The organism is Rhodoferax sp. GW822-FHT02D07 (assembly GCF_058802405.1).
In genome coordinates this window covers 124,941-182,611 of record NZ_JBXAOD010000003.1, presented here as the reverse complement: position 1 = coordinate 182,611, position 57,671 = coordinate 124,941, and the positions used below count along the sequence as shown (strand labels likewise).

Here is a 57,671-nt window from a genome sequence, read left to right as displayed (position 1 = left end):
TCTGCTGCAGGCCGCGATTGCCAAGGCGATCGCGCTGTTTGAACCCCGCCTGCGCAACGTTGCCGTCAAGGCGGCCCTTTCACCGGTCCCGGCGGCCGCCCAGGTGGCCATCCACGGCGCCGTCACGATAGACATGAAATTGCGACCACTCAGCTTTGAGCTTCAACTCGATCCGCGCCACGGTGGGCTGGCAAAGGCGAACTAACAGTGGCCGAAGTCATCCATAGTGATCTGCTCCAGTACTACAAGCGTGAACTGAGCTATTTGCGCGAGCAGGGCTCCGACTTCGCGGCCCGCTACCCCAAAGTCGCCTCCAGCTTGGCCCTGCATGGCGCCGAATCGCTGGACCCGCACACCGAACGCCTGATCGAATCCGTGGCCTTCCTGGCCGCCCGCGTGCACCAGGACCTGGACCGCGAGTTCCCACAGGTTGCGGCCGCCCTGCTCGACAACCTCTGCCCCTCCCTGGTCCAGCCCGTGCCCTCCATGTCGGTGGCCCAGTTCCGGCTCGACCCCAGCCAGGGCAAGGTCACCTCGGGCTTCCAGGTGCCCCAGCACACGGCCCTCTACACCAGCGCCTCCAGCGGCGAACAGTGCCGCTTCCGCACCGCCTGGCAGACCGTGCTCTGGCCCGTGGAAATCACCTCGGCCACGCTCGAAGGCGGCGGCACCGCGCTGCGCCTGCGCTTTGAGTGCGGCCCCGAATCCGACTTTGCCGAACTCGAGATCGACCGCCTGCGCCTGCACCTGCAGGGCGACTGGATGGCGACCATGCCGCTCTACGAGTTCCTGGTCTCCGACGTGGTCTCGGCCAGCATCACCACGGAAGACGGCCAGACCCAGGTCCTGCCGCCGCACGCCTGGTGCGAGGCCGGCTACGCCGAAGACGAGAACGTGCTGCCGCTGCCGCCCAATGCCCAGCCCGCCTACGGGCTGATGCAGGAGTACTTCGCGTTTCCGCGCAAGTTCCACTTCTTCGACCTCTGCCAGCTGCGCGGCCGCCTAGGCCGGGGCCGGCGCTTCGAGCTGCGCCTGGTGCTGGAGCAACCCGCGCGCGGCGTCGCTGGCCTCTCGGCCGAGCAGTTTGCGCTGGGCTGCACGCCCATCATCAACCTGTTCCCGCGCACCAGCGAGCCCCTGCTGATCGACCAGAAACACTATGAGTACCGCCTGGTCGGCGACCGCCAGCGCGAGGCCCATACCGAAGTCCACTCCATCCTCTCGGTCACCGCCTCTGACCCGAACGCCCAGCGCCCCGTCGTCGTGCCCAGCTTTGCCGCGCTCAGCCATGTGCGCGCCGACGCCCAGGGCTGCTTCTGGTCGGCCCGGCGCGAGCAAAGCCTGCGCCGCGACATCTCGGGCACCGACGTCTTCCTCTCCTTTGTCGACCAGAGCCAGGCCTTCGCCACCCCGTCCCAGCCGGTCGTCTATGCCAACGTGCTGTGCACCAACCGCCGCCTGGCCGAACAGGTGCCGCGCAATGCGCGCATGGTGGCCGAAGGCATCTCCGGCACGGCCGGCGTGCGCTGTCTTTATGAGCCGACCTCGCAGCGCAACCCGCCGCTGGGTAGTGAAACCCTGTGGCGCTTGGTCTCCCTGCTCACGCTGAGCCACCAGTCGCTCGTCGAAGGCTCCACCGGCAAGGATCAGCTGCGCGAAATGCTCAGCCTGTTCGCCTCGGACAGCACGCGCGACCACGAACAGATACGCGGCATCCGCAGCCTCAAGGCGCGCAGCGTCACCGGCCACATCGGCACAGAGGCCTGGCGCGGCTACTGCCGGGGCACCGAGATTGCGCTGGAGTTCGACGAAGAAGCCTTTGTGGGCGGCTCGCGCCTGCTCATGTCGGCGGCGCTGGCACGTTTCTTTGCCTTGTACACCTCGGTCAATTCATTTGTGCAGCTGCGCGTCTACCGCGGCGATGAAATATGGAAGCAATGGGAACCAATGAGCGGCCGCCAGCTGGTTCTCTAGTAGAGGGACTGCTGGCGCGCCCGCAGGGCTACAACATTTTCCAGGCGATCAGCTTGCTGGAGAGGCAGGCCTGCGCCGACGGCGCCCAGATGGCTGACGCCATGGCGCTGCCGGTACGCCTGCGTGCCGTCGTCTCGCTGGGCTTTCCGGCCAGCGATGTAAGCAAGGTCAGCGTGCTGATGGCCGGGCGCGAGAAGTACCAGCTGCACTCGGCCGTGCTGTCCCTGGCCGGTGCGCATGGCCCGCTGCCGCTGCCCTTTACCGAGATAGTGCTGGAACGCACGGCCGCGCGCGACCATGCCACCGCCGACTTCCTCGACATCTTCAACCACCGCTTCCTCGCCTTCCTCTACCGCGGCCGGAAGAAGCACAACATGGGCCTCAACGGCCAGGCCCCGCAGACCTCGCCACTGGCCTCCAGCCTGGACGCGCTGAGCGCGCTGGGCCTAAAAGCCGGCGTGCGCTCCCCGGCCGGTGATGTAGGCTGGCTGGAACATGCGGGCCTGCTGGGCGGCGCGCCGCGCTCCATCACCGGCCTGCTCGCCATGCTCTCGCACCGCCTCTATGTGCGCGCCACGGCGCAGCAGTTCTGCGGCGGCTGGCGCATGCTCGAGCCCGGTGATGTGCTGCGCCTGGGCGGACGCCGTGCGCCGCGCCTGGGCCGCTCGGCCATCCTGGGCCAGCGCGTCTGGGACCAGAGCGCGGGCATCCGCATCGTGTTGCACGCACTGCGCCTGCAGCGCCTGCAGGAACTCATCGCCGGCGGGTGCGACCACGCGCTCCTGGGCTGGATGGTGCGCCGCTACCTGCCGCAGGACCTGGACGTGGAAGTGGTGCTGCAGGTGCAGCCGGCCGACCTGCCGCCCGCGCGCCTGGGCGCAGAGCCCGGCCTGCGCCTGGGCCTGACCTCGTGGCTGGTGTCCCAACCCCAGGTGGCGGCCACGCTGCCGCCCGTGCGCTTCCGGCTGGCCGAGCTGGCCAGCGCGCCGCAATAAGCCAGGAGAGGTTGCGTGGAAATCGACACCCGAACCCTCCTCGGCAAGCTCAACCCCGAGTGCAAGCGCGCGCTGGAGCGCGCCGCCGAGCTCTGCGTGCAGCAGACCCACTACAACGTCGAGGTCGAGCACTTCTTCTTCACCCTGCTCGACAGCCCGGTGCCCGACTGGGCGTTGCTGCTGCCGCAGTTCGGCATCCAGCCCGATGCGATTGCCCAGCAACTGCAGCAGGCCATGGATCACTTCAAGCGCGGCAATGCGCGCACCCCCGCGCTCTCACCGCACCTCGCGCCCCTGCTGCAGGAGGCGTGGCTGCTGAGCTCCATGCTGCTGGGCGAGCAGCGCATCCGCTCCGGCACGGTGCTCTTGGCGGCGCTGGAGGTCGACGCGCTGCGCGGCGTGCTGCTCGAATCGGCGCCCGGCCTGCTGGAGATCCCGCGTGAATCGCTGCGCAAGGGCCTGGTGGACGGTCTGCGCAACTCGGCTGAAGGCCGCCCCGGCACGGTCAGTGCAGCGCCAAGCCCGGGCACGCCCAGCATGCCCACGGCGCCACGCACGGCCAACAGCAGCACGCCCGCACTCGACCAGTACACGCAAGACCTGACCGAGGCGGCACGCCAGGGCCAGATCGACCCGATACGCGGGCGCGACGCCGAGATCCGCCAGCTTATCGACGTGCTGCTGCGCCGGCGCCAGAACAACCCCATCCTTACCGGCGAGGCTGGTGTCGGCAAGACCGCCGTGGTCGAAGGCTTTGCCCAGCGCGTGGTCGCGGGCTTGGTGCCGGCCGCGCTGCAAAACGTCTCGGTGCGTTCGTTGGATCTGGCGCTGCTGCAGGCCGGTGCCGGCATCAAGGGCGAGTTCGAGAACCGGCTCAAGTCCGTCATCCACGAGGTCAAATCCTCGGCCCAGCCCATCATCCTCTTCATCGACGAGGCGCACCAGCTGATAGGTGCCGGTGGCGCTGAAGGGCAGGGGGATGCGGCCAACCTGCTCAAGCCCGCGTTGGCGCGCGGCGAGCTGCGTACCATCGCGGCCACCACCTGGGCCGAGTACAAGAAGTACGTGGAGCGCGACCCCGCGCTGGCGCGCCGCTTCCAGGTCGTCAAGGTTGACGAGCCCAGCCAGGACGTCGCCATCGATATGCTGCGTGGCATGGTGGCCACGCTGGAGCAGCACCACCAAGTCGAGATTGTGGACGAGGCGGTGCGTGATGCCGTCAAGCTCTCGCATCGCTACATCACCGGCCGCCAACTGCCAGACAAGGCCATCAGCGTACTCGACACCGCCTGCGCGCGCGTGGCCGTGGGCCAGAACGGCGTGCCACCCGAGCTGGAGAACCTGGAGCGCGAGATCGCCAACGCCCAGACCCAGCTGCGCATCTACCGGCGCGAGGCCGCGGCCGGGCGTGACCATGGCGCGGCCATCGCCAGCCTGGTCGCCGATATCGCTGCACGCCAGCAGGACTGCGAGCGCCTCAAGGAAAAGTTTGCCGAAGAAAAGCGCGCCGTTGGCGAGATCATTGCGCTGCGCCGCCGCCTGGCCGAGCAGGCCGACGCCGATGCAGGCGGCGAAGACACGCCATGGACATCGGCCAATCTGGTGCGCCTGGAAAAAGGCCTGGAGGCGATCCGCAGCGACGAGCCGCTGATCCCGGTCTGCGTGGACTCGGCCGCTGTCGCCGCCGTGGTCTCGGCCTGGACCGGCATCCCCATCGGCAAGGTGCTGGCCGACGAGCTGCACACCGTGCTCAACCTCAAGGAACGGCTGGCCGAGCGCGTTGTCGGCCAGGACCCGGCGCTGGACGCCATAGCGCGGCGCGTGCGCACCTCGCGCGCCGACCTCGACGACCCCGGCAAACCGGTGGGCGTTTTCATGCTGGTCGGCCCCAGCGGCGTCGGCAAGACCGAGACCGCCTATGCGCTGGCCGACCTGCTCTATGGCGGCGACCGCAATATGGTCATCGTCAATATGTCCGAGTTCCAGGAGGCGCACTCGGTCTCCAACCTCAAGGGTGCACCGCCCGGCTATGTCGGCTACGGCAAGGGCGGCGTGTTGACCGAGGCGGTGCGGCGTCGCCCCTACAGCGTGGTGCTGCTCGACGAAATGGAGAAGGCGCACCCCGATGTGCTGGAGCTGTTCTTCCAGGTCTTTGACAAGGGCACCATGGAAGACGGCGAGGGCGTGCAGATCGACTTCAAGAACACCCTCATCCTGCTGACATCGAACGCCGCGCAGGACGTCATCACCCAGGCCTGCGCGCGCTTCGGTCGCCCCAGTGCCGAGGCCCTGGTCGAGGCGCTGCGCCCCGAGCTGCTGCGCCAGTTCTCGCCGGCCTTCCTGGGCCGGCTCACGCTGGTACCTTACTACCCGCTGGGCGATGTGCAGATCCGCGCCATCGTGCTGCTCAAGCTTGAGAAGATCGCGCGCCGCTTTGCCGAGAACCACAAGGCACGCCTGCACTGGGGCAGCGAGGTGGAGGACGCGATTGTTGCGCGCTGCACCGAGGTCGACAGCGGCGCACGCAATGTGGACCACATCCTGGCCCACACCCTGCTGCCCGAGCTCTCGCGCCAGGTGTTGGAGTGCATTGCCACGGCCAGCGAGTTCAATGTGGTGCGCGTGCGCCTGGACGGCAGCGGCCAGTTTGCTTTCGATTTCTCGCAGACAGACGGTGGAGGGCTGACACACCATGCGTGAAGGCTTTACCCAGAAGAATGCCAACCTCAGCGTGAGCACGCCGTTTGGCGTCGATGCGCTGGTGCTGGACAGCTTCCATGGCGTCGAGGCCCTGTCGCAGCCCTTCCGTTTCTCGCTGACCATGCGCGCCGAGAGGGCCACGCTGGACCCGGCCACCATCGTCGGCGCCGTCATGACTGTCAAGCTGCAGGTGCCCAAGGGGCCGGTGCGCTACTTCAGCGGCATCGCTTCCCGCTTTTTGCATGCGGGCGGCGACAACGCCTTCTCGGTCTACACCGCCGAGATGGTGCCCACGCTGTGGCTGCTCACGCTGAGCCGCGACCGCAAGATCTACCAGGACAAGAGCGCCGCCGACATCATCAAGGCCGTGCTGGGCGACTTCGCCGTCGTCTTCGACGCCCAGCTCACCGGCACCTATGGCGTGCGCGAGTACTGCGTGCAGTACGACGAGACGGCGTTTGACTTCATATCGCGCCTGATGGAAGAAGAGGGCATCTTCTACTTCTTCACATTTGCCGACGGTAAACACACCATGGTGCTGGCCGACGCCAGTAGCGCGCACAAGGACGGCACCGACGCCAAGGCGCTCAAGTTCTTCCCCGACCAGGATGGCCGCCGGCGCATGGACGTCGTCAACCAGCTGGAGTTTGAGAAGAAGTTGGTCTCGCAGAAATTCGAGTACGGCGACTACAACTACCTCACGCCCACCACCAGCCTGGCCGCCACCGTCGAAGGCGCGGCCGGCAAGGGCAAGCAGTTTGTCTACCCCGGCAAGCATGCCGTTGCGGCCGACGGCACCCAGCGCGCCACCATGCGCTCCCAGCTCAGCCAGAGCGGCGTGGCCACGGCGCGCGGCACCAGCTACTGCTACCCGCTGACTGCCGGCGCCAAGTTCACCCTCAGCGAGCACCCGCGCGCCGCGCTCAACACGGCGCTGGTGCTGCGCTCGGTCACGCACTGGGCCAGCGCGGCCCAGTACTGCAATGCTTTCGAGGCCTTTGACGCCACCGTGCCCTTCCGCGCACCGCGGCTGGCGCCGCTGCCGCGCGTGCATGGCAGCCAGACAGCTTTTGTTGTTGGCCCTTCGGGCGAGGAAATCTGGACCGACGAGCACGGCCGCATCAAGGTGCAGTTCCACTGGGACCGCGTTGGCGTGAAGGACGACAAAAGCTCCTGTTGGGTGCGCGTGGCCCAGTCCTGGGCCGGCAAGGGCTGGGGTAGCCTGTTCCTGCCGCGCATCGGCCAGGAGGTGGTGATCAGCTTTGTCGACGGCGACCCGGACCGCCCCTTGGTGACCGGCAGCGTCTACAACGCCGAGAACAAGCCCCCTGTCACGCTGCCCTCCATGCAGACCCAGAGCACCATCCGCTCGCGCTCCTCCAAGGAGGGCGCGGCCGGCAACGAGATGCGCATGGAGGACAAGAAGGACGCCGAGGAGTTCTACTTCCATGCCCAGAAGGACATGAAGGTGGAGATCGAGAACGACCTCGCCACCCTGCTGCACAAGGGCAATGAAACGCACACGCTGGAGAAGGGCGACCGCACGATTGACGTGCAGACCGGCAAGGAGACGCACAGCGTCAAGGGCACGCGCGAGCTCACCGTGACCGGCAATGAGACCCACACCAATAAGGCCGACTTCAAGCAGGTGGTCAGCGGCAAGTTCGAACTCAAGGTGACGGGCGACCTGCTCATCGACGTGACCGGCACCATCACCATCAAGTCCGCCAGCAGCGTCACCACCAAGGCCGGCAGCGCGCTCACCAACGAAGCCGGCACCACCCTGACCAACAAGGCGGGCACTGCGCTGACCAATGAGGCCGGTACCGGCCTGAAGAACAAGGCCGGTACCACGCTGGACAACGAAGGCGCCATGGTCAACAACAAGGCCTCGGCCAGCCAGACCGTGGACGGCGGCGGCATGCTCACGCTCAAGGGCGGCATGGTAAAGATCAACTGATATGAGCAGCACGCCCGTCATCACCGAGCAGTTCGACGCAGAGGGCCGCGTGACCCAGCGCGCCAGCATGGTCGACGGTGTGCTCGAGGGCGAGTTCCTGAGCTTCGGCCCGGACGGTGGCACGCGCACGCAGGCGCGCTATGTGGCGGGCCAGCTTGACGGCGTCATGGTCAGCCGCGACGAGGCTGGTCGCACGCTGCAGGAGGCCAGCTACGTGGCGGGCCGGCAGCATGGCCTCACGCGCATCTTTGCCAATGGCCGCCTGCTGATGGAGCAGACTTACCGCGATGGTGTGCTGCACGGCCCCTGCACCATGTACACCGAGGCCGGCGACATCTCACTCAAGCAGCTTTATATGGCGGGCCAGCTTGAAGGCGAGGCCCAGTATTACACCGAGGGCCGCCTGGTGCGCAAGGTGGCCTATCGCGCTGGTCAGCAAAACGGCGAGGCGGTGGACTACAGCCGCGAAGGCAAACCGGTGCAGAAGGCGCTCTATAAGGACAACCTGCTCGACGGCGCGCTCACACGCTACTGGCCCGACGGCAAGATTCTGGAGACTCAGGACTACCGCGCCGGCAAGCAGGCTTCCCCCCTGCGCCGCTTCGATCAAAACGGCAATGAGGTGCAGGATTCCAATAGCAAGCCCGGCATAATGCAGCGGCTCGAACAGATGGTGAAAGGCTGAACATGGGCATACAAGTAGCCATGGGCGCCAATCTCCAGTGCAGCTTCGGCGCGGCCCCAAGCGCGATGGTGGTCCTGCCGGCCAACCGCGTCCTGACCGGCACGCCAGCGGCCAACATCATGGACAACAAGCCGATGGTCAACATCCTGCCCTTTGGCATGTGCAACTGTCCGGCCAATCCCATGGTGGCGGCGGCCACGGCGGCGGCGCTGGGCGTGCTCACCCCCATGCCCTGCATCCCGGTCACCGCGGCGCCCTGGGCGCCCGGCGCGCCTACGGTGATGACAGGCGGCATGCCCGCGCTGCAGAACTCCTCCAAGCTCATGTGCAACTGGGGCGGCGTGATCCAGATCGTCGCCCCGGGGCAGACGACCGTGATGGTGCCCTAAGACGAGAGACGACATGCAATACACCTTCTCCATGACCTCCCGGATGGTGACCCTCACGGTGGTCTGCGTCCTGCTGCTGTGCGTGCTGCTATTTCTGGTGGGTGTGGAAATCGGCCAGAAGATGGCCGGCCAGACCATCCAGGTGGCCACCCCCGACCTCTCCAAGGCGGTGCCTGATCTATCGAAGGCGGTCCCGGCCGTACCCAAGGTGCCCACTGCCGCCGAGCTGGCCGCGCCCCTGGTGCCGGCCGCCAAACCCTGACTATGACTCTGAAGAACGGAAAAGACCCCATGTCGCATACGCCTCGCTCCGCGTTACGTCACCTCCTGCACTGCGTGGCCCTGGCCAGCGCTGCGCTGGCCCTGGGTGCGCAGGCCGCTCCCCCCGCCCCGACCAAGCCCGCACCCGCATCGGTGGTGGAAGTGCCTGCCGCACCGCCCGCGCCTCCCTCGGCCCTGGTCAAGGTGGCCGACGGCCGCCTGCTGGCACCCGATATCGCGCGCATCGTCAACCGTGGCGAGCTCATCGTCGCCATGCTGGGCGTGGATTCACCGCCTTTCTTCTATGTGAAGAACAACGAGCTGGTTGGCCTGGAGGTCGATCTGGCCAAGGCGATTGCCAAGGAACTCAAGGTCACGGTGCGCTTTGACCGCAGCGCCCAGACCTTCAACGAGGTGGTGGCTGTGGTGGCGCGCCAGGAAGCCGACCTGGGCATCAGCAAGCTTTCGCGCACACTGGCGCGCGCCCAAACCATCAGCTTCACCGACCCCTATCTGCGCCTGAACCACGCCTTTATCCTGAATCGCGTCAAGTTCGCCGAACTCGCGCGTGACCGGCCGCTGCCCACCGTCATCCGCGGCTTCAAGGGCACCATCGGCGTGATTGCCAAGTCCTCGTTTGCCGACTACGCGACCAAGAATTTTCCCGAGGCCGAAATCCGCGAATACCCCAGCTGGGGCGAGGTGCTCAAGGCGCTGGAGAAGGGCCAAGTCATGGCCGCCTACCGCGATGAGTTCGAGATCAAGCGCCTGCTCAAGATCGACCCCACGGTGTCGCTGACGCTGCGCACCGTGACCTTCCGTGACCTGGAAGACAGTCTGGGCATTGCCGTGGGCATCCAAGACCCGACCCTGCTCGCCTTTGTGAACCAGTTCCTGGCTGAGGGCACGGAAAAACTCACCATCGACAAGGTTCTCAAGGCGGTATCGCAATAACGGCGGATTGAAGGTGTTCCATGATTGATCAGAAGAAACTCTACGCATTCGTCCTCAACCCCTGGGTGGTGATCTCCATGCTGGCGGCCGGCTTCGCGCTGGGCCTGTACCAGCCCGACGTCTCGCGCAAGCTCGGCGTGGTCGGCGATGTCTATGTCGACATGCTCAAGATGATTGCGCTGCCCTTCATGGTGTCGGCCGTCATCTTCAGCCTGCAGCGCCTGTTCCGCGAGGGCGGCGCCGGCGGCCTGCTGGCGCGTGTGGGCGTAGTGTTCGTGGTCTTCTCCATCGTGGTGGCGGCGCTGGGCGCGGCCACCCTGCTGGTGATGCGCCCCGGCGAAGATCTTTCCACCCAGACGCGCCAGACCTTCGGCAAGATCGTCGGCAATGACCTCAACTCCAGCGACACCGTGATGAGCCTGCAGGGCGTGGACACGCCTGCCAAGTCGGTCAACTTTGCTGATGTGCTGGTCAGCATCGTGCCCTCCAACATCTTTGCCGCCCTGGCCGGCGGCGAGACGCTCAAGGCGCTGGTGTTCGCGCTGATGTTCGGCTTTGCCGTGGGCCAGGTGCCCTCGCGCATCGCCGACGGCCTGACCTTCTCGCTGGAGACCATCTACCACGCTTGCCAGACCCTGATGCGCTGGCTCAACTACCCGCTGCCCATCATCCTGCTGTGCATGAGCGCCTCGCAAATGGCCAAGACCGGGCTGGGGCCGCTGCAGGCGATGGCGCAGTTCGTCTTGACGTTCACCGTGGCCTCGGTGCTGGCGCTGGCGCTGGCCACGCTCATCATCTGGAAGCGCTCCAATGCCAGCTTGGGCCAGACCCTGGGCGCACTGCGTGGCCCGTTTGCGCTGGCCCTGGCTACGCGGAGCAGCGCCACCTGCATGCCCATCATGATCGAGGGCCTGGTTGACCGTCTGGGCTTTGCGCGCTCGCGCGTGGAGCTGCTGGTGCCGCTCAGCGTCTCGCTGCTTCGCGTGGGGCCTGTCATCTACTATGTGGCCGCCACCATCTTTATCGCCCAGCTCTATGGCCGCGTGCTTGGCCCCAGCGAGCTCGCCATTGTTATGGCTGCCTCCATCCTGGCCGGCTTTGCATCGGCCGGCATGACCGGCCTGCTCACCGTCTCTCTGGTGGGGCTGACCTGCAGCTACCTGGGTCTGCCCTTCGAGGCGGCCTTCATCCTCTTCCTCGCCGTGGACCCGCTGTGCGACATGCTCAGAACCCTGGTGCTGGTGATTGGCAACAGCGCGGCCGTCTCCCTGGTGTGCGCCAAACCGCTGAAGATCTAAAGGAGGCGCCGGGATGTCACGCATAGGGGTGTTTGGCGGCATGGGTCCATCGGCCACGGTGGACTTCATGGAGAAGCTCGTGCGCCTGACCCCGGCCACGCGTGACCAGGAGCATCTGCCTGTCATCGTCGCCAGCTTGCCCCACACGCATGACCGCTCCAGTGCCATCCTGGGCCGGGGCCGCGACCCACTGCCCCAATTGCTGGAGGGCATCGATTTCTTCAACGGCGTCGGTGTGGGCGTGATCGCCATCCCCTGCAACTCATCGCACCACTGGTACGCCCAGATGCAGGCGCGCAGCGCCGTGCCCATCCTGCACATTGCCCAGGCCAGTGTGGCCGCCGTGCCGCGCACGCCGCAGACCCATGTCGCCATCTTCGCCACGCGTGGTGCGCTGCAGTCTGGCTTCTACCAGCGCGCGCTGGTCGAGCAAGGCGTGGCCACCTGGCTGCCCGACTCCGAGGGCGGCCAGCACGACGTGGACACCTGCATCCGCGAGGTCAAGGCTGGCCACTTCGAGGCTGGCGGCGCGGCCCTGCAGCGTGCCTGCGCCCAGGCCGCTGCGGCCGGCGCCACCACCCTCATCATGGGCTGCACCGAGCTGCCGATCGCCAGCCGCTACGCCGACACGGCCGGCTTGGCCCTGGTCGACAGCTCTCTTGAATTGGCGCGTGCCAGCGTCGCATATGCCCTGGAGCGGGGCTGGAACAGACCGGGATGGGATTCCTGAGACAGCTCGCCTCCAACCCCCTGCTCTTGCTGCTGTGCCTGCTGGCCGGCGCAATCGCAGGCAGCATGCTGCCCGGCGTGGCCGAGCCGGCCTATGTGCTGGGCCAGGTCTACCTGGCGCTCATCAATATGGTTTCCATCCCGCTGATGGTGGTGGCCACCTTCTTCGGCCTGCGCCAGACCCTTGCGCTGCCGCAACCGCTGCGCCGCTGTCTGATGATGCTGGTGCTGGCCCTGGGCTTGGTGTTTGCGGCGGCGATCGCGGGCACGCTGTTCGGCTTTCTGACCAATCCCGGCAGCAGCATAGACGCGGGCAGCCGCGCCTACCTGGGCTCTGTGGTGCTGAGTTCGGCCGCCGGCAATGCCGAGATGCTGTTGTTCGGCACCGATGCGCAGGACGCGGGCGCCTCGCGCCCCTGGGGCCTGCTGCTGCCCGACAACTTCTTTCGTGCGCTCGCCCAAGGCCAGTCGCTGGGCATTCTGATCTGTGCCATCCTGTTTGGCTTGGCCTTTGCATCCATGGGCAAGTCGCAGAGCAATGTGCTCATGGGCATCTTCGAGGCCATCTACCGCACCTTCGAGACCATCATCTCGCGCGTCAACCTGCTCATTCCGCTGCTGGTGTTCGGCCTGGCTGCCCACTTCGCCGCCGGTGCCGACGGCCAGGTGCTGCGCGCCATGGGTTCATTCGTGGCCGGCTTTGCGACCCTGTGCGCCGGGCTGGCGGCGCTGTGCATCGTGGTGGTCTGGCGCAATGGCGTCGCACCCCTGTCCATGGTGCTGTCCTGCCTGAAGACACCGGCCATCATCAGTCTGACCTCGGCCAGCTCCACCGCTGGCATCCCCGACACCATACGCGCCATGAGTGCCAAGCTGGGCTACAGCCGTGGCATTGTCGAACTGGTGGTGCCGGCCGCCGCCATCTTTGTGCGTGCTGGCTCGGCCGTCTATTTCGGGCTGTTGGCCGTGTTTGTCGCCAACGTCTACGCTCACCCGCTGGGCGGCAGCGAGTTGCTGCTCATCGGTCTGGGTGCCACCGTGGCAGCCTTTGCCTCGGCTGGTGCGAGCAGCCTGGCCGTGGTCGGTTCGGGCGGCGTGGTGCTGTCCATGCTCAACCTGCCCATCGAGGCCGCGCTGGCCCTGTTCCTGGCCATCGACATCATCTGCGAGGCGCCGCGCAACCTACTCTCCATGCTGGTCTGCTGCGTGCTCATTGTGCTGGTCTGCAAGGGCCTGCCCTCGGAGCGCACGGCCGAACTCAAGTCGGCCGAAGAGGCGTTGCCACCGGCGCCGCTGCAATTCTCTTTCACGCGTGCCACGGCCTCGGCCGCGCTGCTCACGTCCCTGGCTTTGGCCGGGCTCATGGTGGTGGCCGGGATCAGCGTTGGGCAAAGGGCCGCAAACCCAGGTTCGGCGCGGGTTTTGGCGCCTTCTACGGGGGGAATGCTGGTGGATAATCCAGCGAACACAAAATGATGCACTTCCTCAAGCACGCCATTCTTGCCATTGCCCTGCTCCAGCTCACTGCTTGCAGCGTGTTGGACTTCATCATCCCCAAGGGGGTTGCCGACTTCGTCTCGCCCAAGGGCAACAAGCTGGGCTGGGAGGGCGTGACCATCATGGCCGCCAACGACGCCAACCTCAACAGCCCTGTGGCACTGGACATCGTCCTGTTCAAGGACGAGGCCTCGCTCACCATGGCCTCCACACTGCCCGCAGCGAAATGGTTCGCCACGCGCGGTGAGATGGAAAAGACCTATCCCCAGGCGATCAGCTATAAGAGTTATGAAGTGGCGCCGGGGCAGACCTTGCGCATACCGGCCGCCGACTTTGGCGGCCTGCGGGTGGCCGGCGTGATGGTCTTTGCCGATTACCTCACGCCTGGCGAACACCGCGTGCGGGCCGACCAGCTGCAAGGCGCAGTACTGGTCCAGCTTGGCGCCAAAGACTTCGCGGTCACTGTGCCGCAGCTCAGCAAATAAGGCCGGGAGCCACCATGCCTAGTCAGACACCTCCACGCGCGCGCATCCAGTGGCATGAGGGCATGCTGCTCTCGCCTCAGCACTTCCAGCAGGAGTCGGGCCGTGTCGATGCCCTCATCGCCTGGCAGCAACTCGCCTCCACCCCGTTTGCCTGGGGCGTGCGCGGGCTCAAGATCGACACCGCGCTCCTGGCCGCCGGCATCCTGCGCGTGACCCAGCTCGAAGCCGTGCTGCCTGACGGCACGGCCGTGGTTTACTCGGCCCAGGACGCCCAGCACGGAACGCTGGAGCTCGACCTCGCGCCCCATGCTGAGGCCATGGCCAATGCGGCCATTGACATCCACCTGGCGCTACCGGTCTCGGCCAGCATGCGCGCCGGCGGCGCGCCCTCCCGCTTCCGCTCGGTCGCCACCGAGGCGGTGCAGGATGAAGTCTCCGAAGCGCTGCCGGCCGATGTGCCGCGTCTGCTGCCCAAGCTCTCGCTTATCGCTGGTGCCGTGCCCTCCGCGCTCTACACTAGCCTGCGCCTGGCCACGGTGTTCAAGGACAACGAAGTCATCAAACGCGGCGAGGCGCTGCCGCCCTTGCTCGAAGTACCCAAAGAGGGTGCGCTGTGGGACAGCCTGGCCGACTTCGTCGCCCAGCTGCGCGGCAAGGCTGCCTTTGTTGCCAAGCAGACTGCCGTGCCGTCCTCGCGCACCGAAGACCGCCTGGCCTACCTGGAACAGCGTGAACGCCTGCGCAACCTCATGACCGGCCTGCCCCCTCTGGAGGCTGTGATGCGTACGCCCGCGTTGCATCCCTACACCCTGTTTCTTGCGCTATGCAGCCTGCTCGGGCCGCTGAGCCTGCTGCGTCCCGGCGGCCTGCCGCCGGTGCCGCCCGAGTACGACCACGCCGACCCGCTCGCTACGCTCACGCCGGTGCTGGCCGCGCTGCAAAGCGCGCTCGATGAGGTCAGCCAGGACTACCGCGAAATCAAGTTCGAATTCCGTCATGGCGCCTTCGAGCTGCCGCTGCAGGGCGATTGGGTCACCCCCCAGCTCATCATCGGCCTGCGGGGCCAGCCCGAGCGCGAGCTCGTGGCCTGGATGGACGGCGCCGTGGTCGGCTCGCAGTCTGCCTACGGCTCGCTGCGCGAGCGCCGCGTGCTGGGCGCAGACCGCAAGTTCATCGAATCCTCCAAGGAGCTGGGTGTGCGCGCGAGCGCGGGCTATACCTTGTTCTCCATCACGCTGGATGCGGCGCTGATCCTCGCGGGCGAGCCGCTGGTCATCAGCAACTCCGCCGAGAGTGCCGCCGCACAGCGCCCGCAAGAGATGGTGTTGTTCGTCAAAGGCTGAAACAGGAGCAAGTAGCGCATGGCCCGTTCAAACCGAGACAAGCACGAAGACGACCATTTGATTGCGCAGTTCCGTGCCTTCTTTGCCGAAGTGTCACGGGCGCAGACGCGCGCGATCGAGATGCGCGAGATCAACCCGGATGCCGCCGCCGCCGCCGTCAGCAAGGACTTGGAGCAGCTCATCGAACTGCAGACCCTGGAGTCCAAGCGTGAGGGCAGCCGCTCCGAGCTGCAAAGCATCGCCGATGCGCGCTACCTCAAGGCTGCGCTGGCCGACGAAATCCTGCTCAATACCGACTGGATAGGCCGCGACCGCTGGACCGACCACCTGCTCGAAGCCTCGCTGTTCCGCACCAGCTTTGCCGGTGACCGCATCTTCGAAAAGATCGACGAGCTGCTCTCCAACCGGGAGCCGGCGTTGCGCCCAATTGCGGCGCTCTATCTGTTCGCGCTGGCGCTGGGCTTCCAGGGCCGCTTTCGCGGCGCGCCAGCCTCCGAGCGCTTTGCCGGCTACCGTGCCGAGCTGTTCCAGTTCGTCTACCAGCGACAGGCCGACCTCTCCGGCCGCGACCGAGTGCTCTCCGAGCGCGCCTATGCGAGCACGCTCTCGCACATCTCACCGCGCAAGATGCCCACGCTGAGCCGCTGGTCGGTCATCTTCCTGTTCGGCGTGTTGGGCCTGCTGGCCGTCTCCGAAATGCTATGGCTGTGGCAATCCTGGCCCGTGCGGGAGGTGCTGCAGGTCGGCCAGGGCGTTAGCCAGGAGGCCGCCCAATGAACATCCTGCGCGACAACCTATTCCTCGCCGCGCTGGGTCTGCTGACCCTGGTGGTGCTGGCTGTGCTGGGCCTGGTGCTCTACGTGGCCATGCGCAACGCTTCGGCCAAGCCCGGCAGCGACCCCAAGCTGGCCAAGCTGCGCTTTGACTCGCTGCGCAACTCCTTCCGCCAGGCCGTCGAACTCATCGAAGGCAATATCGCGGCGCGCTCCGAGCGCTACGGCATCCCCTGGGTGCTGGTGCTCAACGAGGGCCTGGAGCCCGGCGCACTGCCGATCGAGCAATCCGGCGTACCCAGCGCGCTGAGCTCAGAGGCCGCCTCGGCCGCCACGTCGCAAGGCATCTCCTGGCACTTCTTTGACAAGGGCGTGGTCGTCGAGATGCAGGGTGCCTACCTCGGTTCGCCCGACGACGAAAACGCCGCTGAAAAACCCTGGGACGAGTTCCTCGGCCTGTGCCACAAGTACCGCCCGCAGCGTCCCTTTGACTCGGTGGTCATCACCGTGCCCGCTGCCATGCTCATGGACAACAGCGCCGATGCAGCGCTGGAACTGGGCAAGATGGCGCGCCTCGCACACCGCCGCCTGTGGCTGGCGCAGAACCGCTTTGCCATGCGCTTTGCTGTCTATGTGGCGGTCTCCGGTTGCGAAAAGCTCGAAGGCTTCACCGCATTTGCGCGCGCCCTGCCAGAAAGCATGCGCGCCGGCATGCTGGGGTGGTCCTCCCCCTACGACCTCTCCACTACCTACCAGGAAGCATGGGTGAGCGAGGCGGTGGACGGCGTAGTGCGCACCATTTCCGACACCTCGGCCGAGCTGTTCGCCAGCAAGACCACGCTGAGTGACACGCGCAGCTTCTTCCTGCTGCCCAACCGCATCGAGTCCCTGCGCGAGCAGCTCCAGCTCTATGTGGACGAGCTCATGCGCCCCAGCGCCTACCACGAGCCCTTCTTCTTCCGTGGCGTCTACTTCACGGGCGACAGCAGCCAGTCGGCCCAGCTCGCCGAGCCGCAACTGGGCGAGCCGGACATGGAGCCGGTACTGGATCCGCCCGATACGGCCGATTTGGTCTCCCAGCTGATGCAGGAGCCGGCCTTTTTGCGCGACCTGTTCGAGAAAAAGATCTTCCTGGAATACGGCCTGGCGCGCCCTTCGCGCCAGCAGCTTGCGCGCCCCATGCTGACTCGCGTGGGCCAGATCACCGCTCTTATCGTGCTGGGCGGCTGGACTGCCGGGCTCATCGTCGGCACCCTGCAACTCGAACACCGTAGCACCCGCCTGAGCGCCACGCTCAAGCAGATCGAGACTGACGCGCGCTACCGCACGCAGAAGCTGCGCGATGGCGAAACGATTGCGCCCGACTGGTACAAGGCGCGCACGCTGACCCTGCTGGGTGTCATCGAAGAGCTGGGATCGCAAAAGATGTTCTCCGTCTTCATGCCGGGTTCCTGGCCCATGTGGGACAACCTCGATGCGCGTGTGTCCGAGCGCGTGGAGCGCGAGTTCGGTGAGATCGCCATCGGCACGCTGCGCCGCGAACTCTATGCACGCGCCTCCGAACTCACGGGTGTGCCGCAAGACGAAAGCACCTCCGAACTCATCATCGGTGGCGAGTGCCGCAACCCGGTGCCGGCCTCCAGCCCTACGCACAAGCCGGTGCTGGCGGTGGAAGACACCTCCGAGTTTGGCGCCGTGCTGCAGTACCTCTCTTCTGTTGAGCGGCTGGAGCAGGCGGTCGAGGCCATGCAGCGCCTGCAGAAGGGCGGCGCCAATGACGCCAACGACCTGCGCCTGCTCGTCAAGTACACGATGGGTGCCGAGCTGCCCAGTACCATCTCGCAAAGCCTGCGCTTGCTGCGTAACAGTGACTCCGGCTCGGGCAGCCCCGGTGGCGTCAGCGTCATGCACATGCAGCAGGCCGTGCGCTGTTCGCTCGTGAAGGGCATGAGCACGCTGGATCAGCGCGTCTTCGTCAACAACGACCTGCTGGTCATGGAGCGCCAGCTCGCGGCGCTGACCTACCGTCTGCTCTCCACCGACTTCCGCAGCACCGGCTACGCCCAGACGGTGGCTGGTTACAAGGACATCCTCACTATCATCCGCGAGGAAGAGGGCATGCTGGCCACCGGCCGGGGTGCCTGGATGCACGAGCCCAGCTTCGACCTGGGCAAGGCCTACGCCGCCGCGCTGGACCGCGTGGCGCAGATGACGCGCCTGCTGGGCCCCGAGGCCGCCGAGAAGGTGCGCCAGCACGCCGTGGCTGAGTACCTCAAGTTCGCCAGCGAGTTCTCGGCCCGCACCCACCCCGAGACCGGTGACATCGCCTGGCAGGAGAAGGACGCGCGCTTCGGCCTCTCGCTGCAGCGCCTGGGCCTGCGCGACGCCATCACAGGCCTGCTCGGTCAGCCCTTCATGACGCCGCCAGGCGACCGCGAGATCCCCGAAATCCCGGCTCAGGGCGTGTTGCTGTGGGACAGCGCCAAACTCGACCAGGCGCTGGCCCTGGGCGACCTGCACAAGCGTTTCCTGGCCGAAGGCCTGCTCAAGTTCCCGGCCGCGAACCGCCCCGGCGTGGTCGCCTTCCTCAATGGCCAGTTTGCGCGCCTCATCAACGACAAGCTGATCGACGCGCTGGCTGTGAGTGGGCGCGTGGACCCGGCCAATGTGAGCGACGCCAACGCCTTTGATGCGGCGCGTGGCCGCCTGGTCAAGGTCGAGGCCCTGCTCGACGAGTTGGGCGCGCTCAGCGCGGCCGACACGCTGCGCCGCCTGGTCTCGGCCGACGCCGGCGTGCGCCTGCGCCAGATTGACAAGAGCCTCAACCAGTCCGATCTCTACGCCATCCGTGGACGCGACTTCAGCTACTGGAGCGGCGACAAGGGCCCGCTCCTGCAAGCCTTCGGCGTGCCCGATGTGCAGGCGCTGCAGCAGTACCTGCTCCTGCAGTTCAACCGCGCTGACGCGCTGGGCAAGCAGGCTGAGATCTACCTGCCCTCGCTGGACAAGGTCTCCACCGACAGCCAGTTGGTCAACCGCTGGCAGGCCATCAACCGCGAACTCGAGCGTTACCGCGGCAAGAACCCCAACAGCAGCCTGGGCCTGTACGAGCAGTTCCTGCTGACCGCGGGTGCCGATATGGACCGCAGCAACTGCGCCGACAAGCTGATTGGCAAGACACCGGGCAACCGCCCCGCCGACTACTTTGCCGAGCGCCATGCCCAGGTCTACAACGCCTTGTTCCGGCGCTGCGTGGAGCTGCGCTCCAGCGAGCAGATGGAGCAGTGGAATAGCGTGGCCGGCCTCTTCAACAGCCAGCTGGCGGGACGCGCACCGTTTGCCATTCCGGGCGCCAAGGACACTCTGGACGCCGACTACGACGACCTCAGCCAGCTGTTCAAGGGCTCCGAAAAAATGGCGCGACTGCTCAAGGACCCAGTGGTCGCCGGCGGACGCAACAGCACGCCCTCGGTGGCCGCACGCCGTTTCTCCGACCAGATCGAGCGCGTGCGCACCTTCATGGCGCCGCTCTACCCGGTTGACGACGGCATGGTGGCTGGCTATGACGTGGCGGTGGAGTTCCGCGCCAACCAGGCCGGCGAGATGGAGGGCAACAAGGTGATCGACTGGTCGCTGGACGTGGGCCCGCAAACCATCAAGCTGCGCGACACGCCGCGCTTGCTGCGCTGGGAGCCCGGCATGCCGCTGACGCTGACGTTGCGCCTGGCGAAGGACATTCCTGGCAACGCGTTGGCCGATCCACAGCAAAGTGCCATGAGCGTGGACGGCAAGACCGTGAGCTACCGCTACACCGACACCTGGTCGCTGATCCGCATGGTGCAGCGCCAGCGCGAGGCCGATCCGAGCGGACGCGGTGATCTGCGCACGCAACTGCTGCGCATGGAATTCCCCATAGGCACCGGTACCGAGGCCGGCAAGGGTGCCCAGCCCGATACGCGGGCCAAGGTCTATCTGCGCCTGACGCTGTACCCCGTGGGCAAGCGCACGCCGATGGCCTGGCCCGTCGCCTTCCCGATCCGGGCCCCTGAATTCACCGGCCCCTGAGCCACCTGCCGCATGGATGATTCCGATACCTTCTCGCCCGACATCGCCGCGCTCTTGACGCCGGTGGCGGGGGAGCTGCCGGCCGGGCCTTCCATGCGCTACGACCCGCAGTACCTGGCGATACGCGCAGCGCGCGAGGAGGAAGACCCACGCCTGCCCATGCGCGAGTGGGAACGCCCGCTCAAGAAGGCCGACTGGCGCATGGTCACCGATAACGCCACCACCTTGCTGCGCAGCCGATCCAAGGACTTTCAGGTCGCAGCCTGGCTCTGCGAGGCCTGGACCCAGCAGCACCAGCTGCGCGGCTTCTACGCGGCGGTGCAGCTGCTGCAAGGCCTGGTCGACCAGTACTGGGACACCGCCCATCCGCAGATCGAGGAAGACGATGACGAGGCCCGCATCGCGCCGCTCTACTGGATGAACGAGAACCTGCCGCGCGTGCTCTTGCTGCGTGTGCCCCTCATGCACCTGCCCGAGCGCATGCCCAGCGCCGTCAATGTGTTCGACTGGGAGCAGGCGCTCGCGCTGGAAAACCGCAAGCCCGAACCGAAGAAGGCGGCACCGGCCAAGAACGCCGTGCTGGCCGACAGCCCCATCCCCACGCGCAGCGAAATCGTCTCGGGTGCGGGCGGCGCGCAGCTGCAGGTGCTGTTCGACAACCGCCACTACCTGCAGGCCAGCCTGGCCGCTTGGGACGGCTTTACCCGGGCCCTGAACACGCGCATGGGCATGCAGGCGCCCAGCGTGGCCAAGGTGCAGGACGTGCTGGCGCGCATGCTGCGCATGTGCGAGACCCTGATTGCCGGGCGCGAGCCCCAGCATAAGCCGCCCGCGGTGGCGGCGCCCCTCGCCCCAGCGGAGCCGGTGCCTGCCCCCGTGGCGGCCACCGCCCCTGCTGTCCCCGCTGCAGTGCCCGCCGTGCCGGCGCCGGTGGCTGTGATGCCCTCTTCAGAAAGTGACTACGCCATGGGCCCCATCAACAACCGTGAAGACGCCTATCGCATGCTTGAGGCCGTGGCCGACTACCTGCAGCGCACCGAGCCGCACAGCCCCACGCCCTACCTCGTCAAGCGCGCGGTCTCCTGGGGTCGCATGTCGCTGGCCGACCTGATGCAGGAAATCGTGCGCGAAGAGGGCGACATCGCGCGCTACTTCTCGCTCCTGGGCATCAAAGAGCCTAGGTAATGCTCTCCGACGCGGAAGTCATCCAGCGCATGCGCGAGTTCCTGGCCGCGCAGGGTGCGGGCCAAGGCACGGGCACGGGTGGCTTGCTCGGTGCGCCCAGCCATATGCTGCAGGGCTGGCCTGAGCCGCCCGGTGAGGCCGCTGCGGCAGCGGCGGCTGCGGATGCGCCGGCCCCGGTCAACCTCAACACCCTGCCCGACAAGCCGCCGGTGCCACCGCTGCTGCCTCTGCTCGAAGAGGTGCAGCTGGAAAACGCCAAGGTGCTGCCCGAGATCGACCAGACGCTGGAGCAGATCGACGTCACCATGGGTGGCATCGACGACGCCTCGGTCTCGCTGGAGCCCGCACCGCTGCAGATCCCCAAGATCGAAGAGGCGATGACGACGGCGGGCGAAGAAGTCAAGAAGACACTGGACTCCCTCTGACCTGATGCCCTGACGCCTTCCCCGCCATGCAGCTCGTCACCAAGGCCACCGACGCCATCACCCAGGGCGCCAATCAGGTGGTGGAGGCCGTGCTGCAGGCCAAGAGTCTGGTGGAAGAGGAGGTGGTGGGCGGCATCGATGAAGCGACCCAGACCGTCAACCTCGTCGTCGAAAAAGTCACCGGCATTGCCCAGGCCTTGCAGGGCCTGCAGGACACGCTGAACCCGCAGGCGCTGGCCGGCCCGCTGATGGGCGCGCTGATGGAGTTGCCCAACACCGCACAGGGCGTGACCGAGCAGCTCAAGGGCATTGGAGAACGCCTGCTCGCTGTGGGTGAGAACCTGGCCGGCGTGACCACCGATGTGCAGGACATCGCCACCATGGCGCAGGGCCTGCCGCAGCGCCTCATTGACCTCAAACCCGATGTGACGGCGGTGCCGCCGCGCGTGGAATCGGTGGTTTCGCAAGGCCAGGGCCTGATGGACAAGGCGCGCGGCTTGGGCCCGCGCCTCCAGGCCTTTGCCGAGCAGCTCGCGCCGCTGCAGCAGCGCGCCCAGCAGATCAAGACCGCGCGCCCGGCCGACATCGTGGCGGCCCAGGCCCAGCTGGCGCTGGACATGCAGAAGATTGTGGGCAGCGTGCAGGGCGAGATGGACCGCACCGATGCCGAGCTGGCCGACACCGCCACCGCCATCCGCGGCGAGGCCGAGGCCACCGAGCAGATGGTGGCCGACATGGTGGTGGATGTGCACGAGAAGGTGGATGCCCTGATCACCGAGCTCAGCGGCACCATGGACCCCATCGTGGCGCGCGTGGACGCGGCCGTGGACGGGCTGGACGCCGAGCTGCAGGAACTCAAGGGCATGGGCGAGACGCTCAAGACCACGGTGCACAGCCTTATCGAGGGCGTGCTGCACCCGGTGCGCGAGGCCGAGTCCGCCATCGACACCGTGGTCGACCAGATCCGCGTGGTGGCCGAGACGGTGGAAGACATCCTGCGCGCCGTCGAGGCGGCCATCCAGCGGCTGGAGCGCATCGTCGAGAAACTCAAGCAGGGCCTGGACGACATCGTCGCCGGCGTGGACACCGCCATCCGTGGCCTGCAGGACGCGCTGCAGGATGTGGTGCACGAGATCGACCTGCTCGAAGAGCGCCTGAATCGCCTGCCTGACGAGTTCAACATCGTCGAGCAGCAGATCGACCTCTCCAAGGACGTGATCGCCCAGGTGCAGGACCAGATCCGGCAGTTCATGGTGGTGGCCGATGGCAGCCTGGCCCAGGCCGCGCGCGAGATCGAGCAGGCCGACGCGCTCTGCGACAAGGCCATCGCCGTCTGCACCAAGTACGTCACACGCTCCATGGCCATGGCCGCGGCGCGCGCGCTCTTCATGGGCATCAAGGGCATGGTGCCCGGTATCAAGACCACCATCGCCACCGCACGCAGCACCGTCAAGACCGCTGGCGACACCTCCATTGGCCTGATGGACCAGGCCATCACCCAGGTCGAAGGATTACGCCCCCTGCTGGCCCAGGTGGTGGAGCTGGTGCGGCAGAGCATCGCCCAGGTCATCATGGTGCTCGACCAGGTCAAGGTCGGGTTGCAGACCGCCAGTACGCAGATGGACACTGTTTCCGAGCAGATGCATGCCGCCATCGAGATGGTCAAGCAACAGCCCGACCCGCTGCTGGCCCAGGTGCGCCAGGCGCGCGACGACTTTCTGGCCGCGGCCCAGCCGCTGGAAAAAATCCAGCTGGTGCAGGACAAGGTAGTGGAGATCAAGGAAACCGTCGTCATCCCGGTGCATCAGCAGATCGAGGCCATGCGCACCCAGCTGCTCGACGCCATTGCCAAGGTGCAGGCGCAGATGCAGCCGCCCATGGACCTGGTGCGCCAGCAGATGCGCGTGGTGCACCAGCAGATCGATCTGCTCAAGGTCAAGGTGCACGAGCCACCTGCGCGCCTCATGGCCATGGCCGAAGACCTCCGCAAGCAATTCCACCTGCAGCTCGACAAGGGCCTGCAACTCATGGACGGCGTCTTTTCCCAAGCACGCAATCTGTTGCGGCAGGCGCGCGCCGGCGTGGACCGCGCTGCCAGCCTCAGCGGCGAGGCGGTGCGCGTCTCGGCCCAGTTCGAGACCCAATTCACCCAGGCTCAGGGCACTGTAGAACGCCTGGCCGCGCAGGGCCAGGCCGCCGTGGACGCCGCCAAGGGCCAGCTCGACGGCGTGCAGGCGCGCATCGACGGCGTCAAGGCCCAGGCCAGTGCCGCGCTCGATGGCGTGGGGCAGAAACTGCAGGGCGCCAGCCAGGCCGTGGCCGGCGCGCGCGACGGCATGAAAAGCGCAGGCAGCGAAGCCGGCAAGGCCTCCGACGCCGTCAACAGCGAAGCCCAGAGCCTCAAAGACAGCGGCCAGCCGCTGCAGGACGAACTGCAGAAAGCAAAGGACCAGGCCGCCAGTACCGCGCAGGAGAGCGATCAGGCCAGCGCTGGCCCGACGGCGCAGATGCAGCAGGCGCTGGAGCTCGTCAAGACCATGAAGGACGACGCCATGGCCGCGTTCGAACCAGTGGGCCAGGCCGCCGAAGCCACCAAGAGCAGCGTGGTAGACAGCCTGGCCAGCATGGCCGCACCGGTGGATGCGCTCAAGGCCGAAGCCCAGAAAGCCGGCGAACAGATGGCCGAGAAAACCCAGGCTGCCCAGGCCGAGGTCGAGAAACTGCGCGACCAGGGCCAGGCCCTCATCGACGATGCCAAGAAGAAAGTTGAAGCCGCGAAACAGGAAGCCCAGACCGCACGCACTGACGCGGTGAAGGCCGAGGCCACCATGGACGCTGCGGTCGTTGCCCAGGGCGGCCAATCGCAGGCGGCCAAGGCCGCAGAGGCGGCGGCTACCGCTGCCCCAGCCCCTGGGGCCGCCGCCGCAGGCGCGAGTCCGGCTGCTGCGTCGTCCGCTGGGGCTGGTGCCGGTGCTCCTGATGCCGCCGCACCGGCTGCTGGCGGCGTTGCGCCTGCTGCGGGTGCGACCCCTGCACCCGGGGGTGCCGCCGCCGCTTCGCCCGCAGGCACGGCACCGGGTGCGGCGCAGGCCCATGCGGGTGGTGCGGCTGCCCCGGGAGCCGCTGCGGCCCCGGCCGCCGGCGCCCCGGCTGCCCCTGGTGCTGCGGCTCCCGCAGGCGCTGCAGCCCCTGCCGCTGCGCCGGCCGAGGCCGCACCCGCTGCCTCTCCAGCCGCCGCGCCTGCAGCAAGTCCCGCCGCTGCTGCCAAACCTGCCGCTGCAGGCACTACACCGGCGGCACCTGCAGCTCCGGCCGCAGGCGGTATCCCCGCCGCGCCCGATGCCGCCAGCCTGGGCCTGCCCTCAGTCCCCGACGTCCCTGCGCTGGAAGTACCCGCCATCGAGGTCCCGGCTATGCCCACGGCCGAATCTTTGGGCTTGCCCACCGAGCTCCCTCAGGTACCCGACCTCGCCAGCCAGCTCCAAGTCCCCGATCTGGCCGCGCAATTGCAGGTGCCCGAGCTCAAGGTCCCTGACCTTTCGGGTCTTGCACCACCGACCATACCGGACCTCTCGGCCCTGAAGCTCCCGGAAGGCGTGACGCTGCCTCAGGGCTTGACCCTGCCCGAAGGCGTCACGATTCCCGAGTTCAGCGATGCAGCGGCCGCCCAGCAATGGCTGGATGCGCTGGCCAAAAGCGTGCCGCCGGCACCGGCGGCATAAGGCGGAGGGCTAGTTGGGCGGCAAAGCCCGATTCAGTTTTGCCACGCCCCACCACACCGCGCCAAAAACAAAAGGCACTGCCCCCATAGCCCAGAAAAGTGGCTCCATGTCCACGCCGGCCTGCTGCACCATGCGCGCCAGTTGCCAGACTAGGCCGCTGATACAGAAGGTGCCAGCGGCGATGGTGAGTCCTGCAACGGTCAGTTGCAGGCGGCGCACCCGATCGCGCGTCTGTTCCAACGTAGCGATGGTGTGGCGGTTCTGCTGTTCCATGGTGGCGGTGAGCCGGGCGTGTAGCAGGCTGGCGGTGCGTGCGATGCGCGCACTGAGATCTTCGAGGCGGCGCTCGGTAGCAGCCATGGTGGTCAAAGCGGGGGCCAGGCGGCGCTCGATCTGCTCGCTCAAGGTGCGGGTGTCGGTGGCCTGTTTCTCGCGCAGCTCGCTGAGGCGCTGGGCGGTGATGGCGGCATAGGCGCGGCTCGCATCAAACAACGGGCGGTGTGCGGCCAGACTGGCTTCCACACGCGCAGCCAGCGGCAGCAACTGGGCCAGCAGGGCATCGGGCGGCGCCTCGGTGTTGGCGCTCAGCGCTACCAGGGCCTGTTCCATGTCGCGCAGCGGGGCCATCAGGGTCTGGGCGGCGGGCAGGCCGCGCAGGGCCATGATGCGGTAGGTCTCTATTTCCAGCAGGCGCTGGGCGATGCGGCCGGCGCGCGGCTCGCCCATGCCCTGGGCGGCAACAACCAGCATGCGCGCAAAGCCGTCGGGCTGCAGCGCGAGGTCGGTGACGACGCAGGAGTGCGGCGGCGTGCCCATGAGGGAGGCAACGGCCGCGCCCTCGGCAAACCAGTGGCCGTAGGCGGTGGCCCGCGTGACAGCGTGCGGCGGCTCACCCCAGAGCATGACGAGGTGGGTGGCGGCCAGCGTCTGGCCGGGCACCTGCTCCAGCCAACCGTCTTCAGGGAAGAGCTGGCTGACGTACTGCTGCGGCACGTCATTGATGAGCGTGGCCGGGGGCAGGGCACGCGTCAGGGTGTAGCGTGTGAAATCGGTGTGGCGCTCCCAGCGCAGCGTGCAGGCACCGACTTGCACGCGCAAATGACCGCTGCTCAGTTGGGTGACATCGAGGTCACGCTGGCCCGGCAACTTGGCGAGGTGGGCACATTCGGTGGCAAGGTCCACATCGGCATTGGCGACCACCACGCACAGCGCATGCACCGGCAGGCCCATGCGCGGCGGCGGGCGGCGCAGCACTTCGTTGTGCAGCGCGGCGCGTTGCGCGTCGTCCTGGGGGATCTGCCGTGGTGCGTTCATGGTGTGAGGCTGCGCAGCCGCAAGGAGAGTTCCCTGGCAATGTTGCGCGTGATGCGCAGGGCCGCAGCGGGATGCTGCTGCACCAGTGTAGCAATCGCGGCGGCGTCGAGCTGCCATGCGGCCACGGCGGTGTCGGCGCGCGCGCTGGCCGAGCGCGGTTGGCCGTCGATCAGCCCCATCTCGCCGACAAACTGGCCCGGCCCTAGCGTGGCCAGGCGCGCCGCGTCGTGCTGGGTGTCGGCCAGGATGCTGACCTGACCCTGCACGATGAGCCAGATGCCATTGGCCGGTGTGCCGCGCGCAAACAGCAGCGCACCGCTGGCCACCTTGCAGGGCTGGCCCAGCGCGAGCACGGCGGCGCGCTCGGGCTCGCTCAGGCCCAGCAGCAGCTGGTTGGCCTCTGCCGCGCAGTGGGCGCTGGTGGCGGCGATGCCGGCGCGCGCCAGCAGCTGGTCTTCGCAGGCTTCCAGGCCACGGTCCAGGTCGGGGTGGTAGGCCACGCCGGGCAGAGCCTCCAGGCCGCTGCGCAAGGTCTTGGCTGCGCTGCGCTGTAGCCCGCAGAGGTGCACCGCGCGGTGCTGTGCCAGCAGCGCCTGTACCAGGCCACGCACAGCGGCCACACCACTGGGGTCCACCGCATGGACCTGGCTGATATCCAGCACCACCGCGCCGGTGCGTGCGTCGAGCTCGGTGGCGAGTTGCTGCAGGCGCGCGGTGTTGCCAAAGAAGAGGTGGCCGGTGAGCTGCAGCACGCCCACTGCATGGGCCTGTGCGCGCAGCCGCGCCAGCGTCTCGGGCGTGCGGATGCGGCGCGAATGCTGGGTGTCCAGATAGGCCCACTGGGCGGTGAGCTCGCGCGAGACGCGCTTGAGCACGGCCAGGCTGGACAGGCCGATGCCGACCAGGCAGGCCCAAATCAGGTCGCCCCAGAAGCCGATCAGGGAGATCAGTGCGGTGATCTGGAAGCCCAGGTCAGAGAGCTGGGCGCGGCGCGCGGCGCGGCCCTGCCAGAGCGTGGCGAGCTGGCTGCGGAATACCGGGTCGATGAGCGGGCCGCATTGCAGCAGCAACAGGCCGGCGGCCAGGCCCACGGGCAGGGCCACCAGCCAGGGCGCGGCCAGCCACAGCGCCAGCGTGAGCAGGGTGTAGCAGGCCAGCGCGGCGCGTCGGCCTTGTCCGCCCGCACCGCGGTTGCTCAGGCTGAACAGCGGGCTGGTGCTGCAGGGCACGCCGCCCAAAAGCGCGCCCGCCAGATTGGCCGTGCCCAGCGCGATGAGCTCGCGGTTGCCGTCGGCGCGTACCTGGTGGCGGTGCTCCATGAGCGCGGCGGCGGTGAAGGTCTCCAGAATCATGATGAGCGCCAGCGTGAGCGAGCCCGGCACCGCCACGCGCAGCAGGCGCGCCGGCTCCAGCGAGCCCAGGTCCAGCTGGGCCCACCATTGGAGTGAACGGCCCGCGTCCAGCGCCAGCGCGCTGGGTGCGGCGGCAGGTTCCAGCCAGACCGCGCAGGCCAAGCCCAGCAGCGCGGCCACCAGCACGGCCGGCAGCGCGCGCAGCCAGGCCAGGCGCGTCTGGCCCCATTGCCAGAGTGCGTAGGCACCCAGCATGGCGGCGGCACTGACCCAGGCCAGGCCGCGTGCGTGATACAGCTGCTGCAGCGCCAGCCAGGCCAGCAGCAGGGCCGTGCCATTGCCGATGCCGGCCGCCACGGGCGAGGGCACCATGCGGAATACCAGACCCAGGCGCAGCACGCCAGCCAGCAGTACCAGCGCGCTGGCGGCGAGGTAGAGCAGGGTGCCCAGGGCCAGTCCGGTGGCCACCCCGCCAGGCGTGAGCAGGCTGAGCTGCAGCACCAGCGTGGCATAGGTGGTGAGCGAGGCCGCGCGCGGCGCGGGCAGCAGGGCCGCGTGGCCGCCCAGCAGCAGGCGCACCAGCGGCACCACGCTGGCCGCGACCAGCGCGGCCCAGTAGGCCGCCGGCAGCGCCGCCGCGCCCAGCAGGCCGGCCAGGATGAGCAGCGGGCTGATGGTGGTCGACAGCCCTTGCAGCGCCGTCTCCAGCCCGGCGCGCAGTTCACGCAAATTGGAAGGAGCCGGGCGCGTCATGGGCGGGGGCTTACTGCTCGTTGGCGACGGCGTTGACCAGCGCGTCGATGGCCGGGCGCGCCGCGTCGGCGTTGGGGTGGTTGATCAGCGCCACCAGCACATAGCGTTTGCCGTTGGCGGCCAGTACATAGCCAGCGCGCGCCACTACATTGCTGAGGCTGCCGGTCTTGAGGTGGGCGCTGGCATTGCCCTTGGCACGGCGCAGCGTGCCGTCCACGCCAAAGATGGGCAGCGAGGCCATCAGTTCGGGCATGGCGGGCGAGACATAGGCGGTCTGCAGCAGCCGGCCCAGGCCCTGGGCGCTGATGCGCTCCTGGCGCGAAAGGCCGGAGCCGTTGTCGAGTACGGGCACATCGTCGGGCCCCATGCGCTCGCGCCACCAGCGCTGCACGGCGGCGCGGCTGGCCGCAAAGCTGCCCTGGGCCAGGCTGGGGTCGACGCTGCCGTCAGTCACCACGGGTGCGGCGTTGCCAGTACGGCCCAGCGTCAGGAACACCTGCTGGGCCATCACGTTGTTGCTGTACTTGTTGATGTCGCGCACGATCTCGGCCAGCGGCGCGGAGTTGCTCACAAACGCAGGCTTGCCTGCAGCCAGCGCGGCAGGCACCGTGCCAAAGCGGGCTGTGCCCGTGAGGCGCCCGCCCATGGACTCCCACAGGCCCAGCACGGCGCGCGGGCCGTAGCTCTTGGGGTCGGCATAGGCCACGGGCCAGACCTTCTCGCCGCAGCTGGCCGGGTAGTTGCCCAGGAAGCGGATGCGCGTGGGGTCGGCAAAGTCGGCCTTGAGCGTGCTGCGGTAGTCGCCGCAGTCGCCCGTGCCCATGGGCACGGTGGGCGCCATGGCCACGCCGGCCAGCGGCGGGTCGTACTGCACCTGGGCCACATTGGCACCGCGGTCGGGTGTGAAGGTCATGACCACCGACTTGAAGTTGATCAGTAGCGCGTCGGGCGCGGCGTTGTAGGGGCGCAGCGGCTCGCCGTCGAACTTGCCGGGGTCGACCTCGGGCACATCCAGTGCGCTGCGGTCCAGCACGATGTCACCCGCGATCGTGCGGATGCCCAGACCCTGCACGCGGCGCAGCAGCAGCCACAGGCGCTCCAGCACCAGCTTGGGGTCGCCCTGGCCCTTGATATAGAGGTTGCCCTGGAACGTGCCGTTCTGCACCGTGCCCTCGGTATAGACCGGCGTGGCCCAGCTGTAGGCCGGACCGAGCTGGTCGAGCGCGGCAAAGGTGGTGACCAGCTTCATGACCGAGGCCGGGTTCATGGGCACGGTAGCGCGGTGGCTCAGGCGCGCCGGTGCGCCGGTGTTCTGCGCGTCCAGCACCAGAAAGGCCGTGGCATCGCGCGGCACCTTGGCGCGGGCCAGCGCGGCGTCTACCTCGGGGGGCAGGGACTGGGCGCTGGCGCCCAGGGAGAGCAGGCCGGTGCAGAGGCCGAAAAGGGTGGCCAGCTTGCGCAGGGCATGGGGGGGGAGCAGGTGCATCGCCGGATTATCCGGTCAGCGCCGATAATCGGAGCCTGCCCGCCGCCGGGGGGTGTTCGCAGTGCTACTGAATCAGGAGCTGCTTGCGCACTATCCACGGGGGCCGGAGGCACTTTTTATAGATATTCATGAACCTGCTGGCCATCGATTCCGGAACCGAACACCTGTCCATCGCCGTCTGCCATGGCGAGGCGGTGTGGCAGTACGCCGGTGCGGGCGGCGCGCGCGCGTCGACCGACCTGATTGCCGGCGTGCTGGATCTGCTGGGCCAGGCCGGGGTAGCCATGGGCGCGCTGGATGCCATGGCCTTTGGCGCCGGGCCGGGCTCGTTCACCGGCCTGCGCACTGCCTGTTCGGTGGTGCAGGGCCTGGCCTTCGGTGCTGGCGTGCCGGTGCTGCCCATGGATTCGCTGCTGGCCGTAGCCGAAGAGGCGCGCCGCACGGCCGCGCCCGAAGCCGATGCGCTGCAGGTGCTGGCGCTGCTGGATGCGCGCATGGAAGAGGTCTATGCCGCGCACTACGCCTACGCGGGTGGCCGGTGGCGCGTGCTGCAGGGCAGCACCCTGCTGCGGCCTGAAGCGCTGGCTCTGCCCGATACCGACCAGGCCAGCGGGCCGCTGCTGCTGGCTGGCAATGTGTTTTCCGTCTACGCCGATCGCATCCCGGCTGCCTTTTTGCAGGGCGGCACTGTGGTGCCTGCGCTGCCCACAGCGGCCGCCATGCTGCGCCTGGCGCCGGCGGCGCTGGCCGCGGGCCAGGCTGTGGATGCAGCCCATGCCATGCCCAGCTATGTGCGTGACAAGGTGGCCAAGACCACGGCCGAACGCATGGCCGAGAAAGCTGCTGCCCCATGAGTTCCGGCATGAGTACGCCACCCGATCTGGCCTCCTTCTCGCAGGCGTCCGAAGCCCGTTTCGAGCCCCTGCTGGCCGACCGGCTGGACGAGGTGCTGCGCGTGGAGCAGCGGGCCTACGCCCAGCCCTGGAGCCACGCCAACTTTGTGGATGCGCTGCAGAGTGGTTACGAGGCCCAGATGTTGGTGGCCGATGGCTATGTGCTGGGCTACTTTGTGGCCATGAAGGGGGTGGACGAGGTGCACCTGCTCAACATCACTGTGGCGCCCGAGTTTCAGCGCCAGGGCTGGGCGCGGGTGATGCTGGACGCATTGGCAATCTGGGCGCGCGGCCAGGGCGTGCAATGGCTATGGCTGGAGGTGCGAGTGAGCAATCTGCGCGCCCTGCGCATTTACGAGAAGCATGGCTACCGCCGCGTGGGCCAGCGCAAGGCCTACTACCCGGCAGGCAACGGCCAGCGCGAAGACGCGGTGGTCATGAGCCTGCCGCTTTGAGAATCTGAAGAGACTGCTGCCATGGCCCTGACCCTTGATGACCGCCAACGCGCCATGCTGCTGGAGATGGGGGTACGCGTCTGGCTGCCGGGCACGGCCTTCGAAACCGAGCCGCCGCTGCCCGCAAGCCGTCCGGCCGCTGTGGCTGCACCCGTTGCCGCACCGATGGCGCCGCCTCCTGTTGCCGTGACGGTCCCCGTACCCGCGCCCGAACCGGTGCGCGCCGTGCCCCTGGCACGCGCGCCGGCTGCTGCCAGTGGCATGCCGCTGGGCCTGGAGGCCATGGATTGGGAGGCCTTGGTCAGCACGGCTGCCAGCTGCGACGCCTGCGGCCTGTGTGCGGGTCGCAAGAACAGCACCCTGCAGGCCGCACCGGGCCAGCGCGACTGGCTGGTGGTGGGCGACCCACCCGAAGAAGACGAAGACCGCGCAGGCCAGGCCTTTGTGGACGCCCCGGGCCAGCTGCTGGACAACATGCTCAAGGCCATGGGTGCGAGCCGCAGCGGCACGGGCGCGGAAGGTGCGCACGCCACGCAGGTGGTGAAATGCCGCCCGCCCCATGGGCAGATCCCGCAAGCGGCCGATCTGGCGCAATGCGCCCAGTACCTGCAGCGCGAGATTGCGCTGGTGCAGCCCAAGGTCATCTTGGCCATGGGCCGCTTCGCCATCCAGACCATGTTGGCCGAACACGGTGCGCTCGCCACCCAGCCGCTGGGCAAGCTGCGCGGCACGGTCTACCAGTACCGGGGCATCCCCGTCATCGTGAGCTACCACCCCAAGCTGCTGCTGCGCAACAGCGCTGACAAGGCCAAGGCCTGGGCCGACTTGTGCCTGGCGATGGACGTTAGGGATGGGTTGTAGGGCCCCCACGCTCCGCCGCTGCGCGGGTCGCTGCCCCCGAGGGGGCGCATTTCCCTTGGGGCGGCCCGGCGGGAAATGGCCTCCGTAAAATAGCGCCCCATGACCTTTCTTGACCAGTTGCGCACCGCCGAGCGCCAAAACGGCTCCTTGTTGTGCGTGGGCCTGGACCCCGAGCCGACCAAGTTTCCGGCGCATCTCAAGGGCGACGCCAGCAAGATTTACGACTTCTGCGCCGCCATCGTGGACGCCACGGCCGACCTAGTGAACTCTTTCAAGCCGCAGATTGCCTACTTTGCCGCGCACCGCGCCGAGGACCAGCTCGAAAAGCTCATGGAGCACATGCGCCGCACGGCGCCCCAGGTACCCATCATCCTGGACGCCAAGCGCGGTGACATCGGCAGCACGGCCGAGCAGTACGCCAAGGAAGCCTTTGAGCGCTACGGCGCCGATGCGGTGACGCTCTCGCCCTTCATGGGCTTTGACTCGGTCCAGCCCTACCTCAAGTACCACGGCAAGGGCGCCTTCCTGCTGTGCCGCACCTCCAACCCCGGTGGCGACGACTTCCAGCCGCGCCAATTGGCTGACCTGCCCGGCCAGCCGCGCCTGTACGAGCACATTGCCAGCCTGGCCCAGGGTCCCTGGAACCTGAACGGCCAGTTGGGCCTGGTGGTGGGCGCGACCTACCCCGCCGAGATCGAGCGCGTGCGCGCCCTGGCGCCCACGCTGCCCTTGCTGATCCCCGGTGTGGGCGCGCAGGGCGGCGATGCCGTGGCCACCGTCAAGGCGGGCTGGCGTGCCGCAGCGGGCGAGACCACGGGCCCCATCATCGTGAATTCCTCCCGCGCCATCCTCTACGCATCGGCCGGTGCTGACTTTGCCGCCGCCGCGCGCCGGGAAGCCCAACGCACGCGCGACACGCTGCAAGCCGCCACCCGTTAGCCCGGGCTCACCGGCCGTCTCTAGAGCCGGTAATTCTTTGTAAGAACGCTGGGCAGGGAGTAAGGGTGGGCGCTACGCTGCGCGCATCCTGCGATTCCCTGATGAGGCTGCCATGCGCGGCGTCACCGACGACACCGACCTTTCCACACTGCCCCCGCCCCCGGCTGCCCAAGCGACGTCTGTCGGGGCGCTGACGGCGGTGGCGCTGGCCTCGGCGGCTGCACTCGCGGCCTGCGGGGGGGGAGGCGGCGGTGAATCTGGTGGCGGTAGCGCCGAAACCCCGGTGGGGGGGCGCAGCGTTACATTGCAGGCCACCTCGGCCGCCATGGCGCTCAGCGGCAGCAGCATCAGCGCCGAGCAGGCCGCGCGCTTTCTGTTGCAAGCCCAGTTCTCTGCCAGCGATGCCGACATTGCCCAGGTGCGCAATGGGGGCTACGCGCGCTGGATCGAGGGCCAGGTGGCGCTGAACTTTGGCACGCGCGGCTGGGACTGGCTCAATGGCCAGGGCTATGGCGATCCTTACAACAGCAACGCCTATTACGACCAGAGCTACCCGGCCGACTACATGGTCTGGAACCAGCTCATGGCCAGCAGCGATCCCATGCGCAAGCGCATGGGGCTGGCGCTGTCGGAGTTCTTTGTGGTGTCGCTTGCGGGGCTGGACTTCCGCTGGCGCAGCCACGCCATGGCGCACTACTGGGACACGCTGTGTGCCCACGCCTTTGGCAACTTCCGCACCCTGCTGGAAGCCGTGACCCTGCATGTGGCCATGGGCTACTACCTCAACACCAAGGGCAACAAGAAAGAGAACGCCTCCGGTCGCCAGCCCGACGAGAACTACGCCCGCGAGGTGATGCAGCTCTTCAGCGTGGGCCTGTACCTGCTCAATGCCGATGGCACGCAGCAGCTGGACGGCAATAGCAAGCCGCAGGAGACCTACACCACCAGCGACGTGAGCAATCTGGCGCGCGTGTTCACCGGCTATGACGTGGACATGAGCCAGAACGTAAACGTGACTGCCAACGGCACGACGGTGGGCAATACCGCCTTTGCGCGCCTGCCCATGGCCCTCACCGCCAGCAACCACTCCACCCTGGCAGCCACCTTTCTGGGCACCACGATCCCTGCCAATACACCGGCCGTCGCCGCGCTCAAGACGGCGCTCGACCGCTTGTTCAACCACCAGAACACCGCCCCCTTCTTTTGCAAGCAGATGATCCAGCGCCTGGTGACCAGCAACCCCAGCCCGGCTTACGTAGGCCGGGTAGCTGCAGTGTTTGCCAACAACGGGCAGGGCGTGCGCGGGGACTTGGCCTATGTGTTCGCGGCCATCCTGCTCGACGACGAGGCGCGCAATGCGACCGGCCTCACGGCGCCCGAGTACGGCAAACTGCGCGAGCCCATGGTGCGCATGGTGCAATGGGCGCGTACCTTTGGCGTGGGCTCGGCCAGCGGGGCCTGGAAGATCGGGGATCTGAGCAACGCCGGCACCCAGCTCAGCCAGAGCCCGTTGCGCTCAGGGTCGGTGTTCAACTTCTTCCGCCCCGGCTATGTGCCGCCCGGCACGGCGCTGAGTGCCGGCGTGGTGGCGCCGGAGTTCCAGCTGGTGACCGAGAGCAGCGTGGGTGGTTACCTCAACTACATGATGGGCGTGATCGACGGCGGCCTGAATTCGGGCGACATCAAGGCCGCCTACACCACCGAGCTCACACTGGTGCTGGACCCCACTGCGCTGGTGCGCCGCCTCAATCTGCTGCTGTGCGCGGGGCAACTGTCGGCCACCACGCAGACCACCATCGTGACCGCGCTGCTGGGCGTCACCGTCAATGCCAACAGTTCGGCCACGCTCAAGCGCCAGCGCGTCTGTGCCGCCGTGCTCATGGTGATGGCGTGTCCTGAATATCTGATCCAGAAGTAGCACATCGCCATGTCTGCCCCCCACCTTGATCGCCGTGCCTTCCTGCGCCGCAGTGGCCAACTGGCCCTGACCGGTACGGCGCTGCCCTTTGCGCTCAACCTGGCGGCCATGGGCGAGGCCGCGGCCTTCAACGCGACCGCGGGCGACTACAAGGCCCTGGTCTGTGTCTTCCTGTTCGGCGGCAACGACTACGCCAACACCGTCATCACCTACGACGACCCCAGCTACAACCTTTACAACACGATACGTGGCGGCGGCGCAGGCCAGACGGCCGGCGGCATCGCGCTGGCGAAGGCCGCGCTCACACCCACGCGCCTGCTGCCTACCACGCCGCCGGTGGACACGCTGGTTGCCACCACGCGCGAATATGCGCTGCACCCCTCCATGACCGGCTTGGCCAATCTGTTCAACACCGGCAAGGCGGCCGTGCAGCTGAATGTGGGGCCGCTGGTGGTGCCGCTCACGCGCGCCCAGTACAACAGTACCAACCGCACGCTCTACCCGCGTCCGCCGCAACTCTTCTCCCACAACGACCAGCAGTCACTGTGGCAGTCGTCTTCGCCCGAAGGCTCCACCGTGGGGTGGGGCGGCAACCTGGGCGACGTGGCGCTGCAGAACAGCCTCAACAGCAACTCCCTGTTCACCTGCATGTCGGTGGCGGGCAACGCGGTGTTCCTGTCCGGTGACACGGCCTTGCAGTACCAGGTCAGCACCGCAGGTGCCATCAAGATCCGCCCGGCGACGGATGCCTCGGTCTACGGCTCTTCGCTGGTGCGCAGCACCATCGACAGCCTGATCCGCCAGGCCCGTACCCACAAGCTGGAGAACGAATACAACACCGTCACCGCCCGGGCACTTACGGCGGAGGCCTCGGTTACGAACGCACTGGCGCTCACGCCGCCCACAACCGTGTTTGCCACGGACGGCCTGAGCACCCAACTCAAGATGGTGGCGCGCCTGATCAAGGGGCGCAGCAACCTGGGCGCGCGGCGCCAGGTGTTTTTTGTATCACTAGGTGGTTTTGACCTGCACGACAACCTGGTGGCCCAGCAGCCGGTGCTGATGGACCGGCTCAGCAGCGCGATGACGGCGTTCTACAACGCCACGGTGGAGCTGGGCGTGGAGAACCAGGTCACCACCTTCACTGCCTCCGACTTTGGCCGCACGCTGGCCTCCAACGGTGATGGATCCGACCATGGCTGGGGCAGCCACCATCTGGTGGTGGGCGGAGCGGTGAATGGCAAGGCCTTTTACGGCGTGGCACCGCCGGTGAGCGTGAGCGACGTGAAGGACGGCGGCGGCAACTACCTGCCCGAGAACGCCTGGCATGTGGGCCAGGGCCGGCTGCTGCCCCGCACCTCGGTGGACCAGTACGCGGCCACGTTGGCCAAGTGGTTTGGCGTGACGGATGCGGAGATGCCCGGTATCCTGCCCAACATCAACAACTTCGGCACGGCAGCGGGCCGTGCAGACTATCCCTGGGATCTGGGCTTCATGCAGTGAGTGCTACTGTTTTGATAGCTGTTCGCGAATTTTCCATGCGAGCTAAAGGCCTGTTTAGCTTGTAATCACGCTGCTGCCGGTTTGGCAATGCCGAGTTCAGCCAGTTCTGCGTCGGTGAAGACGCGGGACCGCGTGTGAAACGCTTTGCCCTCGGGTCCTTCGAGGGAGAAGGTGCCGCCGTGGCCTTCGATGACGTCGATGATGAGTTGCGTGTGTTTCCAGTATTCGTACTGGGCGATGCCGATGTAGAAGGGGCAGCCGCCTATGTCGCCCAGATACACATCGCCCGCACCCATGGTGATCTCGCCGGGCAGGTAGCAATTGGCTGCGCTGTTGTCGCAGCAGCCACCGCTTTGGTGGAACATGAGCTCGGGGCCATGTTTGGTTTTGAGGAAGGCCACCAGTTCCAGGGCGGCGGGGGTGGCGATGACTTTGTCGACCATGGTGTTGTCTCCTTATAGGAAGGACTGCTGACCTTGTGGTGTTGGCGCTCGCAACGCAGCAACCCGACAGGGCGTCCACCTCATGCTGGGGTACCAGAAATCGGCGGCCGCCCTGTCGGGTCACCGCGTTGGATGGTTGGTACTCCACGGTGCTAGCGCGGTAGCGGGCTGGGGCGTCCCCCCCCGATTTCTGGTACTCCAGTATGAGGGGGGAGGTCCCAGCCCGCTGCCGCGCGGCTCGGCGCGATGTAACGCGACGTGGCCCCGGCTTAGAAGAACCCCAGCTTGTTCTCCGAGTAAGACACCAGCAAGTTCTTGGTCTGCTGGTAGTGGTCCAGCATCATCTTGTGCGTCTCGCGGCCAATGCCCGATTCCTTGTAGCCGCCAAACGCTGCGTGCGCCGGGTAGGCGTGGTAGCAATTGGTCCACACACGGCCCGCCTTGATGGCGCGGCCCATGCGGTAGGCGACATTGCCATTGCGGCTCCACACGCCGGCGCCCAGGCCGTAGAGCGTGTCGTTGGCAATCGCCAGGGCTTCGGCCTCGTCCTTGAAGGTCGTCACGGCCAGCACGGGGCCGAAGATTTCTTCCTGGAAGATGCGCATCTTGTTGTGGCCCTTGAACAGCGTGGGTTGCACGTAGTAGCCGCCCTCCAGATCGCCGCCCAGATGGGCCTGCGCGCCACCGGCCAGCACTTCCGCACCTTCCTGCTTGCCGAGGTCCAGGTAGCTCAAAATCTTGGTCAGCTGCTCCTTGCTGGCCTGCGCGCCCATCATGCTGTCGGTGTCCAGCGGGTTGGCGTGCTTGATGGCGGCCACGCGTTTCAGGACGCGGGACATGAACTTGTCGTAGATGCTCTCTTGGATCAGCGCGCGGCTGGGGCAGGTGCAGACCTCGCCCTGGTTGAAGGCGAACAGCACCAGACCTTCGATGGCCTTGTCCAGAAAGGCATCGTCCTTGTCCATGATGTCGGCAAAGAAGATGTTGGGGCTCTTGCCGCCCAGTTCCAGCGTGGCGGGAATCAGGTTGTTGGCGGCGGCCTGGGCAATCACGCGGCCGGTGGTGGTGGAGCCGGTGAAGGCGATCTTGGCAATACGCTTGGAAGTCGCCAGCGGCATGCCGGCTTCGCGGCCGTAGCCGTTGACGATGTTGAGCACGCCGGGTGGCAGCAGGTCGGCGATCAGTTCGGCCAGGATGAGGATGGAGATGGGCGTGCTCTCGGCGGGCTTGAGCACTACGGCATTGCCGGCGCCTAGCGCGGGCGCCAGTTTCCACGCGGCCATGAGGATGGGGAAGTTCCAGGGAATGATTTGGCCCACCACGCCCAGCGGTTCGTGGATGTGGTACGCCATGGTGTTCTCGTCGATCTCGCTGATGCCGCCTTCCTGTGCGCGCAGGCAGCCGGCGAAGTAGCGAAAGTGATCCACGGTGAGCGGGACGTCGGCGTTCAGCGTTTCGCGGATGGCCTTGCCGTTGTCCACGGTTTCGGCGTAGGCCAGCAGCTCCAGGTTCTGCTCGATGCGGTCGGCAATTTTGAGCAGGATGTTGGCGCGCGTGGCGGCATCCGTCTTGCCCCAGCTGTCGGCGGCAGCGTGGGCGGCGTCCAGCGCCAACTCGATGTCTTCTGCGGTGGAGCGCGCAGCCTGGGTGTAGACCTTGCCGCTGACCGGGGTGATGACGTCAAAGTACTGGCCTTTCACGGGCGCAACAAACTTGCCGCCAATGAAGTTGTCGTACTTGGGCTTGTAGCTGATCTTGGCACCTGCGGCGCCGGGGGCTGCGTAAACGGTCATGGTTGTCGTCCTCTTGTGGTTGCTGTTGCCTCGCCGTATTGGCGGGTGCAAGCCTTGTCTCAAGAGGCGTGCCAGATGCCTGCTTTTCGCAGGGCCTTGATTTCATTGGACTTGTTGCAGCGCAGCACCCCCGTGCAAGCTGTCCGCAAGCCAAGCCTGTCACGATGCGCCACAGTGACAGCTGTCACAAAATGGAACAGTTGGACACGCCGCCTGCGCGTGGCAATTGCCTTGGCCGGGGCGGCTGCCCATACTGTGCCCACAGCGGGGCGCCACGACCCCGCAGAGGAGACAAGGTGCGACAGACTTCCCCCGTGCTGGCCCTGCGGCAAGCCCGCCAATACCTGCTGGATACCGGCGAGTTCCCCGCTGGCGTGGACGAACGCCTGGCGCGCTCCTGGCACCGCAGCGTAGCCGCAGGCCTGGCGCCCACGGGCCGGGCCGCCACCGACCATGACGACCAGGGCCTGCTGCGCCAGACCCTGGCCAGCAACCATGTGCTGCTGGCGCATTCGCGCCCGGTGATGGACTATGTGTTCGAGCAGGTGCGCCACAGCCAGAGCGTGGTGGTGCTGGCGGACCAGCGCGGCATGCTCATGCACACGCTGGGCGATCCGAATTTTGTGGACAAGGCCGGGCGTGTGGCGCTGAGCCGCGGCGCCTCCTGGCACGAGACGCACCGTGGCACCAACGCCATCGGCACCGCCATCGTGGAGCGCGGCGCGGTGGAGATCCATGGCGGCGAACACTTTTTGGAGCGCAACGGTTTCCTCAACTGCGCGGCTTCACCCATCTTCTCCGCCACCGGCGAGCTGCTGGGCATTCTGGACATTTCGGGCGACCAGCGCAACGGCCATGGCCACACCCTGGGCCTGGCCAGCACTGCGGCCCGCATGATCGAGAACCGCCTGTTGCTGGCCACCTGCAAGCGCAACATCCGCCTGCACCTGCACACCCAGCCCGAAGGCGTGGGTAGCATGGCCGAGGGCATCGTTGCGCTGTCGGACGATGGCTGGATCGTTGGCGCCAACCGCGTGGGGCTGGCCCTGCTGCGCCTGAACCCGGGCGACATTGGCGCCACGCTGCTGGAGCGCGTGCTGGACGTGCGGCTGGACGCGCTGCTGGCACGCCACCAGCGCCGCCCGCAGCAGACCCACACCCTGCGCCTGCCCAATGGTGCCGTGCTGTACGCCCAACTGCAGCAGGAGCAGGTCGGCTGGACCATTGCCCCCGCCGCACCCACCCGTGCAGCCACCGCTGCGCAGGACGCGCTGTCGGCGCTGGACACGGGCGACGCCCGCTGGCGCACTGCCGCTGACAAGGCGCGCCGCGTGCTGGGCAAGCCCATCCCCGTGCTGCTGCAGGGCGAGTCCGGCGTGGGCAAGGAGCTGTTTGCGCGCGCCCTGCACGCCAGCGGCCCGCGCCGCGAAGGCCCCTTTGTGGCCATCAACTGCGGCGCCATTCCCGAGAGCCTGATCGAGTCCGAGCTGTTTGGCTATGTGGCCGGCGCCTTCACCGGCGCGCGCAAGGAAGGCAGCCTGGGCCGCCTGCGTGAGGCCGAGGGCGGCACCCTGTTCCTCGACGAGATCGGTGACATGCCGCTGGCGCTGCAGACCCGCTTGCTGCGCGTGCTGCAGGAACGCACTGTCACCCCTGTGGGTGCGGGCAAGGCGGTGGCGGTGGACTTTGCGCTGGTCTGCGCCACCCACAGCAAGCTGGCCGAGGCTGCAGCGCAGGGGCAGTTCCGGCAGGACCTGTACTACCGCATCAACGGCCTGACCGTGCAGCTGCCCGCGCTGCGCGAGCGCAGCGACTTCTGCGCCCTGACCGAGCGCCTGCTGGCCGAGCTGAGCCCGGAACGCGAGGTGCAATTGGCGCCGGAGCTGATGGCGCGGCTGAGCACCTACGCCTGGCCCGGCAACCTGCGCCAGCTCTCTAGCGCGCTGCGCACCGCCTGCGCCCTGTTGGGCGATGGCGAGACGGTGCTGGATTGGCCCCATTTGCCGGACGACTTGTTAGAGGCTCTGCAGGTGTCAGCAGAAGTTGCCGCACCGGCGTATGCATTGCTGTCGCCGGAGCCGCAAAGCCTGCACGCCCTGTCCCAGGCCGCCATCCAGCAGGCCCTGCAGGCGGCCCATGGCAACGTCTCCCAGGCCGCCCGCACCCTGGGGATTAGCCGGCAGACGCTGTACCGCAAGCTCGCGGCCTGAGTGCCTCTGCCTGCGTGGCGAAAATTGCTACTCTTTTGATAGCTGATTGCGCACATTCCATAGGGGCTGGGTGCCCATTTGATTCATAACCTGATCTGCGCAGCGCAATGCGGCGGTGCCGCCGTATGATGGCTGCAGATCCGCCTGCAGACTCCTCTGGGAGGAAGGGCCTGCAGGTTTCGGCCCCACCACGGCCTTTGGGGCGGCTTGCCGCCCGCATGCACCAGAAGAACCACCATGTACGTAGGCATCGACCTTGGAACGACCAACAGCCTGGTTGCGGTATTCCGCGACGGGCAGGCCCATCTGATACCCAATGCCCATGGGCATGTGCTCACGCCCAGCGCGGTGAGCCTGGGCGACGATGGCACGCTGCTGGTGGGACTGGCCGCGCGGGAGCGTCTGGCCAGCCACCCGCAGCAAACGGCGGTGACTTTCAAGCGCTGGATGGGCACCGACAAGCTGACTCGGCTGGGCAACAAAGACTATCGCGCCGAAGAGTTGTCCGCCATGGTGCTCAAGTCACTCAAGGCGGATGCCGAGGCTTACTTGGGCACCGAGGTGCTGGAGGCCGTGGTCACGGTGCCGGCCTACTTCAACGACGTGCAGCGCCGCGCCACCAAGCATGCGGCTGAGCTGGCGGGCCTCAAGGTGGAGCGCCTGCTGAACGAGCCCACGGCAGCGGGCTTGGCCTACGGCCTGCAGGAGCGGCAGGACCACAGCACCTTTCTGGTGTTCGATCTGGGCGGTGGCACTTTTGATGTGTCGGTGCTGGAGTACTTTGATGGTGTGGTGGAAGTGCGCTCCAGCGCTGGCGACACGCGCCTGGGCGGCGAGGACTTTGTTTCGGCACTGGAGGCGCTGTTTCTGGCCCGGTGTACTGAGCTTTCCGCACAGGAGCGCGAGCAGATCGTCGCTACCAAGGCGTTGTGGCGCTCGGCGGAGCAGGCCAAGCGTGACCTGACGGATGCGGAAAACGCCGAGATGCGCCTGCAGTGGAAGGAACAGGTGTTCACCCACACGGTGCAGCGATCCGAGTTTGAGACAGCGTGCGAGGACCTCATCAAGCGCCTGCGCCGCCCCATAGAGCGCGCGCTGGGCGATGCGCGTCTGGCGCCCAACGAACTCTCGGAGGTGGTGCTGGTGGGCGGTGCCTCGCGCATGCCGCTGGTGCGTCAGACCGTGACCAAGCTGTTCCAGCGCCTGCCGCTGCGCACCATCAACCCGGACGAAACGATTGCCCGGGGCGCAGCCATCCAGGCGGCGCTGAAGGCGCGCGATGCAGCACTGGAGGAGGTTGTGCTCACCGATGTGATGCCCTATTCGCTGGGCGTGATTGCCAGCGAGGTGATCAATGGCCGGCGCTTTGCCGACCGCTTCTCGCCCATCATTGAGCGCAACACGCCGGTACCGGTGTCGCGGGTGCAAAGCTACAACACGGTTGCCGACAACCAGACACAAATCCTCTTCGACATCCGGCAGGGTGAGTCACCCATAGGCAGTGAGAACATGGCGCTGGGCACGCTGGAGATAGATGTGCCGCCCAAGCCGGCAGGCCAGGTGAGTGTGAACGTGCGCATCTCCTACGACGCCAACGGCATGCTGGAAGTGGAAGTGAAGGATGAGCGGCAGCAACTCGTGGCGTCCACGATCATCCAGCCCGCCGGTGCCAGCATGAGCGCGGACGATATTGCGCAGGCCTTGAAGCGCCTGCAGGCGCTCAAGCAGCACCCGCGCGACCAGCAGGAAAACATCTACCTGCTGGAGCGTGCCAAGCGCCTGTACGAAGACCGTCTGGGCGAGCAGCGTCAGTGGCTGCAGCGCTGGATTGCGCAGTTCGAGATGTCGCTGGACACGCAGGACGCCAAGGAAGTGGCCCGTGCGCGCGAGGAGTTCCGCGCCGCGCTGGACAACCTGGACAAGGGCTTCGTCTTCTGATGACGCCCTGGGACACGCTGGGCATAGAACCCACCAACGACATCCGGGCCATCAAGAAGGCCTACTCCATCAAGCTCAAGGTCACGCGGCCGGATGACGATGCGGCGGCCTACCAGCAGCTGCGGGAGGCGTATGAGGCGGCGCAGCAGTGGGCGCCCTTTGTTGCCAATGGCGCTTTGGAAGCCGAGCTGCAGGAAGCAGCGCCAGAGGGCGGACATGAGGAACCGCCACCTGTGGACTCGACCGTACCGATGGTGCCTATGCCCGAAGAGGAGGCGCCAGAGTCCCCGGGTCTGGCACAGGGCCCTACGGTGGAGCGCTTGCTGCAGACCTGCGCAGCGATTCTGGAGCAAGGGGGCGCCCAGCATCTGGTGCGTATGTGGCCTGGCCTGCAGAAGCAGCTCGAAGATTTGCCGATTGCGGCCCAGTTTGAGGCCAGTCATGGCTTTGCGGGCTTTGTGCTGGAACACAACGATGTACCCGTGCCGGTATTGGTCGCACTGACCCAGCATTTCCAATGGGGACTGGACTACCGCGCGAGCCAGCAGCTCGGGCCGGGGTTGGCTGTGCCATTGCAGGACAAGCTGCATCAGGCCCACGTCTACGCGGCCTTGCGTGGCCATGCGGAGCCCGCCGATCTCTGGCCCATGGCGCTGGCAAGGCTCTGGGACGGCAAGCGCAGGCTGATAGCCCGCCTGCTGGCGCTTCTGCCGGACCCGATGACGCGCCAGGAGGCCCTGAAGGTGCCTACGGCCCGGCTGGAGGCGCTGGGCCTGCCCGCGCCGTCGGCCCGTGCGGCAGTAGGATTGCTGTCCTTGGGGGGCATGTTGCAGTTCGGGCTGCTTGCCGCTTTGCTGCTGGCGGCGGTGTTCGTGGTGCGCGATCTGAGTCTGTTCCAACGGCCTGGGACGGAGATCGCAAGGCCTGGCTTGGTCTTGCTCGTCTCGCTCAGCATCTATAACTATCTCTATCTGGTCGCGGAATATTTCTATGCTTGGAGCGACAGCCTGCGGAGATGGTGGGCCGCGCGTGCTTGGCGCACGGATGTTCTGGCTGTGATTCCGCTGGTCGTGGTCCTCGCGGCGTATCTCGATGGCCGCTTCCAGTGGCTGTCGGGTCGCATGGCTAGCGGAAACCTGTCGTTTTGGCTGTTGCTGCTATACGGACTGATCTGGGCCGTCGTCCGCACGGAGGCCAATCCTTGGCGCAAGCAGTTCTTGCCCGTGTGCTGCATCCTCGCGTTTGGGCTGGACGGTTTGCGGCCCAGCCTCACCGAGCCCATGATCATCAGCCTAGCCTTCGGTTGGACACTGGCGGCCCACGTGGTGTTGAGCCGGTTTGGTCCGGTCTTTGAGTTGGTTTATGAAGAAGGGCTCAAACTGCGCTTTCTGGTTCGTGTGCCTTTTCTGTTCCTCGGCATCAAGCTGGTGTTGGTCGTCTGGGCGGTTCTGCTGCTGCTGTGCTTGCCTGTGCTGCTGTTCCGCATGGTGGCGCAGCGTGGCGCACAGTATGTCTATCTGGCCATGCTGGCTGGGTTGTCGCTGGAGGCCGCCATGGCGGTATCTGAGGTTCCCGCGCATGCAACGGTGCCCGTTTGGGTACTGGCAGCCGTGCTGGTGATCCAGCTATTCCAGGCGGGCTGTCAGGCCCTGGCCGATGCAGGCTTGCGCAAAGCGCGGACCGTCTCAGGCTAGCAGCGGCTTCAAATACCGCCCGGTGTGGCTGGCCGGATTGGCGGCAATGTCCTCCGGCGTGCCCACGCCCACCACTGTCCCTCCACCCGCGCCTCCCTCAGGGCCGATGTCGATCAGCCAGTCGGCGGTCTTGATGACGTCCAGGTTGTGCTCGATGATGACGATGGTGTTGCCCGCGTCGCGCAGCTGGTGCAGCACTTTGAGCAACAGCGCAATGTCGGCAAAGTGCAGGCCGGTGGTCGGCTCGTCCAGGATGTAGAGCGTGCGGCCGGTGTCGCGTTTGCTGAGTTCCAGCGCCAGCTTCACGCGCTGCGCCTCGCCGCCCGACAGCGTGGTGGCCGCCTGGCCCAGGCGGATGTAGGACAGGCCCACGTCCAGCAGCGTCTGCAACTTGCGGGCGATAGTGGGCACGGCCTGCAGGAACTCGTAGGCGGCTTCCACCGTCATGTCCAGAATCTGCGCGATGTTCTTGCCCTTGTAGAGCACCTCCAGCGTTTCGCGGTTGTAGCGCATGCCGGCGCACACGTCGCAAGGCACGTACACGTCGGGCAGAAAGTGCATCTCCACCTTCACCATGCCGTCGCCCTGGCAAGCCTCGCAGCGGCCGCCGGCCACGTTGAAGCTGAAGCGGCCCGGGCCGTAGCCGCGTTCGCGCGCGGTGGGCACCTCGGCCATGAGTTCGCGGATCGGCGTGAACAGGCCGGTGTAGGTGGCGGGGTTGCTGCGCGGCGTGCGGCCGATGGGCGATTGGTCGACGTTGATGACCTTGTCGAAGTACTGGATGCCGTCGATGCTCTCGTGCGCGGCGGGCTCGTCGTGCGCGCGGTAGAGCTGGCGCGCCACGGCGGCGTACAGCGTGTCATTCACCAGCGTGCTCTTGCCAGAGCCCGACACGCCGGTCACGCAGGTCAGCAGGCCCACCGGGAAATCAGCGTTCACATTCTTGAGGTTGTGGCCGCTGGCCCCGGTGATGCGGATGGCCTGCATGTTGCCCTGGGTGGCAATGTGGTGGGCCTGCCGCTCGGCCCAGGCCAGCGCGGCCTTGCTGGGCGCACCTTTGCCGCCCGCGGCCTTGGCCACGGGTTTGGCCTCGGCCACCACGGGTAGCCAGGGCGTGCGGCGCTTGGGTACTTCAATCTGCAGCGTCTTGGCCAGGTACTGGCCGGTCAGCGATGCGGTGTTCGCCTTCACCTCGTCAAAGGTGCCCTGGGCGATCACACGCCCACCATGCACGCCCGCGCCCAGGCCCATGTCGATCACATGGTCAGCGGCGCGCATCATGTCTTCGTCATGCTCCACCACCAGCACGCTATTGCCAATGTCGCGCAGGTGTTGCAGCGTGCCAATCAGCCGGTCGTTGTCGCGCTGGTGCAGGCCAATACTGGGCTCGTCCAGCACATACATCACGCCGGTCAGGCCGGAGCCGATTTGCGATGCTAGGCGGATGCGCTGGCTTTCGCCGCCACTCAGCGTCTCGGCGCTGCGGTCCAGGCTCAGGTAGTTCAGGCCCACGTCGTTGAGGAACTTCAGGCGCAGGCCAATCTCGCGGATTACCTTGGAAGCAATTTCGCCGCGCGCGCCGCTGAGCTGCAGGCTGCTGAAGTAGTCAAAACTCTCGCGCAGGGTGACGTGGCTGATCTCGTAGATGGCACGTGCCTGGTTGCCTTCGCCCACTTTCACATGGCGCGCTTCCTTGCGCAGACGGGATCCGTTGCAGTCCGGGCATGGCTGGGTGCTGCGCAGGCGGCCCAGGTCTTCGCGCACCAGGGCCGAATCCGTCTCGCGGTAGCGGCGCTGCATATTGGGGATGATGCCCTCGAAGGGGTGCTTCTTGCTGATCTTCTTGCCCTGCTGCGCGCCGGAGTCGATCACATAGTTGAACTTGATCTCTTCCTCGCCCGAACCGTGCAGGATGGCCTGTTGCACCGCCTCGGGCAGGCTTTCAAACGCGGCGTCAATGTCGAACTTGTAGTGCTTGGCCAGGCTTTCCAGCATGCTGAAGTAGTAGCCGTTGCGCCGGTCCCAGCCCTTGATGGCGCCGCTGGCCAGGCTCAAGGTGGGGAAAGCGACCACGCGCGCGGGGTCGAAGAACTCGTGGTTGCCCAGTCCGTCGCACGTGGGGCAGGCGCCCACGGGCGAGTTGAAGGAGAACAGACGCGGCTCCAGCTCGGCGATGGAGTAATTGCAGACCGGGCAGGCGAATTTGGCGTTGAACAAGTGCTCTTTTGGCTTCTGGCCCCCGTCGATAGTGCGCGAGGTGCTATCAATTTCGGAGTTGTCACTGGCGCGAGGGGCATCCATCTCCAATGCGATGGCACGGCCGTTGGCTAGGCGCAGGGCGGCCTCGAAGCTCTCGGCCAGGCGTTGCTTCATGTCTTCGCGCACCTTGATGCGGTCCACCACCACGTCGATGTCGTGCTTCTCGGTTTTCTTGAGCTTGGGCAGGTTGTCGGCCTCAAACGCCTCGCCATTGATGCGGAAGCGCACATAGCCCTGGGCCTGCATGTCGGCAAACACCTCCAGAAACTCGCCCTTCTTCTCGCGCGCCAGCGGCGCCAGGATCATCAGGCGCGTGTCTTCGGGCAGGGCCAGCACGGCGTCCACCATCTGGCTGACCGTCTGGCTTTGCAGCGGCAGGCCGTGGTCGGGGCAGTAGGGGGTGCCGGCGCGAGCGAACAACAGGCGCAGGTAGTCGTGAATCTCCGTGACGGTGCCCACGGTGGAGCGCGGGTTGTGGCTGGTGGCCTTCTGTTCGATGGAAATCGCGGGCGACAGGCCCTCGATCATGTCCACGTCGGGCTTGTCCATGAGCTGCAGGAACTGGCGTGCGTAGGTGGAGAGGCTTTCCACATAGCGGCGCTGCCCCTCCGCGTACAGCGTGTCAAACGCCAGACTGGACTTGCCGGAACCCGACAAGCCCGTGATCACCACTAGCTGGTTGCGCGGGATGTCCAGGTCAATGTTCTTGAGATTGTGGGTGCGCGCACCCCGCACACTGATGTTTTGCTGCTGCAGGGCCCGGGCCAGGTAAGTGCCTTGGGAGGTGCCGTCGTCGGTAGGAGAGTTCAAAGTCGTGGCCGCCAAAGGAGTAACCCGCCATGATAGACAATGTCGGATGGTGTTGCCCAGTCTGGGTTGGCACCGCCTTTCTGACCGTGAGTCCCCGATTTGCCCACCGCTGCCGCCCCCGATTCGACGATGACGCCGCAAGAGCGTCGCTCCAGCGCCTCCCTGGCCCTGATTTTTGCCCTCCGCATGCTGGGCCTGTTCCTGGTGCTGCCCGTTTTTGCGCTGGAAGCCCGCAAATACCCCGGTGGCGATGACCCAGCGCTGGTGGGGCTGGCCATGGGCATATATGGCCTCACCCAGGGGTTTCTGCAAATCCCCTTTGGCGTGGCCTCGGACCGGTTTGGCCGCAAGCGCGTTATGGTGCTGGGCCTGTTTATTTTTGCCGCAGGCAGTGCGGTGGCGGCCTGGGCGCCCACTCTGCATTGGCTGGTGGCCGGGCGGGCGCTGCAGGGCGCCGGCGCCATTTCGGCCGCAGTGACGGCCCTGCTGGCGGACCAGACGCGCGATACGGTCCGCACCAAGGCCATGGCCTTGGTGGGCGCCAGCATCGGGCTCATGTTTGCAGTGTCACTGGTGCTCTCGCCCCTGCTGGCAGCGCATTTGGGCCTGCATGGCCTGTTTGCCGTCACGGCGACCCTGGCGTTGGGCGGGATTGCCGTGGTGCTCTGGTGGGTGCCGCCCGAGCCGGCTATCCATGTGGACCAGGCGCGCAGCGGCGTGCTGCAGGTGCTGCGTTTGCCGGCGCTGCTGCGCCTGAACTTTGGTGTTTTTGTGTTGCATGCGGTGCAGCTGGCCATGTGGGTGGCCCTGCCGGCGCTGCTGGTGCAGGCCGGGCTGCCCCGCGACCTGCATTGGCAGATATACCTGCCAGCGGTGTTGGCGTCTTTCTTTGTCATGGGTGCCACACTGTTCCCGCTGGAAAAGCGGGGCTATCTGCGGGCGGTCTTCCTGGTCGCCATCGGCCTGATCGGACTGGTCCAACTGGGGCTGCTGCTGGCCAGCGGCGCGGCCTTGGGCTTGTGGACCTTGGGCTTGCTGCTGTTTGTCTTCTTTTGTGGCTTCAATGTGCTGGAGGCTAGCCAGCCCAGCCTGGCCTCGCGGGTGGCACCTGTTGCCTCACGCGGTGCCGCGCTCGGGGTCTACAACACCCTGCAATCTCTGGGCTTCTTTGCCGGCGGGGCGGTGGGCGGCTGGTTGGTCAAGACCGCGGGGCCCCAGGCCCTATTTGCTGGCAGTGCGTTGGCCGTGCTGGCCTGGCTGCTGGTGGCCTGGCCCATGCGGGCCCCGGCGCCCCGCGCGGCGGCATAATCACCGACTAATCTGGAGAAACCCCATGGCATCCGTCAATAAAGTCATTCTGGTCGGCAACTGTGGCCGGGACCCCGAAATCCGCTACCTGCCCTCCGGCCAGGCTGTGGCCAACGTCAGCGTGGCTACCAGCAGCCGCCGCAAGAACCGCGATACCGGCGAGAACATTGAAACCACCGAATGGCACCGCGTGACCTTTTATGACCGCCTGGCCGAGATTGCCGGCGAGTACGTGAAAAAGGGTCGCCCCATCTACGTGGAAGGCCGCTTGAAGTACGGCAAGTACACCGACCAGTCCGGCGTGGAAAAGAACACTGTGGACATCATCGCCACCGAATTGCAGCTGCTGGGTGGCCGTGAAGGCATGGGTGGCCCGTCTGATGGCGGCGGTGATGACGGCGGTGGCTACCAGCAAGCGCCGCGCCGCGCCGCGCCCCCGGCAGCGCGTCCTGCTGCAGCTGCGCCCGCGCCCCGTCAGGCCCCGGCTCCGCGCCCGGCCAGCGGTTTTGACGATATGGATGACGACATCCCGTTTTAAAGCTGGCTTGCTGAGCACAAAAAAGCGACCCGAGGGTCGCTTTTTTCATGGGCGTGTGCTCTTTTAGAAGGTACGGCCCTTGGTGACCGTTTCGCGCACGATTTTCCAGCTGTCGCCCACACGGACCAGGGACAGGGTCTTCTCCACGCTGTCGCGGTAGTCGACCGAGCCGTACTCCTGCTTGAAGGCGACTTCGGCGGTCTTGGCGTCGCAGGCCAGTGGCTTGATGTCACTGAGAACGGCCTGGATGTCTCCCTGCTTGCCAATGCGCTTCTTGCGCAGGCTTTCCCAGGCGCTGCGGCTCATGCCCATGGCGGGCATGAAGTTGTCGGCGTAGTGGCCCAGGTAGCTGGTGGCATCCTTGGCGTTCCAGGAGGCGATCCAGGTCTGTACGGACTGTGGCACTTGGGCGCAGGCCTGTGCGACCGGGTCGGGCTTGGGCGCCACAGGGGCTGGCGGGGCCACGACAGGCAGTGGTGCAGGCACGGGCTCGACAGGCTTGGCGACTGCCACCGGCACGGGGGTCTTCTCGATGGACGGTAGGGTGTTGCCGCTGCATTCCATCAGGTCGTCCTGCTCAGCGGTACCACCTGCGGTAGCGGGCAGCTCGTCCGACAGCGGACGCAGTTTCAGGGCCTGCAGCAGTGAGCCAGACGAGGCCAGCACCCGTGCATGCGAGAGCTGCAGGTCGTACTCGGCGTTGGCCAGTGCGCGACGCGCCTGGTAGTACTCGTTCTCGGTATCCAGCAGGTCCAGCAGCGAGCGTTGGCCAATGTCGAATTGCTGCTGGTAGGCCACGCGGGCCTTGGAGGTGGAGAGTTCGTGCTGTTGCAGCAGCTTGATCTGTGAGCCAAGGCGCACCGAGTCGTTGTAGGCGATCTGGCCGGTTTGCCAGACATCGCGGCAAGCCTTGTCACGCAAGTCCATGGCCACGTTGAGCTTGGAGGCGTATTGCTTGATGCGGGCAATGTCGGAACCGCCACGGAACAGGTTGTAGCTCAAGGCCAGTTCCACCGTGGAGTTGTTGTAGTCACCGGTGACGCCGCTCTGGTTGGTCTCGAAGCTCTGGCGCGCCCGCAACTCCAGTGTGGGGTACATCGCGGACTTGCGCAGATTCATGTCGGCACGGTACGCCCGCAGCGTGGACACCGAGGATAGGAAGTCCGGGTTCTGGGCGACAGCCGTGCGCAGGAACTCGATGCCTTGGGGCATGGCGGCGGTGAGGGGCGGCGCCGGTGGGAGGCTAGCCGCAGGGACGCTGCCGACCAGACGCTGGTAGCGGGCGGATACATCGTGCAGGTTGCTGACCTCGGTAATCCAGTTGCTTTCGGCCAGCGCCATGCGGCCGGCTGCCTGCTCCAAGTCGACACGCCGGCCCACGCCAGCCTGGACCTTTTGGTTCAAGCGTTCATAGACTTCGCGGTGGGTCAGCAGGTTGTCGGCAGCCATTTCCACCAGGTCGCGGTAGCGAATGACGTCCAGGTAAGCGCGGGCCGCTTCCAGCCCGGTTTGGTTGCTGGCGGATTGCAGCTCGTAGTAGCTGGCCTGCTGTGCGTGGCTCAGGCGGCGTACGTCATTGAGCGTGGCAAAACCATCAAACAGGGTCTGGCGCAGCTGGATGCTGGCGCGGTTGGCGTTGTACGACTGGCTACTGGCGAGTGAGGGGGTCTTGATCTGGTTGGCAGAGGTGCCCGCTTCCAGGTCCACGCGGGGCAGCCAACCACCTTCTGCGGATTTCAGCTCCTGCTGGGAGGCTTCAAAGTTGTGGAAGCGATATTTGACTTCCGGGTTTTGCAGGATGGCGCGCTCCACGGCCTCCTTGAGAGTGGTCGGAGATGCGGGCGTGGTGGTCTGGGCATGTGCGCCCCATGCAAGTGCGATGAGCGCGATGGCTTGGCTGAGGGTCGTCAGTCGGGTCATGGATAGAAACTTCTTGGGTTCCAAGCGTGCCATGCTTGTGTTTGAATAGATGCGCTATGCTAATCTGCGGCACGGCGGATGCTTCCTGATTATGGGGCAGAGCTTCTTTTTTGGGCACCTTTGAAGCCCCGCATCCATGCGGAAAACACGGGTTAAATGCGATGGATTTCACGTTATCCGGACTTTTTTCGCGAGTGTCCCAAACCCCATGAAGTTCCGCTGGCATTGGTGCACGGCAAGAGCCTGGTCCCTCAAGGGGCTGCTCGCTGTCGTCTGCCTGCTGCTCTTGGGTGTGATGGCCGGCGGCGCGAATGGAGCAGCTGACTTTGACCGTTTGCTGGCCAACTTAACCCAGCGATGGGGTCAGGCGCCCGTGGCCAAATTTCAGGCTTGGCGTGCATTGGTACAGAGCGGTTCGGCCCTGAGCGATGCAGATCGCATCAAACGCGTGAACAGCTTTTTCAATCAGCAGATGCAGTTTGCAGAAGACTCCGTGGTGTGGTCCCAGCCCGACTACTGGGCCACGCCCATGGAGTCGATAGGACGTGGAGCAGGGGACTGCGAGGACTTTGCCATAGCCAAGTACTTCTCTTTGCTGCAGACGGGTGTGGCACCTGAAAAGCTACGCCTCATTTACGTACGCGCCAAAACCGGAAGTGCCGAAGGGGCCCCCACGCAGGCGCATATGGTGTTGGCCTACTACGCCCAACCCGATGCTGAGCCGCTGATCATGGACAACCTGATTCCCGATATCCGCCCCGCTTCGCGCAGGCCAGATCTGGTGCCTGTGTTCAGTTTCAACAGTGCCGGCGTGTTTGCAGGGATTGCAGGCGGGGAGTCCGCAGCGGCGGGCGGGACCGGCCGCCTGTCGCGTTGGGAAGATTTGCTGCGGCGTGCCAAAGCAGAAGGTTTTGAATAGTCGTTGGCACAAGGAGATTGTTATGTCGATGTACCGTCAGTTGTGGCTGGCCATTGTGGTCAGCATGTTGCTGGCCCTGGGGGGGAGTCTCTTGGCGTCCCTGCTCAGTGCGCGCGGTTACCTGGAGTCGCAGCTGTCCATCAAGAATACGGATAACGCGACAGCTTTGGCCTTGTCCCTGAGCCAAGGCAATCCCGATCCGGTCATGGTGGACCTTGTCGTTGCGTCGCTCTTCGACAGTGGTCACTATGAGTTGATCCGTATCGCAGACCCTGCGGGCAAGCTGATCTCCGAGCGGGTCAGTGATGCGAAGGATCTGGATGCGCCGAACTGGTTTGCCCATCTGTTGCCGATTCACGCACTCCCCGGTCAGGCCCAGATCAGCAGTGGCTGGAAGCAGTTCGGCAGCGTCACCCTGGTGAGCCATAGCCGGTTTGCCTACGGAGCGCTCTGGAAGAGTGCGTATGAGATGGTGCTGGCGTTGGGACTGGCTGGTTTGGTGGGTGGGTGGCTTGGCTCCATGGTGTTGGGCCGGATTCGCAAGCCGCTCAACACAGTGATCGAGCAGGCCAAGGCCATTACGCAGCGCAGATTCGTCACGGTTGAAGAGCCCGAGGTGCCGGAGTTACGGCAACTGGCGGTGGCCATGAATGCAACGGTTGGACGCCTCAAGGGGATGTTTGAAGAAGAGGCTTCACGCTTGGAGTTGGTACGGCAGGAGGCGAACTTCGATGCTTTGACGGGCTTGGCCAACCGCACCCATTTCATGGCGCGACTGCGCCAATGTGCGGATGCCGAAGATTCAGTGGGTGGTGTCCTGATGCTGGTCCGCATGGCCCACTTGGCAGACATCAACCGGCGTCTGGGGCGGGCTGCGACGGATGATTTCCTGAAGGGTGCTGGTGGCGTGATCGCAGAATGCGCGAAAACCGTGGCGCAGGGCGTTGGGGCGCGCCTCAACGGGGCCGATTTTGCGGTGCTGTTGCCGCGTGAGCGATCCGGTTTGGCGGTTGCGACTGGCGTGCTTCAGGCGCTGGTCCAAGCTTCTGCACCCTTTGTGGCGGGCGAGGCAGCCGCATGGATCGGCGTTGGTCACTTTGTTCAGGGCGAAGATGTGGGCGAGTTGTTGGCGCGGGTTGACATGGCGTTGGCCGCTGCCGAGGCAGACCGCAGTGATGGCGTCCGGGAGGCGCAGCAGGATGCCGCCGACGAGCTGCCGCGTACGGCCGACCAGTGGGCCACCATGATTTTGCGGGCGCTGGAGCATGGCTGGGTGCGACTCATTTCCTTCCCTGTCGTGAACGCACAGGGCGCGCTGTCGCACCGCGAATGTCCGTTGCGACTGATGTTTGATGAAAAAGGGGATTGGTTGCCCGCAGGGCGTTTTCTTCCTGTTGCCGAACGTTTGAAACTGACCCCGGCCCTGGACTTGGCGGCGGTTCAGTTGGGCCTGAAAGAGTTGCGTAGCCAACCGAGTCTGGATGGGCTAGCTATCAATTTGTCGGGAAGCTCCCTGAAGGATTCGCAGTTCCAGTCGCGGCTTTTGGCGCTCCTTGATGCGCATCGGGATGTGCTGCCCCGCCTCTGGCTGGAGGTTTCTGAATCCGGGGCTTTGCAGCACATGGTGGCTTTCAAGTCACTCTGTTCCGACCTGAAGGTACGCGGATGCCGAGTGGGGCTGGAGCACTTTGGACATCATTTCAGCCAGATCGGCGTGTTGCACGATTTGGGACTCGATTACCTCAAGGTCGACGCAAGCTTTGTGCGTGGCGTGGATGCCAACGCCGGCAATGCCACCTTCCTCAAGGGGCTGTGCAGCATTGCGCACAACATCGGTCTGGAGGTGCTGGCGGAGGGTGTTGCAACGCCAGCAGAGTTGCAAACCCTGTTGATGCTTGGTTTCGATGGTGCGACCGGGCCCGGCGTGCACGAGGCAGCCAAGCCCTGATCTTCTGACCGGCAGTGCCGGTCAGTCGACGATGAGCGTTCCGTTCTTGATAAGCGTCTGCAGCAGCAGCGCTTCATTGCCAGCCGTGACACCGGTTGCAGTGTAAAGGTTGACACCTTCAAGGACGATACGCTGGTCTTCGGCGCCGGCGGCATAGGTGCCACCGGTGAAACCGCCTGTCTTGCTGATTCGCAGGGTGGTGTCAGCGCCAGAGACATTGACATCAATGTAGTTCAGCAGGTTGTCGATGACCACATCAGCCACGCCGCTGCCAGAGTTGCTGGATGTTGTGCGCTCTCCTTGCAGCAGGTCACGGAGGTCCAGCACGTCACCGCCACCTGTGGCGACGCCGGCACCTGTGTCGATGTTGCTGTAGCCGCCGCCATAGGTGAAGTCGGTGATGCGATCAATCGCTGGCGCGCCAGCGGTGCCGGCGTCGGCCAGTCTCCAGGCAAATGTGTCTGAGCCAGTGCCGCCGGTCAGCGTGTCGTTGCCGCCACCGCCAATGATGTAGTCATTGCCGGCGCCGCCGGAGATGATGTTGGCCGAGCTGTTGCCCTCAATACGGTTAGCTGCGGAGTTGCCGGTGAGGTTGATGGCTGCGCCGTCAAATGCGGTCAGGTTCTCCAGGTTGGTGCCCAGCGTGTAGGTTGTGCCTACATTGTTGGTGACATAGGTGTTGTCGAGTTGCACCGTGTCATAGCCCCCGTTGGCGGCCTCAGTGATGGTGTCCAGGGTGTCTGAGAGGCGGTAGAAGTCATCACCCAGGCCTCCCACCAGAATGTCCGCGCCAGCGCCGCCAATCAGCAGGTCATTGCCGTCGCCACCGTTGAGGGTGTCGTTGCCATTGCCACCATCCAGTGTGTCGGCCGCGGCGCCACCGTTGAGGGTGTCGTTGCCATCGCCGCCGGTCAGGTAGTCGCGGCCATCGCCACCGGTGATGGTGTTGTTGCCGGAGTCCCCATCCAATCGTGCACCTGTGCGCAGCGACCACAACCCGGTACCACCGTCATAGACCAAGTCCTGAATCTCAGCATTGCTGATGGTGGGAGCGCTCTCGTTGGAGAACATGGCAGTGTTGCTCAGGCTCATTACCTGCCAGGTACCGGAGCTACTGGACTTGTATTCGATGCGCAGGCGTGCATTGCCGCCTTGCTCCCAGTACAGCAATTCAAGATCCTGCAAGCCACCCTGCAAATTGCCCAGTTGCACATTGTTGAAGATACGGGTGGTTGGGCCTTGGTTGCCGTCGTATTCGATCAGGGTTTGACCAGCTACCCGGAAGCTGAAGCCGTCGTCCGCCGTTACGCGGAAGTCGTAAGAGCCTGGCTGGGTGTAGAACTTTCCGGAGAGACGGATCGCTACGTCCGTAGTTTGTCCCAAGCCGGAGGTGCCGTTGGAATTGAGTGCGCCGGTCTGTACGATGCCTGTGCCCAGGTCCTGGTCCAGGAAGTTGCTAAGGGAGCGGGTAGTGGAGTTGGCGTTGTTGTCCTTGGCCAGCAGGGTGCCGCCTGCGGCAACCGCCTGGTTGGAGCCAAGCGAGGAATTCACCGTGGGGTTGAAGCCGTAGTCCAGACTGCGGGCTTTGAACGACACGTCGGCCACGCCGCTGGATGCGGTGGTGGAGGTTCCCACGATGTTGCCGCCGCCGCCGGCCACGTTGCGGCCGTTGATGATCTGGTAGAGGTCTTCCACGGCGTTCAGGTTGCCGGCTTCGCTGTGAATACCAAAGGTGGCGGTGCCGTCGTCGCTGTGCTGGCGTGTGGCCGCGCCGGCCGTGCCGTTGTAGCCGTAGTACTCACCGTTCAGCCCGGTGGCCGCACCAGTAAGAGGGGTGATGGTCGGCGTGGGCGCGGTCAAATCCTGCGAGCCCGTCACATTGATGGTGAGTGCCGCCTTGTCTGTGCCACCGTTGCCGTCGCTGATGGTGTAGGTGAACACATCCTGCACCACCTGGCCGGCGGTCAGGTTCTGAACGACTGTGCTGGAGTTGTTCAGCACATAGGTGTAGCTGCCGTTGGCATTGAGCGTCAGGGTTCCGTAGGTACCGACCAGCGCGGTACCCACTGCTCCTGCTGTGCCGGTGCCTGCTTCCGTGCCAGTGCGGATGGCTGTAACAGTTAGCGTATCACCCTCCACATCCGCGTCCTTGCTAGCAGCATTGTTCCCACTCAGGATCACGCCATTGGCTGCACTGACGGTCAGCGTGGTGACGCCGTCTTCCGTCACGGCGCCGCTGTCATCACGGGCCACCGGAGCGTCATTGACTGGAGTGACGTTGACGGAGACGGTAGCGGTCTCGGTCACGCCGCCGGAGGTGACGGTGTAGGTGAAGGTGGTGGGCGAGGTGTTGTTGTAGTTGGCAGCGGGCGTGAAATCCAGCGTTCCATCGGCCTTGAGGGTGACGGTGCCGTTGGCCACGGCCACGGAGCCGCCTACGGCGATGGCGGTGCCATTGATGGCGGTGATGGTGTGGCCGGCGTTCTCGAAGCTGTCGTTGCTGTTGACGTTGATGTTGACCAGCGTGTCCTCGTTGGTCGTGACCGTGTCGTTGGCGATGTCCACCACGGGAGTGACCGTGACAGCGATGGTGTCGGTATCGGTGAGGGTGCCATCGTTGGTGACGACGGTGACGGTGTCAGAGCCGTTGTAGTCGGCCGTGTTGGTATAGGTCAGGCCTGCCAGAGCGGCATTGATCTGGGCAGAGGTACCCGAGAGGGTGACGGTGCCCGAGCCGTTGTTGGAAATGGTGGCGCCGCCGCCGGTGGTCACGGAGAGCGTGCCGTGCAGCACGGAGACGGTGGTGGTCAGGCTGGTGCTGTCCACATCGGCCACGCTCACGCCGGTGATCGCCTTGGGCGTGTCCTCGTTGGTGGTCTGAGCGCCTGGCACCGTGTTGACCGGAGCGTCATTGACTGGAGTGACGTTGACGGAGACGGTAGCGGTCTCGGTCACGCCGCCGGAGGTGACGGTGTAT

At 66.2% G+C, this 57,671-nt stretch carries 40 protein-coding genes (1 of these 40 only partly in view); 32 read left to right on the top strand and 8 right to left on the bottom strand.

Annotation, left to right across the window (positions count from 1 at the left end):
* The 19 genes in view from tssE to AC1RNN_RS08910 are tightly spaced (at most 29 nt apart) and all read left to right on the top strand, a layout consistent with a single transcriptional unit that may run on beyond the window.
* On the top strand, nucleotides 1-205 hold the end of the coding sequence (tssE, locus tag AC1RNN_RS09000) for a type VI secretion system baseplate subunit TssE (RefSeq protein ID WP_493088289.1). 248 nt of this gene lie to the left of the window's left edge; 205 of the gene's 453 nt are visible here — the last part of the coding sequence; the start codon falls outside the window, past its left edge; the stop codon is at nucleotides 203-205.
* A 2-nt stretch (nucleotides 206-207) separates the two neighbouring features.
* Nucleotides 208-1,974, top strand: coding sequence for a type VI secretion system baseplate subunit TssF (tssF, locus tag AC1RNN_RS08995; RefSeq protein WP_493088287.1), 1,767 nt, complete (start codon nucleotides 208-210; stop codon nucleotides 1,972-1,974).
* The gene (gene tssG, locus AC1RNN_RS08990) at nucleotides 1,929-2,969 is read left to right on the top strand and encodes a type VI secretion system baseplate subunit TssG (protein WP_493088285.1); all 1,041 of its coding nucleotides are present in this window, start codon (nucleotides 1,929-1,931) and stop codon (nucleotides 2,967-2,969) included. The genes tssF and tssG overlap by 46 nt, the downstream gene beginning before the upstream one ends.
* A gap of 15 nt (nucleotides 2,970-2,984) precedes the next feature.
* A complete protein-coding gene (gene tssH, locus AC1RNN_RS08985; RefSeq protein WP_493088283.1) occupies nucleotides 2,985-5,669 on the top strand; it encodes a type VI secretion system ATPase TssH in 2,685 nt (894 codons plus the stop codon).
* Entirely contained in the window at nucleotides 5,662-7,629 is a 1,968-nt protein-coding gene (locus AC1RNN_RS08980) for a type VI secretion system Vgr family protein (RefSeq protein ID WP_493088281.1), read from the top strand. Before tssH ends, AC1RNN_RS08980 begins: the two co-directional genes overlap by 8 nt.
* A 1-nt stretch (nucleotide 7,630) precedes the next feature.
* Nucleotides 7,631-8,314 carry a toxin-antitoxin system YwqK family antitoxin gene (locus AC1RNN_RS08975; protein ID WP_493088279.1) on the top strand — a complete coding sequence of 228 codons (684 nt, stop codon included), beginning with the start codon at nucleotides 7,631-7,633 and terminating at the stop codon, nucleotides 8,312-8,314.
* 2 nt (nucleotides 8,315-8,316) lie between these two features.
* Nucleotides 8,317-8,703, top strand: a complete 387-nt coding sequence (locus AC1RNN_RS08970) for a DUF4280 domain-containing protein (protein ID WP_493088277.1) — start codon at nucleotides 8,317-8,319, stop codon at nucleotides 8,701-8,703.
* Between the two features lie 13 nt (nucleotides 8,704-8,716).
* Complete coding sequence (locus AC1RNN_RS08965; RefSeq protein WP_493088275.1) at nucleotides 8,717-8,965, top strand: hypothetical protein; 249 nt, start codon at nucleotides 8,717-8,719, stop codon at nucleotides 8,963-8,965.
* A gap of 29 nt (nucleotides 8,966-8,994) precedes the next feature.
* Nucleotides 8,995-9,918: an ABC transporter substrate-binding protein gene (locus tag AC1RNN_RS08960; protein ID WP_493088273.1), complete on the top strand. Its 924-nt coding sequence runs from the start codon at nucleotides 8,995-8,997 to the stop codon at nucleotides 9,916-9,918.
* Nucleotides 9,919-9,938: 20 nt separating this feature from the next.
* Nucleotides 9,939-11,216, top strand: coding sequence for a dicarboxylate/amino acid:cation symporter (locus AC1RNN_RS08955; protein ID WP_493088271.1), 1,278 nt, complete (start codon nucleotides 9,939-9,941; stop codon nucleotides 11,214-11,216).
* A gap of 13 nt (nucleotides 11,217-11,229) precedes the next feature.
* On the top strand, nucleotides 11,230-11,946 hold the full coding sequence (gene cuyB, locus AC1RNN_RS08950; RefSeq protein WP_493088269.1) for a cysteate racemase: 717 nt from the start codon (nucleotides 11,230-11,232) through the stop codon (nucleotides 11,944-11,946).
* A complete protein-coding gene (locus tag AC1RNN_RS08945) occupies nucleotides 11,934-13,421 on the top strand; it encodes a dicarboxylate/amino acid:cation symporter (protein WP_493088267.1) in 1,488 nt (495 codons plus the stop codon). The genes cuyB and AC1RNN_RS08945 overlap by 13 nt, the downstream gene beginning before the upstream one ends.
* Nucleotides 13,421-13,927 (top strand): hypothetical protein, encoded by a 507-nt coding sequence (locus tag AC1RNN_RS08940; RefSeq protein WP_493088265.1) that lies wholly within the window; start codon nucleotides 13,421-13,423, stop codon nucleotides 13,925-13,927. The genes AC1RNN_RS08945 and AC1RNN_RS08940 overlap by 1 nt, the downstream gene beginning before the upstream one ends.
* 14 nt (nucleotides 13,928-13,941) lie before the next feature.
* Complete coding sequence (gene tssK, locus AC1RNN_RS08935) at nucleotides 13,942-15,270, top strand: type VI secretion system baseplate subunit TssK (protein ID WP_493088263.1); 1,329 nt, start codon at nucleotides 13,942-13,944, stop codon at nucleotides 15,268-15,270.
* An 18-nt stretch (nucleotides 15,271-15,288) separates the two neighbouring features.
* On the top strand, nucleotides 15,289-16,047 hold the full coding sequence (locus AC1RNN_RS08930) for a DotU family type IV/VI secretion system protein (RefSeq protein ID WP_493088261.1): 759 nt from the start codon (nucleotides 15,289-15,291) through the stop codon (nucleotides 16,045-16,047).
* The gene (locus tag AC1RNN_RS08925) at nucleotides 16,044-20,108 is read left to right on the top strand and encodes a type VI secretion system protein (protein WP_493088259.1); all 4,065 of its coding nucleotides are present in this window, start codon (nucleotides 16,044-16,046) and stop codon (nucleotides 20,106-20,108) included. The genes AC1RNN_RS08930 and AC1RNN_RS08925 overlap by 4 nt, the downstream gene beginning before the upstream one ends.
* 12 nt (nucleotides 20,109-20,120) lie before the next feature.
* The gene (gene tssA, locus AC1RNN_RS08920) at nucleotides 20,121-21,293 is read left to right on the top strand and encodes a type VI secretion system protein TssA (RefSeq protein ID WP_493088257.1); all 1,173 of its coding nucleotides are present in this window, start codon (nucleotides 20,121-20,123) and stop codon (nucleotides 21,291-21,293) included.
* Nucleotides 21,293-21,718, top strand: a complete 426-nt coding sequence (locus AC1RNN_RS08915; protein WP_493088255.1) for a hypothetical protein — start codon at nucleotides 21,293-21,295, stop codon at nucleotides 21,716-21,718. Before tssA ends, AC1RNN_RS08915 begins: the two co-directional genes overlap by 1 nt.
* A gap of 26 nt (nucleotides 21,719-21,744) precedes the next feature.
* Nucleotides 21,745-25,440: a coiled-coil domain-containing protein gene (locus AC1RNN_RS08910; protein WP_493137383.1), complete on the top strand. Its 3,696-nt coding sequence runs from the start codon at nucleotides 21,745-21,747 to the stop codon at nucleotides 25,438-25,440.
* Nucleotides 25,441-25,449: 9 nt separating this feature from the next.
* Here the strand turns inward: AC1RNN_RS08910 and AC1RNN_RS08905 are convergent, their stop codons facing one another.
* The 3 genes from AC1RNN_RS08905 to dacB are packed head-to-tail and all read right to left on the bottom strand — an operon-like array spanning nucleotide 25,450 to nucleotide 30,345.
* On the bottom strand, nucleotides 25,450-26,754 hold the full coding sequence (locus AC1RNN_RS08905) for a DUF3422 family protein (RefSeq protein ID WP_493090899.1): 1,305 nt from the start codon (nucleotides 26,752-26,754) through the stop codon (nucleotides 25,450-25,452).
* Entirely contained in the window at nucleotides 26,751-28,859 is a 2,109-nt protein-coding gene (locus AC1RNN_RS08900; protein WP_493090900.1) for a cyclic nucleotide-binding domain-containing protein, read from the bottom strand. Before AC1RNN_RS08900 ends, AC1RNN_RS08905 begins: the two co-directional genes overlap by 4 nt.
* A 10-nt stretch (nucleotides 28,860-28,869) precedes the next feature.
* On the bottom strand, nucleotides 28,870-30,345 hold the full coding sequence (gene dacB, locus AC1RNN_RS08895) for a D-alanyl-D-alanine carboxypeptidase/D-alanyl-D-alanine endopeptidase (RefSeq protein WP_493090901.1): 1,476 nt from the start codon (nucleotides 30,343-30,345) through the stop codon (nucleotides 28,870-28,872).
* Between the two features lie 128 nt (nucleotides 30,346-30,473).
* On the opposite strand from dacB, the gene tsaB reads away from it, so the two are divergent.
* From tsaB to AC1RNN_RS08865, 6 genes are all read left to right on the top strand, one after another.
* Entirely contained in the window at nucleotides 30,474-31,199 is a 726-nt protein-coding gene (gene tsaB / locus AC1RNN_RS08890) for a tRNA (adenosine(37)-N6)-threonylcarbamoyltransferase complex dimerization subunit type 1 TsaB (protein ID WP_493090903.1), read from the top strand.
* 8 nt (nucleotides 31,200-31,207) lie between these two features.
* Nucleotides 31,208-31,693, top strand: a complete 486-nt coding sequence (gene rimI / locus AC1RNN_RS08885) for a ribosomal protein S18-alanine N-acetyltransferase (RefSeq protein ID WP_493090905.1) — start codon at nucleotides 31,208-31,210, stop codon at nucleotides 31,691-31,693.
* Nucleotides 31,694-31,714: 21 nt separating this feature from the next.
* Nucleotides 31,715-32,554, top strand: coding sequence for a uracil-DNA glycosylase (locus AC1RNN_RS08880; RefSeq protein WP_493090906.1), 840 nt, complete (start codon nucleotides 31,715-31,717; stop codon nucleotides 32,552-32,554).
* A gap of 99 nt (nucleotides 32,555-32,653) precedes the next feature.
* Nucleotides 32,654-33,493 (top strand): orotidine-5'-phosphate decarboxylase, encoded by an 840-nt coding sequence (gene pyrF, locus AC1RNN_RS08875; protein ID WP_493090908.1) that lies wholly within the window; start codon nucleotides 32,654-32,656, stop codon nucleotides 33,491-33,493.
* Nucleotides 33,494-33,605: 112 nt separating this feature from the next.
* Nucleotides 33,606-35,411, top strand: coding sequence for a DUF1800 domain-containing protein (locus tag AC1RNN_RS08870; RefSeq protein ID WP_493090909.1), 1,806 nt, complete (start codon nucleotides 33,606-33,608; stop codon nucleotides 35,409-35,411).
* A 9-nt stretch (nucleotides 35,412-35,420) separates the two neighbouring features.
* Nucleotides 35,421-36,914: a DUF1501 domain-containing protein gene (locus AC1RNN_RS08865; RefSeq protein ID WP_493090910.1), complete on the top strand. Its 1,494-nt coding sequence runs from the start codon at nucleotides 35,421-35,423 to the stop codon at nucleotides 36,912-36,914.
* A gap of 65 nt (nucleotides 36,915-36,979) precedes the next feature.
* Here AC1RNN_RS08865 and AC1RNN_RS08860 read toward each other — a convergent pair whose 3' ends face one another.
* Both AC1RNN_RS08860 and exaC read right to left on the bottom strand, forming a co-directional pair.
* Nucleotides 36,980-37,357 (bottom strand): DUF779 domain-containing protein, encoded by a 378-nt coding sequence (locus AC1RNN_RS08860; RefSeq protein WP_493090911.1) that lies wholly within the window; start codon nucleotides 37,355-37,357, stop codon nucleotides 36,980-36,982.
* A gap of 269 nt (nucleotides 37,358-37,626) precedes the next feature.
* Entirely contained in the window at nucleotides 37,627-39,150 is a 1,524-nt protein-coding gene (gene exaC, locus AC1RNN_RS08855) for an acetaldehyde dehydrogenase ExaC (RefSeq protein WP_493090912.1), read from the bottom strand.
* A gap of 296 nt (nucleotides 39,151-39,446) precedes the next feature.
* Here exaC and AC1RNN_RS08850 point away from each other — a divergent pair, with 296 nt between their 5' ends.
* From AC1RNN_RS08850 to AC1RNN_RS08840, 3 genes are all read left to right on the top strand, one after another.
* The gene (locus tag AC1RNN_RS08850; RefSeq protein WP_493090913.1) at nucleotides 39,447-41,360 is read left to right on the top strand and encodes a sigma-54-dependent Fis family transcriptional regulator; all 1,914 of its coding nucleotides are present in this window, start codon (nucleotides 39,447-39,449) and stop codon (nucleotides 41,358-41,360) included.
* Between the two features lie 237 nt (nucleotides 41,361-41,597).
* Entirely contained in the window at nucleotides 41,598-43,298 is a 1,701-nt protein-coding gene (locus tag AC1RNN_RS08845; RefSeq protein ID WP_493090914.1) for an Hsp70 family protein, read from the top strand.
* A complete protein-coding gene (locus tag AC1RNN_RS08840) occupies nucleotides 43,298-44,992 on the top strand; it encodes a hypothetical protein (protein ID WP_493090915.1) in 1,695 nt (564 codons plus the stop codon). The genes AC1RNN_RS08845 and AC1RNN_RS08840 overlap by 1 nt, the downstream gene beginning before the upstream one ends.
* Here AC1RNN_RS08840 and uvrA read toward each other — a convergent pair.
* A complete protein-coding gene (gene uvrA / locus AC1RNN_RS08835) occupies nucleotides 44,984-48,061 on the bottom strand; it encodes an excinuclease ABC subunit UvrA (RefSeq protein ID WP_493090916.1) in 3,078 nt (1,025 codons plus the stop codon). The two genes, AC1RNN_RS08840 and uvrA, sit on opposite strands and share 9 nt — an antisense overlap.
* 129 nt (nucleotides 48,062-48,190) lie before the next feature.
* Between uvrA and AC1RNN_RS08830 the strand changes: the two genes are divergently transcribed.
* Nucleotides 48,191-49,369, top strand: coding sequence for an MFS transporter (locus AC1RNN_RS08830; RefSeq protein ID WP_493091071.1), 1,179 nt, complete (start codon nucleotides 48,191-48,193; stop codon nucleotides 49,367-49,369).
* A 25-nt stretch (nucleotides 49,370-49,394) separates the two neighbouring features.
* Entirely contained in the window at nucleotides 49,395-49,907 is a 513-nt protein-coding gene (ssb, locus tag AC1RNN_RS08825; protein ID WP_493090917.1) for a single-stranded DNA-binding protein, read from the top strand.
* Between the two features lie 63 nt (nucleotides 49,908-49,970).
* Here the strand turns inward: ssb and AC1RNN_RS08820 are convergent, their stop codons facing one another.
* On the bottom strand, nucleotides 49,971-51,860 hold the full coding sequence (locus tag AC1RNN_RS08820; RefSeq protein WP_493090918.1) for a TolC family outer membrane protein: 1,890 nt from the start codon (nucleotides 51,858-51,860) through the stop codon (nucleotides 49,971-49,973).
* 175 nt (nucleotides 51,861-52,035) lie between these two features.
* Here AC1RNN_RS08820 and AC1RNN_RS08815 point away from each other — a divergent pair, with 175 nt between their 5' ends.
* Together AC1RNN_RS08815 and AC1RNN_RS08810 are read left to right on the top strand one after the other, a co-directional pair.
* The gene (locus tag AC1RNN_RS08815) at nucleotides 52,036-52,746 is read left to right on the top strand and encodes a transglutaminase-like cysteine peptidase (RefSeq protein ID WP_493090919.1); all 711 of its coding nucleotides are present in this window, start codon (nucleotides 52,036-52,038) and stop codon (nucleotides 52,744-52,746) included.
* A gap of 22 nt (nucleotides 52,747-52,768) precedes the next feature.
* Nucleotides 52,769-54,694 carry an EAL domain-containing protein gene (locus AC1RNN_RS08810; protein ID WP_493090921.1) on the top strand — a complete coding sequence of 642 codons (1,926 nt, stop codon included), beginning with the start codon at nucleotides 52,769-52,771 and terminating at the stop codon, nucleotides 54,692-54,694.
* 21 nt (nucleotides 54,695-54,715) lie between these two features.
* On the opposite strand, the gene AC1RNN_RS08805 is transcribed toward AC1RNN_RS08810, so the two are convergent.
* On the bottom strand, nucleotides 54,716-57,671 hold a 2,956-nt coding region (locus tag AC1RNN_RS08805), incomplete at its 5' end, for a beta strand repeat-containing protein (RefSeq protein WP_493090923.1).

Coding starts and splice junctions, on each gene's coding strand:
- tssG (WP_493088285.1), top strand. CDS start 1,929: ATGGAAGCAATGGGAACCAATGAGCGGCCGCCAGCTGGTTCTCTAGTA.
- AC1RNN_RS08980 (WP_493088281.1), top strand. CDS start 5,662: ATGCGTGAAGGCTTTACCCAGAAGAATGCCAACCTCAGCGTGAGCACG.
- AC1RNN_RS08975 (WP_493088279.1), top strand. CDS start 7,631: ATGAGCAGCACGCCCGTCATCACCGAGCAGTTCGACGCAGAGGGCCGC.
- AC1RNN_RS08970 (WP_493088277.1), top strand. CDS start 8,317: ATGGGCATACAAGTAGCCATGGGCGCCAATCTCCAGTGCAGCTTCGGC.
- AC1RNN_RS08965 (WP_493088275.1), top strand. CDS start 8,717: ATGCAATACACCTTCTCCATGACCTCCCGGATGGTGACCCTCACGGTG.
- AC1RNN_RS08960 (WP_493088273.1), top strand. CDS start 8,995: ATGTCGCATACGCCTCGCTCCGCGTTACGTCACCTCCTGCACTGCGTG.
- AC1RNN_RS08955 (WP_493088271.1), top strand. CDS start 9,939: ATGATTGATCAGAAGAAACTCTACGCATTCGTCCTCAACCCCTGGGTG.
- cuyB (WP_493088269.1), top strand. CDS start 11,230: ATGTCACGCATAGGGGTGTTTGGCGGCATGGGTCCATCGGCCACGGTG.
- AC1RNN_RS08945 (WP_493088267.1), top strand. CDS start 11,934: ATGGGATTCCTGAGACAGCTCGCCTCCAACCCCCTGCTCTTGCTGCTG.
- AC1RNN_RS08940 (WP_493088265.1), top strand. CDS start 13,421: ATGCACTTCCTCAAGCACGCCATTCTTGCCATTGCCCTGCTCCAGCTC.
- tssK (WP_493088263.1), top strand. CDS start 13,942: ATGCCTAGTCAGACACCTCCACGCGCGCGCATCCAGTGGCATGAGGGC.
- AC1RNN_RS08930 (WP_493088261.1), top strand. CDS start 15,289: ATGGCCCGTTCAAACCGAGACAAGCACGAAGACGACCATTTGATTGCG.
- AC1RNN_RS08925 (WP_493088259.1), top strand. CDS start 16,044: ATGAACATCCTGCGCGACAACCTATTCCTCGCCGCGCTGGGTCTGCTG.
- tssA (WP_493088257.1), top strand. CDS start 20,121: ATGGATGATTCCGATACCTTCTCGCCCGACATCGCCGCGCTCTTGACG.
- AC1RNN_RS08915 (WP_493088255.1), top strand. CDS start 21,293: ATGCTCTCCGACGCGGAAGTCATCCAGCGCATGCGCGAGTTCCTGGCC.
- AC1RNN_RS08910 (WP_493137383.1), top strand. CDS start 21,745: ATGCAGCTCGTCACCAAGGCCACCGACGCCATCACCCAGGGCGCCAAT.
- AC1RNN_RS08905 (WP_493090899.1), bottom strand. CDS start 26,754: ATGAACGCACCACGGCAGATCCCCCAGGACGACGCGCAACGCGCCGCG.
- AC1RNN_RS08900 (WP_493090900.1), bottom strand. CDS start 28,859: ATGACGCGCCCGGCTCCTTCCAATTTGCGTGAACTGCGCGCCGGGCTG.
- dacB (WP_493090901.1), bottom strand. CDS start 30,345: ATGCACCTGCTCCCCCCCCATGCCCTGCGCAAGCTGGCCACCCTTTTC.
- tsaB (WP_493090903.1), top strand. CDS start 30,474: ATGAACCTGCTGGCCATCGATTCCGGAACCGAACACCTGTCCATCGCC.
- rimI (WP_493090905.1), top strand. CDS start 31,208: ATGAGTACGCCACCCGATCTGGCCTCCTTCTCGCAGGCGTCCGAAGCC.
- AC1RNN_RS08880 (WP_493090906.1), top strand. CDS start 31,715: ATGGCCCTGACCCTTGATGACCGCCAACGCGCCATGCTGCTGGAGATG.
- pyrF (WP_493090908.1), top strand. CDS start 32,654: ATGACCTTTCTTGACCAGTTGCGCACCGCCGAGCGCCAAAACGGCTCC.
- AC1RNN_RS08870 (WP_493090909.1), top strand. CDS start 33,606: ATGCGCGGCGTCACCGACGACACCGACCTTTCCACACTGCCCCCGCCC.
- AC1RNN_RS08865 (WP_493090910.1), top strand. CDS start 35,421: ATGTCTGCCCCCCACCTTGATCGCCGTGCCTTCCTGCGCCGCAGTGGC.
- AC1RNN_RS08860 (WP_493090911.1), bottom strand. CDS start 37,357: ATGGTCGACAAAGTCATCGCCACCCCCGCCGCCCTGGAACTGGTGGCC.
- exaC (WP_493090912.1), bottom strand. CDS start 39,150: ATGACCGTTTACGCAGCCCCCGGCGCCGCAGGTGCCAAGATCAGCTAC.
- AC1RNN_RS08845 (WP_493090914.1), top strand. CDS start 41,598: ATGTACGTAGGCATCGACCTTGGAACGACCAACAGCCTGGTTGCGGTA.
- AC1RNN_RS08840 (WP_493090915.1), top strand. CDS start 43,298: ATGACGCCCTGGGACACGCTGGGCATAGAACCCACCAACGACATCCGG.
- AC1RNN_RS08830 (WP_493091071.1), top strand. CDS start 48,191: ATGACGCCGCAAGAGCGTCGCTCCAGCGCCTCCCTGGCCCTGATTTTT.
- ssb (WP_493090917.1), top strand. CDS start 49,395: ATGGCATCCGTCAATAAAGTCATTCTGGTCGGCAACTGTGGCCGGGAC.
- AC1RNN_RS08820 (WP_493090918.1), bottom strand. CDS start 51,860: ATGGCACGCTTGGAACCCAAGAAGTTTCTATCCATGACCCGACTGACG.
- AC1RNN_RS08815 (WP_493090919.1), top strand. CDS start 52,036: ATGAAGTTCCGCTGGCATTGGTGCACGGCAAGAGCCTGGTCCCTCAAG.
- AC1RNN_RS08810 (WP_493090921.1), top strand. CDS start 52,769: ATGTCGATGTACCGTCAGTTGTGGCTGGCCATTGTGGTCAGCATGTTG.